Below are 56,413 nucleotides of genomic sequence, written 5' to 3' on the forward strand. Positions count from 1 at the left end.
AGTCATAAGTCTGCAAACTTTTCTTACCTGAACAACCGGCACCTGCTTTTTTATTCAATCAAATCAAAACAGCCTCTAAGAATGTCGCCCTTTTGATGAATCAGAAAAATGCGTAGGTTTAGTAGTGCTTTTGGTAGCAGCAAATATTGAGCTAATTAGGGGCGAGGCACAGCAGCCGTGCACACCATTGAGGAGAACATATACGTTATAAGTTCATGCCGCTGCTTAATCTCATTTTTGAGAGGGAATCCTTTACCATAAGCAACCAATTGATAAACATACACACCTATGAGCAGCAGCAAAAACACCTGGCTGAACTGGCTATTATACTTTGTTGTTTTTGAGCTAGCAGTATACCTTGGGCTGCAATGGCTGCTATCGGGTATGGGCATGAGCAACCAGTTTCAGGCTGAAAATACAATTGTGCCTAACTGGGTAAAAGCAGTTACGTTTATACTTCTGTACTTGCTCTGTCTGCTGGCCGCCGTTTTGGTGATAAGCAGTTCCGTGCCTGGCAAGCACCGCCCCCACCTGATGCGCTGGGTATACCTGGCTTTGTTAGGAATGGTGGTCATGCTGTTTCTGATATTTTAAATTAATGCAAGATTCTATACATTCTGGTATGCTAAAGACAAGAAACCTACTAACCACAGTGCTCTGCCTCCTGCTGGGCTATACCGCCTTTGGCCAGACAGACAACGGACAGGGCCGCTACTTTTTACAACTGCAGGACGGCCGAACCTTCTACGGCAACAAGCTGCAGTATAAATCACCGCTTTTCAAATCAAACCACTTCCTTCTCGACGACTCCCTAAAGTTTAACCCGAGCATGGTGAATGTTTACCAAAACGATGATGGCTTTTTTGCTCGTGTTGATGCCGGAAGCAGGTATGACTCTTTTGCCAAGCGCCTGACCGATGGGCCGCGCATAGACAGATTTTATACTACCCGCACCTATTATGACGGCGGTTATGGCTACTCGCCTTACGGCTACGGGTATGGCATGCCGCGCACCAACCGTAAGCGCATCTACTTTTTCTCAAAAGACAACGGACCGCTCTATGTTATGGATTTTGATAACCTGGAGACAGCCCTTGCAGACAATGCCTCTAGTATGGCGCTGCTGCAGCGTTATAAGAGAGACAAGTTAATCAATACCGGAGTGTCTATTGTGGGAGCCGGCTTATTGGCTGTAGGCGCAGTTAAGTCTATCAGCAACTCGCAGGAGGTAAACGGCAGCACAAACCTGAGAATCAACCCGCTGATGTATGCCGGAGCGGGCGTACTGGGCGCGCAGCTGATTATAAACCTTTTCCAGAAGGACAAGCTCACGCAGGCTATGGAAGTATATAATTACCAGCTACAGCAATAGCAACAGAGGCCGGGGCTAACAGTTCCGGCCTTTTTTATACTTCTATCCCCAACTCTTTCTGCACTTTCTTCGGCAGCTTACCAGCCACTAAATAATACGACTCCCGCACATACTTTTCCCACTCCTGCGGCTGCAGATAATTTAGATCACCTAAGGCAACCCACTTATGCCTTGCCATGTAAGGTGCCGGGCAAAAACCGGGTCTGCTGCTCATCTCCTCAAATTCTTCTGGGTTAACTTTAAATGATGCCGAAACAGGTGTTTTATCAAGCCCCACAACCAGAAACATTTTCTCGGCTACGCAAAAGCACAGGTCGTGCTCCCACTTTATACTTTCAGTTACGCCTGGTAGCTGCCGGCAAATTTCCTGTAGGTCTTCTATCTTCATAAGTTTAAATTGTGTGAGCCCGAAAGCAGCAATTTATACTTTTGGGCTGAATGGCAAAGCTGATTTTTGTAGCTTTGGCTAAAACACCTCCATCACCGAACCGCAAACTTCTATGGAAAACGTACTGCTGCTACACGGCGCGCTTGGGTCTGCTGCTATGCTGAAACCGCTTAAAGAGGCACTGCAGGACACGTACAGCGTTTTTACGATGGACTTTTCTGGCCATGGCGATAAAGCGCTGCCGCAGGAGCCGTTTGCTATGCAGCTTTTTGTAAAGGACATACTCCGGTTTTTGGATCAGGAAAGTATAGAAAGCACGCACATCTTCGGATATAGCATGGGCGGGTATGCAGCCCTGAGCCTTGGTTTGCAGCACCCGCAGCGCATACGCAGTATTTATACTTTAGCTACCAAGTTTGCGTGGTCAGAGGAGACGGCAGAGAAAGAAACCAAGCTGCTGAACCCGGAGAGGGTAGAGGAGAAAGTGCCTGCTTTTGCTGCAAGGCTGGCACTCCGGCATTCCTCCCAAGACTGGCGGCAGGTAATGCGCTCTACAGCAGGCATGATGCAGAAGCTCGGCAAAAGCCCCATCCTCACAACAGAAACCTTACCCAAGCTGACGCTACCTGTGCAGTTAGCCGTAGGCGACCACGATAGTATGGTAAGCATAGATGAGACGCTCTGGGCGTACCGACTGCTGCCAAACGCCTACCTGCAGGTGCTTCCTGACACCCGTCATCCATTCGAAACGTTGTCTGTGCAGAATTTAAGCGAACAGATCAGGCAATTCATCCAGAGAGCTGCCGTTAACCCTACAGTAAAATTTAGCTTATGATTACTTTTCTACCCGCATTGCCAAACAGCATTTCTCGAACAATAAAAAGTATACTTATAGCCGCCTCTGTGGCATTATGCCTCAGCTCCTGCGCCACCACTGCCCCAGGCTTCGGCGAGAAAGGCTATACAGAAGAAGGAAAAGCCTCGTACTACGGCCGCAAGTTTCAGGGCCGGAAAATGGCTAACGGTGAGCGCTACCGACGCAGCAAACTAACCGCAGCACACAAAAAACTGCCTTTCGGAACCCAGGTGGTCGTAACGAACCTGCAAAACAATAAAACTGTAAAGGTAAAAATAACTGACCGTGGCCCATTTGTGCGAGGCCGTATTGTAGATTTGTCTGAAGCCGCAGCAAAGCGTGTGGACATGATGGATGATGGCGTAGTACCCGTCCGGGTGAAGGTAATAAAGACGCCGCGTATAAAGTAAACAGCGGGGCTGCCTAATTATTTTTAAGCTACACTAGGCCAATCACATACGTTCACCCTATATTACAAGAGTTTCTCTAAAACTCCGCCCGTTATAGTTGCCTTTTACTTGTTTTGTATATAAATTTGTGCATGACCGAAACTTGGGTAAAAGTGCGAGATTACTTGCCTATGGTAGCTGTTCTGCTGCTATGCATGCTGGTTATGCCTGCCACCCAAGCTCATGCAGAAAACAGCAACAACGGCTCTTCTGCCACCACCATACAACAGCAGCACGTGCAGCCAACTACAGAACAAAAGGCTGCTGCAAACAATCCAAAACCTAAAGCTACCTCCGTTAAGCCCCGCGAAAAATCTGCACTGGATGCGGAGGTACTTGAAAGCCCGTTGGCTTACTTCCGGGATGCTTTTACCTCTGGAGAGGACGAATCGGACACAGCCTCAGGAGCAGGCGTTGTAATCATCACGTTAAAAGCCCTTGTCGCTACGCTGCTATCTACAGTTCTATAGTTTCTTTTTGATCACGATACTTTAGGCCAAGGCTGGCTTCTATACTATAATAGCCATTGGAGGCTAGATAAAGTCGCTCAACAATGCCAGCACAAGCCCTAGTAGCGTAGCCACCAGTTTATTGCGGTTAAAGTGGTGATCGGGACTTGTTTCGAAGAGGATAGTAGTGGAGATATGCAGAAAATTGCCTGCCACCAAACCGGTAAGTGCTGTAAAAACCAATCCGCCCGCTGCCTCCTCTGATAGTATCGTGTTACTTACTACAATACCCAACGGAGATCCTACGGCAAATATCAACAACCATAGAAATGCCTTCCTAAAATTCTCTAACCTCGACAACAGCACCGACATAAGCGCAAAGGCTGCCGGAATATGATGCAGCGCAATGCCGAGCAGCACCAGGTAAAAGTTATCCGAGCCGTGTGTATGCCCGCTGCCATGGTTATGCCCTTGCTCTACAAGTATACTTCCTTCCAGAAAAGAGTGCACAAACAAGGACCCGAGCAGCAGAAACGGCATAGAATCAGTACGCCCATCATGATGGTGGTGAATATGGCCGTGCTCCACCCCGTGTGAGAAAAGCTCCAGCACCAGCTGCAGAAAAAAACCGGCCAGTACCCAATAACCCACACGATAAGGGCTGTTACTGCTATTTAACAGCACATCGGGCAACAGGTGTATAATGGTGATGGTAAACAGGTAGGAGCCACTGAAAGCCAGAGCCATCTTAAGCCATTTGGTTTTGTTAGGCGGAAAAACCTTCACCAAAAAGCCTGAGAGCACTACTGTAAAGAAAAGCGCAAGTATAGCTATGATCATGCAGGGGCTTTATTTTTTTAGCACAAATATCATCCTGTCGCTGGCGGCTTGGTTATACGGGTTCAGCTTATAATCGCCGAAGGTCTCTACCAGGCGCAGCTGCGTCATGCCGAAGTACTCCAGAAAATCCTCCTCCCGAAGCGCCCGCACGCGTTCTTCAAAACTATAGTCTGTGCCTTTATCCCGGAACCTAATGTTTTTCACAATAAAGCCATTCTCTACGCTACGGGTTATTTTAAAGTTTATCCCCTGCACCTCCTTCTCTTCCTCGGCCACCAGGTTGTTTATCACTTTATCGGTATTCATAAAGTCGATCACCAGCTTGCCCCCGTGCTTCAGGCTCTCAGCTGTGGCACATAGCGCTACAACATTTTCGGTTTCCGTTTCAAAGTAGCCAAAGCTGGTAAACAGGTTTACTATAAAATCAAAGTGCGCCGGCCTGAACACCTCACGCATATCGTGGCGAAAAAAATGCAGCCGCTCATACTCAAACTGCTTGGCGTAGTTTATACTTCTCTCCGACAGATCAATGCCGGTTACATCATAACCTTTCTGGCTGAGGTAGCGGGAGTGGCGGCCTTTGCCGCAAGCCAGATCCAGAATCGTATCGTGTGGCTTGGGGTGCAGGTGCGTAAGCAGCGTATCCATGAAGTGCTGCGCCTCCTGCATATCGCGGTGCTGGTAAAGTATATGGTAGTACGGGGAGTCAAACCAAGTACTAAACCATGTTGCTGTTTCCTTTTGTGCTGCCATGCGAGGGGGCTAAAAGCAATTATGTTGCAAATATAGGCGAATTATCCGGACTTGGGCAATTTGCCGATCAATATGCACTATAGTTTACTGCCCTTGCCATCAGGGCAAAAAAAAGCCTGCCGCTGCTATTTACCAGCAGTGGCAGGCTTATAACTGATAGAGCTTTATTCTTTTGTAGCGCCAGCTCTAGTGTTTGTTTCTGCTTCCTCGCGCAGGCTATCACCTACCTCAATAGTGTTGGCACCCGGGTCGTGGTTAGGCAATACTTCTTTGTGATCAACATGATCCTGCACGATATTTTCTGTAGCCTCTAAAGTGCCTGCATCCGACACGTTAAAAGTTTTACGGGTACCTGGCTCAACAGTATCCGTAGACACCTTTTCGCCTGGTCTAAGGTCTGACGGAGTACCGCAGGAAAACATAAACAAACCGCACACGGCGGCAACTACTGCTGTTACGTTCTTATTCATTTTAATGTGTTTTTATACTTTTTATGTAGAGGCTGTGGCTGACACCAACCAAACAAAGCCTTGGTTATTATTATTTTACGAAAACAAGCCTTTGGCAGGTTGTGGTGCTACTGAGCAATCAGGTTTTTGCGGCGCAGGTAGCTCTCCATCAGCTTCAGGTCGTTAGGGCTGTTGAAGATACGAAACGGCATAAAGATAAACACCGGCACCTGAAAGGTACGCGCCACCCAGCCTTTCCAGCCACCTGGCAACTGTGCAGCGGTTGGCGGCTGCAGCCACAGCATGTAACCGCTGTCTTTCTTCTGGGCACGCTCAATCATATCCCAAGTCAAGGCCATACCTTCGCGCTCGTTACGCTTCAGCAGGATTTGGCGCTGGTCTACCTCATAGTTTAGCTTCTCGAACAGCGGGCTGCCCTGTTCTACCTGCGTTACACTCATAACCTGTGCTGAGCGCAGCAGCACAAACAGCAGCGTTATGATAATGGCACCGGCCACCCACCACCACGAAAAGCTGAACACGGCAGGCAGCAGGAACAGCACCAGCGGAATAAGCGCCTGCCACCAGCTTTTGCTCCATACCTGGCCCAGCGCCATTCGGGTATAATCGTTTTTGTCTAACTGGTACTTCTTGGTACGGATAGCTAGCGGGTTAGCGCCGCCCTGCGCCATCCGGCGACCTCTTTGGTTTGGTTGCTGCATAAAATATTATAATGTAAAATCTTTCTTTGTCTTCTTCACCAGCCCCTCCGGCCAAGCCTGCAGAGCAAAATCAGGTTTAAAAACCCTTAAACCTAGGGCAGTTTAAATATTAGAAAGCCTTCAGGCTCAAATCTATACTTCTGTTGGAGTGCGTAAGCGCGCCTACCGAGATAAAGTCAACACCACACTCAGCCACAGCACGTATGGTTTCCTCGGTTATACCACCAGAGGCCTCTACTTCATACTTGCCTCCGATCATGGACACCGCCTCACGCATCATATCCGTACTCATGTTATCGAGCATAATCCGATGAATGCCTCCTGTACCCAGCGCCTCCTGCACCTCCTGCAGGTTTCGAGTCTCCACCTCAATTCTAAGGTCTTTGCCTTTCTCCTGCAGGTATTTCTGCGTAGCGGTTATGGCTTTGCGTACACCGCCGGCGTAATCTACGTGATTATCCTTCAGCATCACCATGTCGTACAGTCCGAAGCGGTGGTTGTGGCCTCCACCTATCACCACGGCCCATTTTTCCATTATCCGGAAGTTGGGAGTGGTTTTGCGGGTATCCAGCAATTTAGTATTAGTGCCCGCTATTAAGCTTGCCATGTAATTGGTGTAGGTGGCTATGCCGCTCATGCGCTGCATGCAGTTTAACACCAGGCGCTCGGCAGTAAGTATACTTTGGGCTTTGCCTTTTACGGTAAATGCCACATCACCATACTTCATTCGGTCGCCATCGCGCATCAACACATCCAGCTGCAGGTCAGGGTCTACGGCCTTAAAGATATAGCCGGCCAGCTCCACACCTGCCAATATTCCATCGCCCTTCACCAGCAGGCGCGCCTGGTTCTGCGCATCGGCAGGTATGGAGGCAAGCGAGGAGTGGTCTCCGTCGCCTACATCCTCGGTTAGCGCCCTAACGATAAACTCGTTTATACTTTTTTTGGTCAGATATGTTAGTTTCACGGTGCAAAAATAAAAAAAGGCTCGGTATAAACTCCGAGCCTTTGTAAAAATCTCATTTGTATTGTCTTAATCTTTGATAAAGTTCATCGAATGGATCAGGTATTTGTCCCCGGAAGACTTCATCCGGATCAGCACAGTGTAAGAGCCGCCCTTAGAAGAATAAGTACCGATGGCGTAAAGCTGCCCCTTGTCAGAAGTACCGTTATGGTTCACGCTGAAGTCTACAGGAGCGTTTTTAGAGAAAAAATTCTTCATTACAAACTCTGCCTGCGTACTGCTGTAGCTGGTAGCCTCGGCACCATCCAGCGTAATTTCCACCATGTTACCAAAATTCTTAGAAAGTTCTTTGGCTGAGCCGGCTTTCATAGCCTGCTTCACACTGCTCATTGCATCGCCTTGCGCCACAGCCTGCCCTGCTGTTAGAAGAATAGCTACTAATAACATTGAGAAGGCAACTGCAAAGTGTTTAAAGTTTTTCATAAATGCTGTTTGTATTACTTGCTCTAGTATGAGCCAAAACTATGCCAAGTACTGGTGGTTGATTGGCGTCTCTAATATAACACGATTATACTGATAAAGAAAGAACCCAACCCCTGCCACACGTATACTTTCAATAGCTGCCCGGGCAAATCAGAATACGTTTATACAGTAGCAGCGGCAGCACGATAAGCCCCTTTAGCAACTGCTGCTTCGAAGAATATAGTTATATTTGCGCCATGGATAAGAAGGTACTCTTAGTGATTTTAGATGGGTGGGGAATTGCCACCGACTTGGCGGTTTCGGCCATACATAAAGCCAACACCCCTTTTGTTGATTCTATTTTCGAAAAATACCCTACCACCACGCTGCAAGCCTCCGGCGAGGCTGTAGGTCTGCCAGAGGGCCAGATGGGCAACTCAGAGGTAGGGCACATGAACATTGGCGCAGGCCGTGTAGTGTATCAAGATCTGGTGCGCATCAACAAAGCCATCGCGGAGCGAAAACTGGCTTCTATGCCAGCCCTTGCCAATGCCTATTCTTATGCCAAAGAAAATAAAAAGGCTGTTCACCTGATCGGGCTTCTGTCGGATGGGGGCGTACACTCGCACATTGACCACCTGAAAGCGCTTTGCTCCGTCGCCAACGACCAGGAGCTGCACGAAGTATATATCCATGCTTTTACCGATGGCCGCGACACGGACCCAAAAGGCGGTGTAAAGTATATTAATGAGCTGGAAGAGCACCTGGAGAACACAACCGGCACTATCGCCTCTATTGTTGGCCGCTACTACGCCATGGACCGCGACAACCGTTGGGAGCGTGTAAAGCTTGCTTACGACCTGATGGTGAAAGGAGAGGGGGAGCCATCTCAGAACCTGATCAAGTCTATGCTCGACTCTTACAATGCTGGGGTTACGGATGAGTTTATTAAGCCAATCGTGAAGGTGAACGACCGCCAGGAGCCTATCGCCACAATCAAAAACGGTGATGTTGTTATCTGCTTTAACTTCCGCACCGACCGCGGCCGCGAGATTACCCAAGCCCTGACGCAGCGCGACTTCCCGGAGCAGAACATGTATAAGCTGGATTTGCGTTATGTGATGATGACCAACTACGATGAGAGCTTTCTGAACACTGAGGCCATCTTCGACAAGGATAACCTGAATAACACGCTAGGCGAAGTACTGGCAAATGCCGGCAAAAAGCAGATCCGTATTGCCGAGACAGAGAAATATCCGCACGTTACCTTCTTCTTCTCCGGTGGCCGCGAAACTCAATTTGAGGGCGAAAGCCGCCTGATGTGCCCGTCTCCGAAAGTTGCCACATACGACCTGATGCCGGAAATGAGCGCTTATGACATCCGTGATTCCATTGTGCCGGAGCTGGAGAAAAAGTCAGCTGATTTTATTTGCCTTAACTTTGCCAACCCGGATATGGTGGGCCACACCGGTGTGTTTGAAGCCGCTGTAAAAGCCTGCGAGGTAGTAGACGAGTGCGCTGCCAAGGTAATCACGACCGCCCTGGAAAACGGCTACGACACCATTGTAATTGCCGACCACGGTAACGCTGACATGATGATCAACCCGGACGGGTCGCCTAATACAGCTCATACCACTAACCTGGTGCCGTGCGTGTTGGTAAGCGATGATTTTAAAGGCACGCTGCACACCGGCAAGCTTGGAGATATTGCACCAACCATACTAGAGCTGATGCACCTGCAGAAGCCGGAGGAAATGACCGGAGAATCACTGATTAACCATTAATTCATACCCTGTGGCCAAGTACAAACCTCTCTTGCTGATAGGCCTTTTACTGGCCCTGGCTGCCTGCGAGCGGCCTGCTCCGCCTGCTACCAATGAGGCGGGGCAGGCCGCTTTTAACCTGACTTCTTACCTGCAGGAGCAACGGCAAAAACTGGAGGCTGAACAGCCGATGGTGCTAAAATCGGTAGCTGCCCAAGGGCAGGAGCCGGAGGTGGTGGAGACATCAACCATCAACTGGGAGGATGAGCTGGCCGTATTTGAGCAAGCCGACTTAAGCCGCCCGTCGTTACAGGAGTACTATACGCGCCAGGAGCAGGTGCTGGAGGATGGCTCAGTGGCCGTGGAGTTCACGAAGCTGGAAGACGCCGAATCTATGGTGCACTACCTGCGCCTCATCATGACGCCCGACGGCAAGCTGAAGCAACTCAACGCCCGCCTGCAGGACAAGAACATCATCTTTTTCTCTCGCCGAGCCATTGAGCTTAGTACTGATTCTCAAACTGGCGATATTTCCGATTATCATGTGGAGGGGGTGCAGAAAATGATTTTCGGAGACTCGCTGCGCTACGAAGTACAGGCCAATTTATAATAACCTAACACATAGGCTGTACAAAAGCGCCAGCGCCTTGCCATACACTGCCGATTTTCCTTATCTTGCGTAGCTACAGGCACATAAGCTGTCTGTCAGTTTTGCTGACCCTTTACTCTTATTGCTCCATGCGTACGCTTGCTCTCACGGCTGTTCTTTGCCTTGGCCTAGCCTTTTCCTGCTTTGCCCAGGGGCTAACGAGCAACCGCAGCTGCGCCACCACTACTTACATAGAGGCGATGAGAGCCCAGCACCCCTCTCTGGCGCAGCAGCAACAGCAAGTGCAGCAGGCCGTGAAGGAGAAACTACAGCAGCAGCGCCAATGGCAAAGCTTGCGTGCTGTTACCACTATCACCATTCCGGTTGTTTTTCATGTGCTGTATAGCGATGAGGTCGAAAACATTTCGGATGAGCAGATCAAATCGCAGCTGGAGGTACTGAACGCTGATTTCAGGAGGCGCAACTCGGACGCAGTAAACACACCATCATACTTTGCCCCTTACGCCGCCGATACGCGCATTGAGTTCTGCCTCGCTTCCTTGAACATGAAAGGCGACTCCACTACCGGTATCACCCGCACCCAGACCTATCGCACCGAGTTTAATTTCGTGAATGACTACATTAAGAAAGCTGACAGCGGCGGCGCAGCCTCCTGGGATACTGATCGCTACCTGAACATCTGGGTAGGAAACATCAAAGACAACGTATTGGGTTATGCCTCTAAGCCGGGGACCACGCTGCCGCACCTGGATGGCGTGGTGCTGCACTATACTGCCGTGGGAGCTGCACCGGCCAACAAGTTTGATTCGGTATACAACCTGGGGCGCACTGCCACGCATGAGGTGGGCCACTGGCTGGGCCTAGAGCATATCTGGGGAGGCGATGATGCCAGCTGTTCGGATTCTGACGGCATCAGCGATACACCAAATCAAGAGACCTATACCACCGACTGTACCGGCGGCATCGAAATTTCCTGCGACAACAGCCCATACGGCAACATGTACCAGAACTACATGGACTATAGCAACGATGCCTGCATGAACCTGTTTACCCAAGGCCAGGCCGCTTATATGAATGCCATACTTAGCACCAGCCGCAACCAGTTGCTTTATTCGCTTGCCTGCGCCAATGCTATCCGCTCCGGTTTTGGCCTGGCTCAGGAGAGCGATACCTTAGCTGTGGCCGGACAAAGTATACAATTTGCCGCCACTCCGGAAGGTGTACGGGCAACTGAGTGGTTTTGGGAGTTTGAAGGAGGCGTACCGGCAACGTCTACGCAGCAGAACCCTGTGGTTACCTATCCACAGCCCGGCCAGTATGATGTGAAGCTAACGGTGAGCAATGGCACAGTAAGCGATACCGAAGTATGGGAGGATTTTGTATACATCACGGTAAATGACCTGATCGTGTACCCGAACCCAACTGCAGATTATCTATACATAGAGCAGCCTGCGCGTGTACTTGTGCGGCAGGTGGAGTTAATAAACAGCATAGGCAAAACCGTACTCACTGCCGAAGCCCGGAACCGCACCCTTCAACTGGACTTACAGCGCCTGCCACCCGGCATCTACTTCCTACGCTTAACCAGCACCAACGGCACCGAAATCAAAAGAGTAAGTATAACCAGATAAGAACTGTGTTATTGGGTCAAGCCAAAGTATAACGCTGTTACTACAGGCGCAGAAACAATCTCCTTTCTTGATGAACGCCATGAGAATGCACAGGTAGAGTATGATCTTTGCAGCTAACGAATAGAGGCTGCTTTCTTATAAAATCCTTTAGAAATGGATAGTAAGAAGATCATTACTCAAGCACATGATATATTCACTCTCCCTGCAGCGTTACCACCACAGTGCGTTTAGAGGCGTGGTCGCGGTGTTCGCAGAGGTAGATACCTTGCCAGGTGCCTAAATTCAACTTGCCGTTGCGGATAGGTATGGTAACGGAAGTGCCAAGCATAGCAGCTTTCAGGTGCGCGGGCATATCATCAGGGCCTTCTAATGTATGGCGGTAATAAGGCTGGTTTTCAGGCACCATCTGATTGAAGTGGCTCTCGAAGTCCTGCCGCACAGTAGGATCGGCGTTTTCGTTAATGGTAAGGCTGGCCGAGGTATGCTTGATGAAAATGTGCGCCAGGCCAACATTTATACTTTCGAGTTCCGGCAGCTGCGCCTCCAGTAAATCTGTTATCAAATGAAAGCCGCGCTTTACAGCCGGCAGCCTTATCTCTTTCTGAAACCACATAGTCTGTTCTGTACGATTGTTAATCTATGGTACGCTCATACGCACCTGCGTCGGGTTGGGTAGTGCTACGGGTGTTGCCTTTTATATCCTGAAGTATGTTTGGCAGCATTTTAGCCGCACCGTTGGCAGGGGAGAGGGTATCGAGGCTGAAGTTATACTTGGCAGGCGCCTTAAATTTCGGTTCGATGTTCAGAATGTTACCGTTGCCTTCAAACTGTGCCTTGTACCTTTCGGTGCGCAGCAGGCTATTGCTAACCTCCGTAGCTGCGCTTGCCGGCTCTACCAGTACCTCATCCATCATACTGTAGTCATCAGAATAAACTATGGAGTTTACCAGCCGCAACAAAGTAGGTTGGTTTTCAATTTCAGTTTCAGGTATAAAATCAGTTACGGCGAGCAGCGGCGCGGCGCGTTCCAGCGGGTTCTGGTAACTAACGATGGTAGAATACAGCACCTCATACTTACCGCCGCCAGAGCCCAGAAAGCCGTGGTTGCCGCAGTTGTAGATAAGCGTGCTTACCAGTTGCACCTCAGATGTAAAGGCGATCACACCTCCCAACTTAGCATGCGCAATAGTGCTGCCCTCTATTAAAGTACCCGCTTTACCCGGATTGCCAATGTGTACACCATATAAGGTATTTGTGATGTCTGCATACTTTATGCTGCTGCCCCCGCTGGTTGCCAGCACCCGGATACCTTCCCACTGGCCAGGTGCCGTGCGATAATCTTCTTCGCGGCGGTAACCACTAAACACCACCCGCTCCTGCGGCGTGCCCTGCACCTGCAGCTGGCCTGCCACCAGCAACACCGCCTTATTGTAGCCATAGATGCGGGCTCCTTTCTCAATGGTAAGTATGGCACCCTCACGCACCAGCACCGAATCGAGCAGCACGTGCGGCTTATCATTCGCCCATGTGGTAGTGCCGATGCTGCCTTTGCCATGAAAATAGGCGTTTTGGCCATAGGCTACCAACTTTACGTTCTGCTGTTGCCCGTTGGTGGTAAAAAGTATAGAATCTGCTACCAGAAACGGCTGGTTCTGGTCTGTTGGGTTGATATTGGCTTTAACGAGCACATACAGGCTATCGCCTCCGCGCAGCTCCAGGTTATTCATCAGTGGCGCCTGCACACCGTTTATTGTAAGCTTATAAGGAGAGCCTCCGGCACCTGCCAATGTTATTTCGCTGATGCGAACTGCCTTTTCGTTGCGGTTGTATACTTTCAGGCGTTTGGTTATACTGCCCCGGCTCACAAATACAGTGTCAAACAGTACCGTATCAGCCGAAAACTGTAGCACTGCATTCGGGTCAGAAGTAATTACCTCGTCCTTTGGCTCACAGCCGAATACCGACAGCAGCAGCAAGAGGGGCAGTATGGCAAACAGGTATTTCAAGTTCTGTGGCTGATAGTTAATTGCTGTAAAGTAAATTTAGCTGAGGATAGCTGCTTATACTATTGGCAGCTCCTTTGTTTGTTGCTAACAAGTTAGTAATTAAAAAGAAAAGGATGCAGCGACGCTTTATTTGCTTCACTACATCCCTTTCATTTATACTTTAGCGATTGCTTATTCTGCTGTGGCGCCCTCTTTCAGTCGCTCAGCGTTTTCAGCAATACGAAGCTCCTCTACAAAGTCATCAATGCCACCGTCCATTACGTTTGGCAGGTTGTAAACCGTATAGCCAATGCGGTGATCGGTTACGCGCCCCTGCGGGTAGTTATACGTACGGATTTTATCGGAACGGTCGCCGCCGCCCACCATAGACTTACGCTGTGCGCCCTCAGCCTCGTTTTTCTTGGCGAGTTCCTGCTCGTAAATACGCGAACGAAGTACCGCAAGAGCTTTATCAAAGTTTTTCAACTGCGATTTCTGGTCTTGGCACTGTGCTACTAAGCCAGTAGGAAGGTGCGTCAGGCGAACGGCTGAATACGTCGTGTTTACCGACTGGCCACCCGGACCGGAAGAACAGAATAGGTCTTTACGGATATCGTTCATGTCGATCTCCACATCAAATTCCTCTGCCTCCGGCAGCACCACCACCGAAGCCACGGAAGTATGGATACGTCCCTGCGTTTCAGTGGCTGGCACACGCTGCACGCGGTGCACACCTGACTCAAACTTTAGCTTGCCATATACATCCTCGCCCGATACGCCTATAATAATTTCTTTATAACCACCAGATGTGCCTTCAGTCGCATCCACCAATTCCATTTTCCAGCCTTGCTTCTCAGCAAAACGGCTGTACATGCGGTAAAGGTCACCGGCAAAGATAGAGGCTTCGTCGCCGCCAGCGCCAGCACGTATCTCCATCAGAATGTCCTTACTGTCGTTCGGATCTTTCGGGATCAGCAACTCCTTCAGGTGATCCTCCATCTCATCGCGCTGCGGCAGCAGCTCGTCCAGCTCCTCTTTGGCCATCTCCCTGAAATCCTCATCCTTCTCTGTGGCAATCACTTGCTTAGCGTTGTCTATGTTGCTCAGGATGTTGAGGTACTTTTTATATTCTACAACGATCTTATCCAGATCCTTATACTCTTTATTCAGCGACTTATACTTCTTCATGTCGCTAACCACATCCGGCTGAATAAGAAGTTGGCTTACTTCTTCAAAACGCTGATTAATGGCTTCTAACTTATCTAACATCGTGCTTCTCTGGTTTTAGGCTGCAAAGATACAAAATTGGCCTATAGATTTTGTTATCCATTTTTGCCGCTTCTGCTAATATTCTCCAGCCTTAATTGATTCTATGCTATAACTTTAAAGAGAGAGGTATAGTTTCAGAGGCAAGTGCCATATATATCGAAGCCTTTAATATAGCTTTTATCTATAAACTGATAAATTAAATCTATCTGTGCTATTGCCTTATTATTGATTGAAACATTTACTTTTGACTTTAGTTAAATAGGATAGAATCTGATCAAGTAAATCACAAAAAGAAATAATATGGCTGTTATAGTAGCAACTGACAACGATTTTAACCAAGTACTGAACTCAAACCAGAAAGTAGTGGTAAAATACTACGCCGACTGGTGTGGCAGCTGCCGCCTGTTCTCGCCTAAGTTCAAGCGTATGTCTGACGACGAGGCTTTTGCCAACGTGGCTTTTGTGGATGTGAACGCTGAAACCAGCCCTGAAGCGCGTAAGCTGGCTAACGTAACAAACCTGCCTACTTTCGCTATCTTCAAGAACGGCCAACTGGTTGACTCTGTAGCTGCCAGCAAAGAAGACGCCGTTCGTGAACTGATACATAAACTAGACGCCTAAGCATAATGAAGATACCCGCTATTAAAAAACTGGTAGAGAATCATAAACTGGACGAGCTAATGGCCGCCGAAGCCGCTATTGTGGACGAGCAGCAGCCTGCCATTGAGGTGGGCGGCGATGACGAAGGCGAGCAACTGACGCACGTGCTGGCCGCTGTCTGGATTCTGAACGAGATGGAGGATAACGGCACAGACTTTAAGTCTGCGCTGCGTATGTACACGCAGAAAGTACGCGTATCTATTAGCTAACATCGGTTTTAGCAACCGTAAAAAAGCGCTGCCGCCAAGGATCTATACTTTGGCGGCAGCGCTTTTTCTTTTGCTGAGCAGCTTCTTAAATATTGTTTTTAGCAAAGTATGCTTCTGCTAGTTTAACGCCTTTTTCGGTGCACAGGCCGCGCACATAGTATAAATATATGCTCCGGAATACCTCTCCTAAGTCAAAGTGATCTGGCGGAAAAATAACAGGATTTATAAGCATGTTAAACTGTTCCAGAATAATTCTGGTAACTAGCTGCAGGTTAATATCTTTCCGTAAATAACCTTGCACTATACCTTTGTTGACAATACCAAAGTTAAGATCGTAGTTATACGTACCCAGATGGCCCAGAACCATTTGCCACGCCTGCGGGAAGTGCTGCTGTAGATCTAAAATATAAGCCGGATTGATTGTATTCAACTCCTTGATACCGTTCTGCAGCAGCAGAATAATCTCCTCTACAGGGTTTTGGGCATAGCTTAGCAGTACCCTGTCCCGCTCCTCCTGCACCTGAAAGTCATGCTGCACTACCTGCTGCACCAAGTCTTCCATACTTGAAAACATAGCATTAAACTCGTGTTCCGGTATTCTTAGCCGCTCTATCAGTTCCTGCTCAGAGTTGCGCATTATCCCCTCAGTTCTAAACACCTGAAGCAGCTGCCCTAAAATTGTTTCCGATAATGTCATCTACTTAAGTTTTATTGCTGTAGTGGCACAGCCTGCAGTGGCGGTAAGAGCCTAATTGTGGCTAAACTCCCGCCTTACCGACCAATACTTCCTTCAAAAGTAAGCATTTTTTCTTTATGCTGATAACTCCCAATATTATAGCAGGATGAAAATGCCGATAAAGAACAGCAGCTGCACCACATACACGTAAGGCGCCAGTTTATTGTTTTTATAGATGGCTGCCTGCTGAAAGTATACCTGCAGCGCCAGGGCCACTAAAAACCAGCCTATAAAGTTTGATAAGGGAATGTGGCCTCCATGCCAGCTCCAGAAGTCAAAGGCCATAGCCACGGGCTCTATAAAGTAATCGAGCAGCACCATTAGTGTTGCGCCAAGTATGGCTTTGGCGAACCACGGCAGAGGCGTATAGTTACTCAGGTGGCCGGTAGTATAGACCAGCATCAGCCAGTTCAGACCGATCAGCAGGGGCACATCCCATATTTTTGTTCCCAGCGCTTGCCCGTAATTATAATCGCCGAACAGCAGCCCGGTGTGCACTCCCAGCACCTCTGAGAAAAAGCCAACAGCAAACACTACTGCGGCAAAAAGTATAAACCCGACATTCCAGCGCCTATGGAAAGCAAAAAGCAGTGTATTGGTAAGCAGCAGGTTCATGGGGGTGAGTTTCTGGAAGTACTCCGGCCTGCCACTGAAAAGCAAACCCCAGAACCCGACGGTATGAAAGATAACAAGTACAGCCACCGCAAGCGGCAGAGCGTATTTTTTATATTTACCTACAACAGGTGTTATAGCGGGTAAGGCTTTAGTGTCGGGCATTTTGTTTAGATGGTTTAGCGGAAGAGGGAGCAACAGCAGGGGCCAGTTCGCCTACAATTTTGGCTGATAGCAGGCACAGCGGAATACCACCGCCCGGGTGCACGCTGCCGCCGCAAAAGTATAAACCCTGCAGTTTGGAGCTGAAGTTTGGGTGGCGCAGAAAGGCAGCCATGCGGTTGTTAGAGCTGCTGCCGTACAAAGCGCCGCCAAACGACGAGGTGCGGCTCTCGATCAGCAGCGGGTCCAGCACCTGCTCCTGCTCTATCAGCGCCTCCACATCAGTCTGCAGCATACTGCTTAGCTTCTGTAGCACCGCCTGCCGGGTAGATATGGTTAGCTGCTGCCAATCCTGCCCCTGGTTATGCGGCACGTTTACCATCACAAACCAGTTTTCGCTGCCTTCGGGCGCGTCCTGCTCATCTGCTTTGGAGGTGATATTGATGTACACAGTCGGGTCCGGGCTAACGGTTTTATACTTGAAGATGTGCTCAAACTCAGCTTTATAATCCTGGCTGAAGAAGATGTTGTGCACATGCAGCTGCGGAAACTCCCGTTTAATGCCCCAGTAAAAGATAAGCGCCGAGCTGGAACGCGGCTGCTGCAGCGTTTTCTCCGGTGCCGGCTGGTTGGGCAAGAGCCTGCGGTAAGTCGGTACCACGTCCATATTGCTCACCACCACATCGGCTTTATACTTACGCCTGCTGGTTTCTACTCCAACAGCTTTGTTGTTTTCGGTGATGATGCGTTCTACTGGCTCGTTATATTTGAACTCTACGCCCAATTCTTCGGCTAGTTTAATTAGGCTCGCCACTATACTATAAATGCCACCCTCCGGGTAAAAAGCTCCTATGTTGTGCTCGAGGTGCGGAATGATATTAAGTGTGCCGGGAGCCTGGTAGGGGTCAGAACCGTTGTAGGTGGCAAACCGATCGAGCAGCTGCACAAAGCGCGGGTCGGAGAACTGGCTGGCGTTGGCCTGGTGCATGGAGGTAGTCAGGCCAAGGTCGGAGAGGCAGCTCAGCGCCTTCAGCACATCGGGGCTCAGGTATGTATCCAGCTTGTGCAGCGACTTCTGCAAAAAAGTATCCGCTGTGCCTTTGTAGAGCCGTGCGCTTTTCTGCAGCGCCTCCTGCACCGCCTGCTTCGGCACGCCCAGCTGCTGCTCTGCCTCCTGCGCAAATTTACCGGCATCGGCGTAAGCTTTTACGTGGCTGCCGTCTGGCCAAAAATAGTGTGTGATCGGGTCGAGGCGGGTGTAGCGGAAGTAGTCGGAGGGGGTGCGGCCGGCCAGGGTAAACAGCTCATCCACGAGGTGCGGCAGCGTAAACAGCGACGGGCCGGCATCAAACCTGTACTTGCCCAGCCAGAACTCGTGCATCTTGCCGCCAAACGTATGGTTAGCCTCCAGCACCGTTACCTCGTAGCCCTTCACGGCCAAACGCACGGCTGCGGCAATGCCTCCTATACCTGCCCCTATGATGGCTGCTTTCCTCATACCCCAATATACGGTTTTATACTTTTTGTGCTGTAAACTGATGGAGCAGGGCAAAGGTTTTTATACTTTACCGAACTCCCGCTGGTAAATTTGCTTACGCATACCGAACTGCAGCTTCATGGCCGGGTAAAGCAGCAGATCCAGCGGTTTAAAGTCCGTGCTGTAGGTAATAATATCATGAATGACTGCGCCGCTGCCGTTTTTGGTTACCAGGTGCTTGTGGTGCCAGTGCCGTAGGGGAGGAGGCAGTTCCTGGCCTTGGTCTACAAAGTATGCCTGCGTATCAGTTATACTTCTCTCGGTAATCAAGCTAGTCCAGCGGAAAGATTTCAGACCGGTTTGCAGCGCTATCTCCACCACATCGCTGGGCTCGGATCCATCAAAACGCAGCAGCTTCAGCCGGGGGTAGGCCGGAGAAAGCTTCCGGAACAGCTGCTCATCGAAAGCATTAAACACTTTCAGGTAATTCTGGCTGACGTAGGTTCTAAGGTGGAGTTGCATGGGTTTGATTGTTGAGTTGTTGATGGTCGAATTGTTGATTTTTAAAATTGCCGGGTCCAACCACCCCTTCCCCTCCTTGTCAAAGGAGGGGAGTTATTTAATACTTATTCCTTTAAACCTCTTTCAAAAACAAATGTTATACTTGCTAAAAGTATAAACGCCGCTGCATTTATACCTGCAGCGGCGTTTATCATACTTTCTGCTGAACAACAACTATTGATTAACAACCAACAATCAATTCCTAACTTAACAGGTTGTCAATATCATCTTTTGTGAGGCTCTTGATAACGGTTTCATCGGTGCTGATGAGATCGGTAACGAGCTGTATTTTGCGGTTCTGCAGGGCCAGTATCTTCTCCTCCACAGAATCCTTAGTGATGAACTTGTAGGTAAACACGGTGTTCTGCTGCCCGATGCGGTGCGCGCGGTCTACTGCCTGTGCCTCCACAGCCGGGTTCCACCACGGGTCAAGTATAAACACGTAGTCTGCAGCAGTCAGATTTAGGCCTACACCACCGGCTTTCAGCGAGATCAGGAACACTTGTATACTTTCGTCTGTCTGGAACCGCTCCACCTGCTCGTGCCGGTTTTTCGTGTTTCCGTCTAGGTAAGTATAACTGACCTCCCGTTTATCCAGCACTTTTCGGATTATCTCCAGGTGCTTTACAAACTGACTAAATATCAAAACCTTATGCCCTTCGCGCACTACATTTTTGGTCATGTGCAGCACTTCCTTCAGCTTTCCGGAATCGCCCTCATACCCCGGATCAGTCATCAGAGGGTGGTTGGCGATCTGCCGCAGTTTGGTAAGGCCCTGCAAGAGCATGAACTGGGTATTGCCCGGCCCGTTTTCTTCCAGGTTAGTCAGGATCTTGTTTCTGTAGTATGATTTGGTTTCTTCGTAAGCGTGCTCCTGCTCCTCCGTCATTTCACAGAAAATGGTCTGCTCAATTTTCTCGGGCAGCTCTTTGGCCACCTGCGATTTGTGCCTGCGAAGTATAAACGGCTTGATAAGCGCATGCAGCCGCCGTGTTTTCTGCTCGTCCTTCTCCTTCTCAATCGGCTTCAGAAACTCGTTCCGGAAGAAGTGCTGCGTACCCAGCAAACCGGGGTTAATAAACGACATCTGCGACCACAGGTCCATCGTGCTGTTCTCGACAGGAGTGCCTGTAAGTATAAGCCGGTGCCGCGACTTAAGCGCGCGTACCGAGCGGGAGGTATTAGAGTCAGGGTTCTTGATAGCCTGCGACTCATCCAGTATGATATAATCAAAATAGTAGCTCTGCAGCAGTTCGGCATCCAACCGTACAATGCCATAAGAAGTCAGCACTACATCGTAATCAGAGAACTGCTCTACGTTCTTCTCGCGGTAGGTGCCTGTGTAGCTAAGCACGCGCAGGTTAGGGGTAAACTTCTGGGCTTCGTTCATCCAGTTGTATACCAGTGAGGTCGGCATGACAAGCAGCGTGGCAGACTCGGCACCGTTTTCCTTTCGGTGTTGCAGCATGGCCAGCGTCTGTACCGTTTTACCCAAACCCATGTCGTCGGCCAGACAACCGCCAAACTTGTAATTCTGCACAAAGTGAAGCCAGTTATAGCCAGCCTTTTGGTATGGGCGCAGCTCACCCTTAAAACCGGCTGGCAGCGGCTGGTCCTCGATGGTCTCAAACTCGCGCAGCTTCTCCAGCTTGCGGCTCATGGTTACGGTGGCTAGGTTGCCGTTTTGCAGGTCGTTTACCAAGGCCATGTGGTGCTTTTTGAGCGTTAGCTGCTCCTCGCCCTCGGCAAAGGCAAACAACTCGATGTATTGTGTAAACCACTCTTCGGGTATAATGGCCACCTGCCCGTTAGGCAGCATGTACTCGTTATTTTTTGTCAGGATGTGGTTTTTGAGTTTGATGAAAGGCACCGTGAACTCCCCGAAGCGCACAGTTCCGTAAATATCAAACCAATCATTTTTTTCCGTAATGCCCACATCCAGCGTTATATCGCCGATAAAGTAGTTTTTGCCGTTTCGCTGGCTTTGCTGCACTGTAAAACCCAGCTCCTCCAGCCCCTGCAGGTTACTGTTAAGCCACGCAAAGGCCGTGCTTTTCTCCAACACGGCATGTCCGTTCTTCACCTCCAGCGCACGCTTATTCAGCTCTTTTACAAATTTTTTCTCCGTGTTTACATCCCTGATCAGCTTATGGAAAACATATGAATCAGCGGTTTTCTCCATACTTACGCTGACTCTCTTAGCCTCCCGCGTCTGCACCAGGTAGTCGCCATACTTAAACGACAGGTCGAAAAGAATCTTGCCGTTTTCCTGCCCTACATCTTGCTTGCTTGCTACGGTGGCAGGCGCTTCCGCAGCGGCTATCTCCGAAAAGGTAAGGTAAGGTCTTGGCATATACTTCTCGGTCCGAATGTCGAAGCCTTTGGCATACACATCAAACTGCTCCACCAGCGGTGCTACAAATTTGCTGTAGTAGTTTTCCTCCACTGAGCGTGGCACTACTATAAACTTCTTGTTCAGGAAAGGCTGTAGCTTTTTACCGTCCACGTTTTTTTCAAAGCTGTACACGTTATCATTCAGCATGAGCCAGGCAGGTTCATGGCAAATTAAGGCGGCATTTTTGTACTGAAACTCCAGCTTCTCGCCGGCATACTTTACAGTTGGGAAGTAGTGGGTATTATCCTCGTTACGCCTGAAGTGAAACAGTACTGTCGCCTTCTCCGGCGCAATATGGATCTCTTTCCAGGTCGGCTCCCCGTCCTTGCCCATAATAAAAGTCATTTTACCCGGGCGCAGCAGCTCCAGTACCTTGCCCATGTGGCTTTGCACATAATGGCTGATGGTTTCCTGCAGCGCCTTGTCGCCCTTTTCAGAGTCGTATACTTTCAGGAAGAAATCAGCGGGCGAGAGCTTTTTTTTAGGCGAGAATTTTTTGAGCACAGCGTCCTGCTGTATCTGATCGATGAGCTGGATCAGCTTAAAATCTTCTGCATCGAGACGTGCGGCGAACTCGTCAGCGTTTTTTGCTGAAATGTTCTGATGCTGCAGGGTGAGTTGCCCTTTGGAGTTTACCTGTACCACAAATGACTCAAACAGGTAACCCAGGTATTCGTGCTCAAAAAGCGAATAGATTACCTGAAAAGGCTGCGTGGTATAAACATTCATGCCAAAGACATTTTAAGGACTTCAAATTTAGCCAATTTGGCGCTTATTTCCTACTAAAAAGGCTGCGTTTGGCTTGTACTTTAGGAAGGCTGCCTAATTTTTCAAGCTGAAACAGATGCGGGCCTCAGATGTTTCTGAAGTATAGAAATTGTACTGTGGCAGGGGGTGTTATATGTTATCGGTAACAGACATGGCAGCCGCTTTGTTAGCAGGCCGGATCGACACCAGCAGGGTGATAACAACAATTGCCAAGCCCGTGAGCGCGAAGTCCTCAATCTCCATTTTTACTGGGTAAGCCTCTACCACCGAGGTCGCCATGCCCATACTTACCAGCCCAAAAGTCTGCTGCAGGTTGCAGATGAGCATGCCAAGCGTAAGCCCGTAAGCAGCTCCGATACAGGCTACCAACGCCCCTTCCATCAGAAATATGTTACGGATAGTTTTAGCCGTGGCTCCCATAGAGGCAAGTATGGCAATGTCCTTCTTCTTGTCGATTACGAGCATCGAGAGGGAGAAGAAGATGTTAAGGGATGCGATGCCAAGTATAAACGCGAAGGTGATGAACACGAAAAGCTTTTCCACTTTTACGGCGCGTAGCAGGCTGGTATGCTGCTCATCAGAGTTCTGCACTTTAAAATTTTGGCCCAGCACCTGCAGCAGTTCGCGCTTTACCTGCTCTATGCGGTAACCTTGCTCCACTTTTATCTCTAAGGCTGTCCGGCGGCGGCCATAGTCTAGTAGTTCCTCGGCAAAGTTAAGCGGCACAAATACATACGCATCATCATACTGCCGCTCTATGGCAAATATGCCTCCCGGCAAAATGCTCAGGTTGTTGAAGGACCCCTCAGGGTTAAGCGGGTTAAACTTTACATTGCGCGGGTACAGGAACTGCAAGGGCTCAAACTGGTTGCCTGGCCGGATGGACAACTGGTACTGCACACCACGGCCTACCAAGGCGCGGTAAGCTTTGTTGAAGTATAAATTACTGCTGCCCTCTACTACAGAAGAGTCAATATCGTTCTGATCAAAGAAATTTTCGCTTACTCCTTTTACCTTCACCACCATCTGCCGCTCGTTGTAGCGGAGCAGCGCATTATCCTCAATCACTTCCGAAACCACTGCCACACCCGGCGTACGGCGGATACGGTTCATGAATTCGGTGTCTGTCTCAAAAGATTTGCCCTCAACAGCCGTAATCTTCAGGTCCGGGTCAAAGCTTGAGTAAATCTCACGGATCAGATCCTCCAGGCCGTTAAAAACTGATAGCACGATAATGAGCGCGGCAGAACCTACCGCCACTCCAATCATGGCAATGTTGGAGATAATACTAATAATGTTCCTCTTCTTTCTAGAGAAAAAATATCGCTTCGCTATCAGAAAAGGTACGTTCATTCTTAATCGCTAAATTGTTTACTTGTTAAATGGTTGTTTCTTGGTCATTTTCAGAGTCAGTAATTTAACCACCAACAATATAACAATTAACTATTTCCATGCTTTTACAATCAGGCCGGTACCCGATGGGTGACTTCCTTTTACATCCATCCAGTTCAGCACCATACTTACCGGGAAGGTTACCAGGTAATAGAACGGCAGCAGCACAAAGAAAATTTTAGAGGCGTTTAGCATCAGCAGCGGGTACTTCATGGAAAGGCGCCACGAAATCTGACCCGGCTTGCCATATGAGTAACGAGCCTGCACTTTGCTAAAGCCCGCTATTCTGAGTTTATCCTCAATCTCTTTGATGTTATACCCATCCCGTACGTGCTCCTCAATAAATGAGGTTTCATCATCTCCGTGCACATCTGAACCACCTTGGTCGGAAGGTGTGGAGATCAGCAGCATGCCACCCGGGCGCAGCGATGCATTGAAGTTACGGAAAACCTCCACATCCTCCAGTATATGCTCCATCACATCCACTGAAAGTATAAGGTCATAGGTTTCGGGCTCACGGTATTTAACCAGATCGGCGATCTTGAACAAAATGTTCTGCCGGCCTATGGCACGCATAAAGCGATTGCAGTCCGACACCTGTTCCTCCTTTACATCAACGGCCAGTATACGCCACTTGCTGCTCATCCCCGACAGGTGGTAGGTATACTGCCCGAAGCCTGAGCCGGCGTCCAGTATGTGCTGCTCTTCGTTTCGGCGGTTATCAGACCACTCGCGAAGCTCCTTTTTAACGTGCCAGGCACGAAGCAACAGCAAGTCTAGCAGATTATAGAATACGCGGCGCAGGAAAGGTGTCTTGTTGAACACGTCTCCAAGCACCCGTTTAATTGGGTCGTACTGCATAAGGGTGATGTGCGGCTAAGGCCTACTTGTTAGGGTATGTTTCATCGTCCTCGTCATCCTCGCTGGCAGGCGGAATGTCGATGTTTTCAAACAGTTTATCAATCTTGGCTGCATATTCGGCCGTATCATCCAGGTAAAAGATGAGCTCCGGGATGATGCGCGCCTGGTTTTTAATGCGCTGTGCCAGTTGGTGGCGAATAGTTTTGGCGTTGATACGCACCTCCTGCAGCACAGCCTCGTTGTTTTGGGCCATCATGATGCTCAGGTATACTTTAGCCACACCCAAATCAGGCGACATGCGTACCACACTCACTGATATATAGGCGCCTCCGAACAAGTGCGGCACTTCTCTTTGGAAGATATCCGCCAGCTCTTTCTGAATCAGGCGCGAGAATTTCTGTTGTCTTTTACTTTCCATACGAAGATGCAAATATCATATTAATTTCGCATTTTTACCCCAAAAGTGCCTTACTCATTTCGTGTAGGACACGTAAAGCAGGCACCGCTGAGATAAAGCTTTTTGCTGTTTTGGCTAGCACTACATGCTGTAGCGCTGTGTGCAGGGCCGATTTTATACTTGCCGCGGGTGCTTTTATATTTTACTACCGTTTCCTCTAACTCTGTCTTTCCTTGATAAGTTACTTCCGTAGCATACTGCCTTCCCGCCTTTTTATGTTGATTGTGCTGTTTATTGGGATACAGCTGCCTCTGGTACTGCTTGGCATCCGGCCAACGGCGCCTGAGCTGCTGCACATGCTGGTGGGGGAGCGGCTGGCAGACGGGCAAAGCATGTACCGCGAAATCTACGATAACACAGCTCCGATTTCTGCGCTGGTTTTCTGGCTGCTGGACCTGATGGCCGGGCGGTCTTTTCTTGCTTACCGGTTAGCGGCCATGGGCCTGATTCTGCTGCAAGCCCTGTTGCTCAACAGTACCCTTAACCGCCATAACGTATATGCCAGCAAAAATTACCTGCCCGCCCTCCTGTACCTGATCATCGGCAGCCTCTCTTTTGAGTATAACATGCTTACACCGCTGCTCATTGGCAACACGTTTTTGATTCTTTCGCTGCCGTACATTATTACGTTAAACCGCGAAGGGTACGAGAACAACAGGTTGTTTGTAGGCGGATTTATGCTGGGGCTTGCAGCCATGAGCTTTCTGCCGCTGGCGGTGTTCCTGCTGGTAGGCGTGTTTGCTGTTATCTTTTTTGCATCCAATACCTTCCGCAGCACGATGCTTATGCTTTGCGGCTTTGCCTTTCCGTATGCGGTGCTGATGACGTATTATTTGTATACCAACACCAACCAGGAGTTTCTGCAGCTGCACCTGCTACGCCCGTGGCAATTACAAGTAGCCTTCTTACGCCCTCCTGCCGATGTGGCTAAACTGATGATCATTCCGGGGCTTATCCTTGTGCTGTCGCTGCTCAGCGCCGCCTCCTTGCCTCAGCGCCTGGTATTTCAGGTTAAGTTTCAGCAACTGATGTGGGTGTGGCTGGTGGCAAGCCTGCTGGTTATTTTTACCAGAGATGAGATTTCGGTGGCAACGTTCGTGATCGTGCTGCCGCCGGTAGCTTATTTCGGCCAGTTCTTTTTTACCTCCAACCGCAAAGGCTGGATTTTGAACGCTGTGTTTTTGGTGATGCTTGTAAGCGTGCTGGTGCTTCGCTATCGCATTGTATTGGGCATTAACGAGTTTATGCAAATGGATGAATCTCCGCTGCTGCTGCCGGAGCAGGCTGAAGTGCCCATGCAGAACAGCACCGTACTTGTGTTGGGCAATGACATCAGCTATTATATGCAAAACAAGCCGGCAACACCCTACATTAACTGGAACCTTGCCCAACGACACTTTGGTAAGTTAAATGAGTATAATGCCGTTTTCCAGCTGCACGAAAATTTTAGTGATGAGATGCCGCAATACTTAGTAGACAAAGCCGGTCTTATGCCAGAGCTAACTTATAAGCTGCCCGATATCTTTGGCAAGTATGAGCAAACGGAGCATACTGGAGTTTACAAGTTGAAATAATTCTTCAACCTATTTTCTGCTCGCACCGCAGCTACTGATTCGGAGTTTATACTTGCTTGTCTGGCATCATCTCCAATTTTATAAGCAGCCTGTTGCAAAGCTGGTTCTGGCACTGCTAACAGTTTTCCAGAGTAGGAGGGAGCATTGCAAACTATAATTTTAAATTCCTGAAAGCATATGATCGCAAGTATGGTAATCTACAAAAAGCTGTACTTAGCCTGTCGCTTCTTCACTTTACCACAAGCTTTAACAGTTAGTTAAAACAGCGACAGCCGCCCTAAATAGGAGCGGCTGTCGCTTTGATTTTATACTTGATACTCCTTAGCAGGAAGTAATCTTGTTTACTCTGTTTTGGTGGCGGCCCCCTTCAAAGTCTGTGTTCAGAAACACCCGCACCATCTCTTTTGCCTCCTCTTCAGATACAAACCTTGCCGGGATACACAAAACGTTTGCATTGTTATGTTCGCGGGCAAGTTTGGCAAGCTCCGGAAGCCAGCACAGGGCCGCACGAATTTCCTGGTACTTGTTTGCCGTTATAGCCACACCGTTACCGCTGCCGCAGATCAAGATGCCGAAATCAGCCTCTTTATTTACGACGGCCTTAGCCAGTGGGTGCACGTGGTCAGGATAATCCACTGAAGCTTCGGAGTCTGGTCCAAAATCCTGGATTTCGCAGTTTAGCTGCGCCAGCACCTCCTTTAACATGCTTTTATAAGTATATCCGGCATGGTCGCCGCCAATCGCTATCTTAAGTGCCATCAGAGTCTATGAGTTTTGTTCGTTAAGTCGTTTCAGATCTTTTTTACGAATAGATTCCGAAATACGGATACTTGCTTCGTAAAGCAGCATCAGGGGCATCGATATAAGGATCTGGCTAATCACGTCTGGTGGCGTTATGATAGCGCCCACTACAAGTATTACCACCAAGGCATGACGGCGGTACAGCTTCATCGTCTCCGGGGTAATTAAACCCGCTTTGGTCAGGAAGAACACGATCACCGGCATCTCAAACATAAATGCACAGGCCAGGCAAAGCGTGGTAAGCGTCGAGATGTAAGACGAAAGGTCAAACTCATTCACAATGCTCGGGTCTACCTGATAGCCAGCCAAAAAGTTAATGGAGATCGGCGACACCACATAGTACCCGAACATCAGGCCAAGCGCAAAAAGTATAGACACGAAGAACACCGCCCCTTGAGAGTTTTTGCGCTCCTGCGGGTATAGCCCCGGCCTTACAAAGCGCCAGATTTCCCAGAAAGCATACGGGAAAGCACAGGCCAGACCTAGCACAGCCGATACCAGCAGGTGCATGGTAAACTGACCGCTCATTTGCCGGCTTTGTATGGTAAAGCCCATCTCGTCAAAGCATAGCGCATCTGAACCAAGAGATTGCCCCACCTGGCACATCACTCTATAACTTAGAAAATCTGTGCGGGAAGGGGCAAGTATAATATCATGAAACACAAAGCCCTTCGCTAGAAAAGCTATGGTTGCAAAAATGAAGATAGAACCTAATGCCCTTATAATATGCCATCTTAACTCTTCAAGATGGTCCACGAAGGACATCTCCTGCGGTTCTTCTTCCTTCAGAAATGGTTGATCCATCAAAAGCGGGCTCCTCCTTTACTTTCTATTTTATTAATATGCGAAAAGCGGATAATCTTGCATCCAGCCATTGATGTCTGTGCGCACGCTGCTGATCTTACTTTCGTTGTCGTGGTTCATCAGCACCTGGTCTATATATTCCACGATGCGTGCCATATCCTGTTCCTTCAGGCCTCGTGTGGTAATGGCAGCTGTGCCTACACGCATTCCTGAGGTTACAAACGGCGATTTATCATCGAAAGGCACCATGTTTTTATTGATGGTGATATCGGCTTTTACGAGCGTGTTTTCTGCCAGCTTGCCTGTTATACCTTTCGAGCGCAGGTCAATCAGCATCATGTGGTTGTCTGTGCCACCGGAAATAATTTTATAACCGCGCTCTATAAATGCTTTAGCCATTGCCTGTGCGTTTTGCTGCACCTGCTTTACATAACCTAGATAATCATCTGAAAGCGCCTCAAAGTATGCTACTGCTTTCGCCGCGATTACGTGCTCCAACGGGCCACCCTGCGTACCCGGGAAAACTGCTCCATCCAACACCGATGACATCATGCGTGTTTCGCCTTTTGGTGTCTTCAGCCCAAATGGGTTTTCAAAATCTTTGCCCATCATAATCATACCGCCGCGAGGGCCACGTAGTGTTTTATGCGTAGTAGTTGTTACGATATGGCAGTGCTCAAACGGGCTATTTAACAATCCGCGCGCTATTAGGCCCGACGGGTGAGAAATATCAGCTAAAAGCAGAGCTCCAACCTCATCGGCCGCCTGACGCAGCTTCTTGTAATCCCAGTCGCGGCTGTAGGCAGACGCGCCACAGATGATAAGCTTTGGTTGCTCACGTCGTGCCGTCTCCACTATTTTATCAAAATCAATAAGGCCGGTTTCCTGCTCTACCCCATAAAAAGTAGGGTTGTATAGTTTTCCAGAGAAGTTAACAGGCGAGCCATGCGTCAGGTGCCCTCCGTGCGACAAGTCGAATCCTAGGATTTTATCTCCGGGCTGCAGCACCGCCAGCATAACCGCTGCGTTAGCTTGTGCGCCTGAGTGAGGCTGTACGTTTGCCCACTCTATTCCAAAAAGTTCTTTTGCACGGTCAATAGCCAATTGCTCCGATTGGTCTACTATTTCGCAACCGCCATAGTAGCGTTTGCCTGGTAGCCCTTCTGCATACTTGTTTGTCATGACACTGCCCATGGCCTGCATTACCTGCTCCGAAACAAAGTTCTCAGAGGCTATCAGTTCTATACCATGCGTTTGGCGTATCTTTTCTTTCGCTATAAGGTCAAATATGGCTGTGTCTTTTTGCATCAGTTTTAATTCGGTTTAGTGAGCAGTCAAAATTAAAGTATGCGCCGGAATAAACCAATGTTTCAGAAGTTTATATACGAGGCTCTGCTGCTCCCCAGATTTAGCTACGCGAAATTTTTACAAGAAGAAAGGCCTGGTGCAATTGCACCAGGCCTTTTAAGTATAGCTAAGTCTGATTAGGCTATTCTTTCATTAATTTAATCTGAGAAACCTGTTCGTTCAGCTCCACGCTCAGCACATACATGCCTTTAGAAAGTTTATCGTATACCGGAAGCTGCACCTCATTTTGGCCCTGCTCCAGTTCTACAACTTTAGCGTATACTTTCTTGCCTGTCATGCTATGCAGTGTCAGTTTCGCTTTACCGCTTACCTCAGCTGTTACAAACAGTTTAGAGTTGTAGTTGATCGGGTTAGGAGCAACAAGCAGTTGCTGCACCAGCTCGCGAGCCTTCACGTTTACGGCCACTACTTTGCTATAATCTACTGTACCGTCTGTATCTACCTGCTTCAGGCGGTAGTAAACTGCACCAGTTATGTTGCCCAGCTTGTGAGTGAACTCGTAATCCAGCTTGATTGAGCTATTAGTAGCTTTGCTGTCTACGTGTCCTATCTTCTCAAAACCATCCTTTGCATCTCTAGACATTTCCACTTCAAAGTGAGAGTTGTTCTCCTCAGAAGCAGTTGCCCATGTAAGCAGTACATTGTTGTTCTGCAGCGCTGCCTTAAAGGATATAAGCTCAACCGGCAGCGGCGTTACCGAGTTGCCTGTTACTGACACATTTCTTGTAACAGCATTAGGAGACACGTTTGCTATAGTTGCTGAATGATAGTCTATCTCCGTTGGCGCATACCTTACAAAGATTGGCGTTTGCGTAAGAGTTCCATCAGTTGCAGCCAATACTAGCGGTCCTGCAGAGTAATCAACACCATCCAGAGATATCTGGAATTGGTTTGATCTTGTAACAGAAATTGTAACACCTTCTCCAGGCTCTAGGTTAACAGCGCTCACATTGTATTGCTGTGGCGCAGAAAGCGTATTTTCCTCAGCCCCGAATGTAGCAAGAGAAGCTGGCGTTACAGTAATGGTCGGTTCAACAATTGTCAGGTTGTCAACACTTGTAGCTGACCCTCCTAGCGCGTTTACTGTAACCTTTCCTGTTCTGGCTCCGCGAGGCACTTTAACCTCAAGAGTATTTTCATCAAGCTCCAAGAACTGAGAGGTAGTAAAGCCGGTAAACTGAACTGTACTTACATCTGACAGTTTGTAGCCTTTGATCTTGATCGTTTCGTTTACTCTTGCAGAAGTGATCGGCCCTGAGTTGTTCTCAAAGCCTGTAATGAGTGGGCTTGTTACATCAAATGCGTCTACAGTAGTAGTTTGGCCTGCTGTGTTCACCACTCTTATCACACCGGATATCGCTCTTACCGGAACCGTTACTGTTATGCTTGTTCCTATAAAGTTGTCAAAATCGGTTACCGTTGCCTGCTCTTCTGTATTGTTGTGACCTCTGAAGTATACCTGGATCACATCAACATCTGTCAGGTTCTCACCTGTGATGGTTACAGAAGAATTGCTCGGGCCGGATTCAGGAGAGAAGCCTTCTACAATAGGGGCCTTAACTACTCTGAATCTGTTAGCGCTAACGCCTGTATCATTTGTAGCATTAAGGTTAGTTACGGCTAATTTACCAGTGTTTGCACCTACAGGTACTCTTACTTGTATGCTTGAGTTAGTAGCCGATACAAAGTCTTCTTTCGCTATAACTTTGTCATCAGAGGCATCTCCTTCCGCACCTAGGAATGTAACTTTAGTAGCCTCATCAAAGAAAGTACCGTTTATCGTTACTGTACCTTCTTCAATATCAGCAGCAGGAGAGAAGCTAGAGATTGTAGGCGTGCCAATGATAGTTAAGCTGCCACTTTGCCCGATGCCGCTTCCACTTTCTACTGTTATCGCGCCTGTTGTAGCACCAGCTGGTACTACTGCAACAATTTCAGAGTCTGTAGAACTTATCAGGCTTGCAGGGCTGGTATTTCCTGTAAACCTAACAATTGGATCTTTTTCTACAACATCAGTTCCATTGTAGTACTTCTCGAAGTTTGAGCCAGTTAACGTTACTGTTCTGCTTAAACCTGCATACTGTCTTGTTGGGTTGATGCCTGTTATTTCTGGTTTGATAACTGTGAAATTGTTTGTAGTAGAACTTGAGCCACTCTTAGTTGTAACCCTTAAGGTACCTAAACCTGCTCCTGTGTTACTAACAAACGGCGCTTTAAATGTTATCTTACCGCCTTTTGCACCTTCTGTTGCTGTAAAATCTGTGATAGCGATTCCTTTGAAGGAAAGACCAGTAACATCAATAAAGTTGTCGCCAGTGATAGTTACTGTTTGGCCAGCATAAGCCGTGGTAGGCGTAATATTAGTAATAACCGGAGCTAAGATGTAGAATATCTCACTCTCACCAATACCACTGCCTGACTCTACTCTGATTCTTCCTGTTGTAGCACTTTCCGGCACAAGAACCTCAATAGAAGTATCAGAGTACTTATTGTCATCTACTGTTGCTACTGCTCCAGCAAAAGTTACTACTGGTTTTTTTTCAGACTCCTGGCCTGATGTGCTATCAAAGTACTTGGTAAAATTTTCGCCTGTGATGGTTAACTGAGTATAACCTGCGTAACCGTTGACAGCCGTTATACCTGATATGCTTGGCTCAATCACAGCATACTCGGCCACGCTGCTACCTGGTCCAGCTGGGGTAGTAACTGTTACCACTCCTGTTCCTGCATCAAAAGGCGCTGGTATAGTAATGGTTTCGAACTCACCGTCTGTTCCAAATACTGCAGCTGCTAAATCAGCGGCCTCACCATTAAAAGTAATTTCTTCAACATTCTTAAAATTCTTGCCTCGGATTACTACGGCTTGGTAGGCATAGCTTGTTGTTGGCGTAAAAGTAATTTCGGTTGGAGTAGGCACTGTAAAGATTGCTTCGCTAGTACCTGTGCCACCTGCAGCTGTTATACTTACTTTGCCAGTCGTAGCATTTCTTGGCACCTCCACAGATAGCAACTGATATCCCGTCGGAACTCCGTCTAGCTCTTGCTCTACAATGGCAGCACCAGAGATATCTGCCGCCACACCGTTAAAGGCAACTTCTGTAAACCCGTCGAAGCTCTTGCCTCTAATTGTTACTAGTGTTTCAGCCAAGCCAGAGGCTGGGTTAAATGTGATCTCGTAAGGCACTGGTATAACAACGAAGTCTCCCTCGCTGCTTACAGGGCCTGATGCTGTTTCAACAGTGATTTCACCTGTTGTTGCATTTGCAGGCACTGTGGTTGTAATTGTCTTTCCGTCTGTGCTTACAGTAAATGCTCCGTCTGCAACAGCCACACCGTTAAATGCTACTGAGGTGGCGCTTCCCAACAACCAACCTTCTATGGCTACGGGATCACCAACCTTGCCTTCTGCAGGGCTGAATCTCACGATTTCTGGTGCAGTAATAACTCTGAATGATTCCGTGTTGGCAAAACCAGCGCGGTTTGTTACAGTAAGTACACCTGTAACAGCATTTGCCGGAACGGCTACTTTAATTTCTGTTCCGCTAGCAGATACGAAGTCAGCAGAATCAACTGCTACTACAGTTGGGTTACCCTCTCCATCAGCCGCACCTACAAATGCTACACGCTCAACACCAGCAAAAAACTGGCCGCTGATTGTTACTACATCGCCAACAATACCCTCCAGAGGAGAGATGGCAGAAACAACCGGCTGCTGAATGATTACAAAGTCATTCTCGCTTGCGCCGGTGCCGTTTTCAGATGTTACAGTAATCTTACCAGTCACAGCTGAAGCTGGAACAGCAGCAGTGATGGTCTCAGCATCAACTACAGTGAAGCCTTCCACTCCTTCTGAGGCTGGCTGCAACGCCACTCCGCCGAAGGTCACCTCTGTTGCTCCAGTAAAGTTAAAGCCACTGATAGTAACCAGGTCGCTGGCCAAACCTAGAGTCGGGTTAAAGCTGTTAACAATAGGCCTGATGATAACTGCGAATGTTTGTTCCGTAACAACAGGATTAAAGCGGCTGTTTACCTGCAGCTCGCCTGTTACAGCGCCAGCCGGTACGGCTACTCTTATTTGTGTGTCGTTTATAGAAACAAAATTGGCCGCGTCAACTGTTACATCATCGCTCGACTCACTGCCTTCTACAGCAGCACCTAAGAAAGTTACGCTAGTCACGCCAGTTAAGTACTGGCCGCTAATCGTTACGACATCACCGATGATGCCCTCCGTAGGAGAGATGGTAGAGACAACTGGCTGCTGGATGATCAAGAAGTCATCTTCGCTTGTGCCAGAACCACCTTCTACAGTAGTTACTGTAACTTTAGCTGTCATAGCTCCTTCAGGAACAATTGTGCTAATTTCTGTACCTTCTGCATTTACAGTAAAGCCTGGATTTCCTTCTGCTGTGTTCGGAACAACTATATTTCCAAATCTAACTTCTGTAGTATTGGTAAAATACTGTCCGGAGATAACAACAGCATCTCCTGGCAAACCAAAAGTTGGCTGCAGACTAGCAACCACAGGAGCAGGGATAAATGTAAATGCGCCTATAGTAGTTACTGATTTATTATCAGCTGTAGTTAGTTTAATCTTACCTGTGGCAGCTCCTGCCGGCACTATTACTACTAATTGTGTATCGCTGGTGTATGGCAACTTAACAGCACCTTCCTTATCATCTTCTGTAGTGGCTTCGTTTCCAAGGAAAGTAACCTTGGAAACGCTAGAGAGATTAGAACCAAATATAGTTACCTCTTTTCCGGCTCCGCCTACAGTTGGGGCAAATTCAGTACCTGTTGCTATTTTTGGAGCAGGCACTGTAAAATCTGCTATGCTTGTGCTGCTTCCGGCAGGGCTGGATACCGTTATCTTGCCTGTGCTTGCGCCAAAAGGAACAACAGCTCTGATTTCTGTATCACTTATAACATTAATTTCAGTGGCAGGGACTTTATTGAAAGTAACTGCGTCTACGCCTGTAAAGAATTTACCTTTGATACTAACTGTTATTCCTGCGTTACCAGTGGTTGGCGTAAATGCGTTTGTAAAGGCAATTGCCGGAGCCGGAACAGTAAACTCTGTTGCGCTTACCACAGTGCCAGAGGGTGTTTCAACTTCTATATTGCCAGTACTTGCACCAAGTGGCACTTGAGTGGCTATGGAAGTACCTTCTGGATTTACAGTGAAGGCTACATCCACACCGCCGATACTTACTCTTGTAGCTCCTGAAAACAAGTAGCCTGAAATTGTAATGGGTGTTGTCGGCACTCCTGAAGCCGGAGCGAAAGCGGTGATTTCCGGAGCCGCAGTAAGTTCTAATGCATCAAGCAGCAGGTAAGCGTTAGAAATGCTCTTTAGAGAGAATTTCACAAATCTTGCATTAGCTGAAATTAGGTCATTATACCTGGTTGGGCTTGCCGTCTCCGGCTTAAGATCTTCGCCGACTACTGTATAGGTCGCACCATCTACAGAGTAGGCTACATCAAATGCAACAGCATAGTCTGCTCTTGTTGTTGCCGTTCTTAAGGAATAGCTTAGCCGTAGCGGCAAATTCCCACCATTATCATACTGAATAATGATAGAGGCTCCTGGCTGTCTGAATTGCGCAGATCCTCCGGCTGTACTTGGAGCCAAGTCAGCACCATCAACGCTTAACGCATTTAACGTCCAACCTGGTAGGCTACTGCCTCTCCAAGGGCCGTTATGAGATACAGGCAGCGTCGCCTGGGCCATACTTATGGATATTATTCCTAGCAGGAAGACCCACTGCAGCAGCAGCGGCCTGAGAAGTCGTTTAATAGGGGGGGTGTAGATTTGTGCCATAGCTTGAACTATAAGTATATAATGAAATTTTCTTGTGCTATTTTTAACAAAGCATAATTGCCACAAAATAAGATAATTTATTAATCATATAGGCAATGTAATGCTGTATTTTTTTATGGAGTTAATAAAATTCTTATAAACGGGTGTAAACTGCTAAGACAGGTAAATAACCATTAGCTAACCTATTATGCTTTATAACTCACACAAGAGCCTATCTCAGTAAAAAACAGTGTCTGCACTTTAAATTTCAGCATTTTAAGCGCTATGAAACTAATCCTATTTATTAAAAAAAGCTAATTTTTAGCCTTTCTTGGCATAATGCAATAAGTTATATCCAATTTTTTAACCAAAACAGCAGATACAGTAGAATTATAATGCAAAATTGCTACATGATAATGTCGCAACATATTGCTTATGAGAGCAAAACAGATTTGTCACCCAAGATTTCAGCCTTTGCGCGCCACAGGGTAAGGCCTATCTATATTTGATTGAATGAAAAGTTGGTATGTGTCTAAGTCTAACGCGATGAGGTTGCCATAGGCGGCATTTTTGTAATAGACACAACCGGCATCCAGGTTTAGCTTCTGGTCTTTATGGGAGGTGGATTTTTTGATGGAGTGGAGTGGGGTAGGTGTATGGCCATGCAGCAGTTTCTTATAACCGAGTCGCTCCCATTCAGGTTTATAGTCCCTGATGTTCAGCATTGCCTCTTTGTCTGAGAAAATGTCGTCTTGCTTAAAATCAAAGCCTGCGTGCACCAGGAAGTAATCGGGCAGTTCTAAGTAATAAGGCAGGCTGCACAGGAAATCAGTATACTTATCAGGCAAGTGTTCAAAACCAGTAATTCCGAAGCTCTGCAGCACCAGCTCCTGCTCTATAGATGTCAGGTTAAGCGCTTTTTTACCCTTTTTCACTGATTTCAGCAGCATCTGGTCGTGGTTGCCGCGCAGGCAATGCACCTGGTAATGCTGCTTTTGAAGGTGAAGCACAAAATCTATTACGCCTTTAGAGTCTGGGCCTTTATTTACCAGATCGCCAAGCAAATAAAGCTCATCATTTTTATTGAGTTGGAGTTGATCTTGCACCAGGGCTTTTAAGGTTCGGGCACAACCGTGAATGTCTGTTATGGCGTAGCGGGGCATATCATTCGTTTTTGCTTGACCTTGGCGGCCGGCAAAGATAATACAGAAATAGCACCCGTTGTGCAGGTGCTATTTCTGATAAAACAATGTTAGGTATGTTAATTATACTTGTTGTTGTCAATCTCAGGCTTATTCGTGTTGCGGTTTGGGTTATTTGTCAAAGTGTTTTCCCCAGCCGCCTGGTCAGGCCCTTCAGTGTGTTTTTTCTTCAGCTCTTCATGCTCGGCGCGGGTTTGGTTTGGATCAACGGGTTTGCCGCCTGCTGCCTTGTCCTGTCCGCGTCCGGTTGGCTTTCCTTTATTTTCCCCTCCGGGCTGTGTGTGCTTATATGATGGCATGATTTCCTCCTTTTTTTAAGTTTAAAGTATGGCCGGAGCAGTTTATACTTGCCGGCCATACTTTGCAATCAATTTTATACTTAGGTTTTATACTTTAAGAGCCTCGCCCCTCGTCTTCAGTACGCATGTTGTCTGGCGGCTGGATGCCATCGTCGGCAAAGTCGTTTACACCGGTGGCGCTTGGGCCTTCCGAGGCAGTATCACTGCCATAGCCCTCTTTGCCGTCGCGGTTACCAAAGCCGCCGCGTTGGTGCTCATTCTTAGGCGGGTCAGCGCCTGGAATAATGTGCCCGGCACGCATTTCTTCGTTACCCGTATCTTCGTCTATCTCTCGGAAGCCTCGCTTGTTTGGAAGCTGGTTCTTCACTTTACTATCTTCTTTATCTTCAGCCATAATTGTATTCTTTTAATTAAACTGGCACCCCTTTTAGAAGGCGTGTATAGTTGGGTTTACTCTTTTCAGGCTGCTTTGGTTTAGGTTGTTACCATCTCACCGCCATTTATATGCATAATCTCACCTATGGTAAAGGCCGAATCCTCGGAGGCCAGATATACGTAAGCCGGGGCCACCTCAGATGGTTGTCCGGCACGTTTCAGAAGGGTTTTCTGTCCGAACTCCGCTACCTTATCCTCATCAAAAGAGGCAGGGATGAGCGGTGTCCAGATAGGGCCTGGCGCCACACCGTTCACACGGATTTTTTTATCGGCTACCATTTGCGCTAAAGTACGGGTAAAAGTAAGTATGGCTCCCTTGGTGGAGGAGTAGTCGAGCAGCAGCTTGTTGCCATGGTAGGCGGTCACGGAGGTGGTATTGATGATAGTGCTGCCTTCTTTCATGTGGTTCAGGGCCTCTTTCACAAAGTAGAACATCGAGAAGATATTGGTGTCGAAAGTGCGTTTCAGCTGCTCCTCGGTAATATCCCGGATGTCTTCTTTGGCGTGCTGCTCCCCAGCATTGTTCACCAGCGTGTCCAAGCGGCCAAGTTCCTTTACGGTTTGCTGCACGGCCTCGCGGCAGAAAGCCTCTTTGCCCACGTCACCTGAGATCAGCAGGCACTTGCGGCCCTCTTTCTCCACCATCTGCCTGGTGTCTTGGGCATCTTTGTCCTCGTTGAGGTAAACAATGGCGATATCGGCTCCCTCGCGGGCGAAATGCACCGCTACGGCACGGCCAATTCCGCTGTCGCCGCCGGTAATGAGGGCTACTTTGCCCTTTAGTTTATCACTGCCTTTGTAGCCATCGCGTATTATCTCCGGTTCTGGTGTCATTTTATGCTCTTTGCCCGGCTGCTCCATCTCCTGCGGCGGAAAAGATTTTGGTTTGTTTTCCATAGATTTTATAGGTTTATAGAATTGTTCACTCGTAAATAAACTTTTAAACTATACGCCTGCTCTGCCTTCATGTTTCTGCAAGAATAGGCACAGAGGTAATACTACACGTACCGATATGTGGAAAGATGAAGATAACAAGTTAGTTTGCAGCCTTACTTTTAAAGACTTTAAACAGGCGCTGGCCTTTATGAACGCGGTAGGCGAGGTGGCCGAGGAAATGGACCATCACCCGTGGTGGAGCAACGTGTACAACAGAGTGGAGATAGAGCTCACCACCCACGACGCAGGCAACATCGTCACCGAGAAAGACCATAAGCTGGCCAGCCGCATAGACGAAATTTACGACAGGATAAAGGCGGAGAACCGTTGATTATTAGCTGTTGGTTGTTAGTTGATGTTGAGCTGTATTGGCTTACTTCCTGCTTGAAAGCTTTCGCTGTGCCGGAGACGATTGTTATACTTTAAGTCAAGCAATCGGCAATTTAACAACCAACAATTAAGTAGTATCTTTGCGCCATGCAGGAACAGGAAAAAACAAGTTTATACCTCGTGCCGACACCCATCGGCAACCTGGAGGATATTACGCTGCGGGCCATCCGCGTGCTGAAGGAGGTGGATGTTATACTTGCCGAGGATACACGCACCAGCGGAAAGCTGCTGCAGCACTTGGGTATTGAGAAGCGCATGCATAGCCACCACCTGCACAACGAACACAAGGCCACCGCCCATCTGGTAGATCGCTTGAAGGCCGGAGAGGTAATGGCCCTGATATCGGATGCCGGCACGCCTGGCATATCTGACCCTGGTTTTTACCTGGTGCGGGAGTGCCTGAAGAACGATATAAAAATCGAATGCCTGCCGGGTGCCACGGCTTTTGTGCCTGCCCTGGTAAAATCCGGCTTCAGCTCTGATCGCTTTACTTTTGAAGGCTTCCTGCCTGTAAAAAAAGGAAGACAAACGCGCCTGCAGAACCTGGCAGAGGAGGAGCGCACCATGATTTTTTATGAGTCGCCGCACCGCCTGCTCAAGACGCTCACACAGTTTAAAGAGTACTTCGGTGGAGAACGCGAGGCATCTGTTTCACGTGAAATCTCTAAAATGTTTGAAGAAACCATCAATGGCACTCTGGATGAGCTGATCGAAATCTTCAGCAACAAGGCCATTAAGGGGGAGTTTGTACTAGTGGTGTCCGGGGCCGCCAAAGGTGGCAAAGCCGATAAAGAATAAGATGAAGAACTACGTAAAAAAACTAACACTACTGCTGCTGCTCAGCATCTTTACCCTGCCTGCCTGGGCGCAATTTGAAGGATTGGAGCTGTCGCCGAATGCCAAGATCAGCCTAATCACCTGCTCACCTGGGCCGGACCTTTACGCTATTTTCGGGCATAGTGCCGTGCGGGTGCACGACCCTGCCAATGGCACGGATGTAGTGTTTAACTACGGCACCTTTGATTTTGACGAACCGAATTTCTACCTCAAGTTCGCGCAGGGAAAGCTCAACTATAAGCTGTCGGTGGCGCATTTCCGCGACTTCGTGTACAGCTATACCATGGATAACCGCTCGGTATATGAGCAGCAGCTAAACCTGACGGAGGAGCAAAAGCAGCAGTACTGGGCTTTCCTGACGCACAACTACCTGCCAGAGAACCGGTTTTACCTCTACGACTTCTTCTTTGATAACTGCGCTACCCGCATCCGCGACGGTCTGGAGGCTACCTTCCCGAACCAGATCGCTTTTAACATCAGCCACTTCGACAAAGACTACAGCTTCCGTAACCTAATTGATTTATACTTAGGCCCTCAGCCCTGGGGCGATTTCGGAATCGATATAGCGCTTGGTGCACGCATAGATGAGGAAGCCACTCCTTATCAGTACATGTTTTTGCCTGATTACCTATCTAAAGGACTTGGCAGCGCCACCCTCTCACAAAACGGCCAGACTGCCCCGCTTGCACTAGAGCAGCAGGTAATATTTGAGCGCGACCCTTCTGTACCTTTAGAGGCCGGCTGGTTTACGCCGCAGCTGCTTTTCTGGGTTTTCCTGCTACTTGTGGTAGCTCTAACGGTTCTGGATTTTATAAAGCACCGCCGCAGCCGTGTGTTTGATATGGTGTTTTTCCTGATGCTAGGTCTGCTGGGCATTGTGGTACTGCTGCTTTGGTTTGCCACCGATCATCAGGCTACGGCCTACAACTTTAACCTGCTGTGGGCTATTCCGTCGCACGTAGTGGTGGCATTTTTCCTGGGCAGCAACATACTCCCGGACTGGGTGCGCAAGTATATGCTTTACACGGCGATAGTTACCGCTGTGGCAATTTTAGGCTGGCCGCTGTGGCCGCAAATGTATCATGCCGCTTTCCTGCCGATTATGCTGGCAGCCGTACTTAGAGCGGCTTATGCCGTATGGTTCTCTAAAAAGGCGCAAGCCCTTGCTCACTTTCAAAGTATAGCGCAAAAGATATGAACCTGAACCAACTGGCCAATAAGCTGAACATACTTTGCCGCAGCGTCGGCGCATTTATAAAACACGAGGGAGAAAGCTTCGACCGCTCCAAGATAGAGCAGAAAGGTTTTAACGACTTAGTTTCTTACGTGGATAAGGAAGCGGAGCAGAAACTGGTTGACGGTTTGCGCAAGCTGTTGCCCGAGGCTGGCTTTATCACTGAAGAAGGCACCGACACCACCAGGGGCGAGCGCTTTAACTGGGTAATAGACCCGTTAGACGGCACCACCAACTTTACCCACGGGTTACCTGCTTACTGTGTTAGCGTAGGCCTACTGGATGGCGATGATATTGTACTAGGTACCGTGTACGACCCCAACCGCGACGAATGCTTCTGGGCCTACAAAGGCGGCGGTGCCTTCTGCAACGACTCTCCTATAAAAGTATCTGACGCCCCTGCGCTGAAAGACGGCCTTATTGCCACCGGCTTTCCATACTATGATTTTGGCCTTACGCAGCAGTACCTGCAGGTGCTTGGTTCCTTTATGTCTAAATCTCACGGTATCCGGCGTATTGGTTCTGCAGCCTTGGATTTGGTGTATGTGGCCTGTGGCCGATGCGAAGGGTTTTTTGAGTATAACCTGAACCCTTGGGATGTGGCCGGAGGCTCTATCATTGTACAAGAGGCAGGCGGCAAGCTCAGCAAGTTTACCGAAGACGGAGATTATATTTTCGGGCGGGAGATTGTGGCCAGCAACGGCAACGTACATTCTGAAATGCAGCAGGTCATCGCTGAATTTTGGAAAAAGCCTCAGTCTTAAACTTTTTATACTTCCCAAAGGTTAGTATAGCATGATACAGCAAGTCCTTATTCTGCTTATGTTTCTGGCGGCGGTAGCTTACATGCTGCGCATGGTTTATCAGGTATTTGTGGCCAAAAGCGGTTGCGCCAAAAGCTGCGGCGCCTGCTCCACCATCGACTTTAAGAAAATTCAGCAGGACCTGGAGAAGCAACAGGCCAAGGCCTAATAAGCTCCTTTAACACCTCATCTTATACTATTTTTTAAAGGGCATTTATGCCCTTTTTTATTGTCTGCTATACATTAATGTTTCTTCGGTCTGTATCTAAACTTCGTTTTTTCGTATAGTTCTATACTTAGGAGTAGAATCATTTTAAAACGATAAGTTATGCAAGATAAAGTTGAAGAAAGATCTTTAGTGAACGTGCTAAACCGCCTGCGTAAGGATGGTTATAAGTATGATTTTAAAGTAGGGCAGGATGGCAGGCTCTGCACAATGGAAGATAAAGAGCAGTTTAACCCGGATCAGGTTCGTATTGTAGACCATTACCGTTTTGAGGGCGAAAGCGACCCAGACGATATGTCTATACTTTATGCGCTGGAAACCACTACCGGCTTAAAAGGCACTATCTCTAATTCTTACGGCCCTTACGCCGATGAGAATGTAGACACATTTTTGAAGCAAGTAGAGGACTTGGGTAAGAACCTCGATAAAAACGACAAATAAAAAACAGCAAGGGCCGATAATTAATCGGCCCTTGCTGTTGTAGTATAAAGTATAAATTTAATCTTGATGGCCATTGCCGCCTAGGCGCTGGCCATTTTTCATGGATGCGCTTAATGTTTGCAACTCCTCGCTTAGCTTTTCGCCTCCCTTTATACCGAAATCCAGTGTGCGGATAGGGAAAGGAATCAGGATATCGTTCGCATCAAAGGCTTTCTTTATTTTGATGATAGCATCACTTTTAGCCGACACATAATCTACTTGCCTACTGTAGCTTACCCAAAAGCGGGCTTTAAAATTGATGGAGCTGTCGCCGAAGGCATCAAACATCACCTCAATATCACGTGTCTTCACGCGGTTTTTTACGTCCTGCAGCGCCTCAATTACCACCTGTTGCACCTGCTCCAGGTCCTCTGCGTAAGACACGCCTACTTCCAGATCTATGCGGCGGGTGCCGTAGATAGAAAAGTTGGTGAGCGGATTCTCAAACACCATTTTGTTCGGCAGCCTAACCAGTTCGCCAGTTGTCTGACGGATATCTATTGTGCGGAGCGTGATGCGTTCGATATTACCAAAATAATCGTTTGTTTCGATCATATCGCCTACACCAAACGGCTTCTGCACGGCAATGATGACCCCGGATATGAAGTTGGCGGCAATATCCTGAAAGGCAAAACCTAAGGCCAAACCAATGATACCGACACCGGCAAGCAGCGAGATTACTACTCTATCCAGGTTCAGCACGCTCAACACAAAGAAGAAGCCTATCATCAGCATACCAATGTGCAGCAGCGTGAGCACCAGGTTATTAAGCGCTGCGCTGTGAGAGAACTTGTTGATAAACTTGCCAAGCCAATCCCGCACGAAGCCAGCTACATAAAATGTAACGATAAGCAGAACAAGGGCGACAAAAATGTTCGGAAGCATCAAGACAATCTGTGCCCCCCAAGCCTCCAGCTTGCTCCAAAGCAGCTCTACAGCATTGTTTAAGTCTTTCATATATGTGTTAAAACTAATGTTCAGGCCAATTGTTTGTCTCATCATGTTAGTTTGGTCAGGCCCATACTTTTGTACCTTCGGTGCAGTTGCGGCACATTTCCACTTCTGTGCGAGAGCGCAGCAGCTTCTGCCTAAATGAGTTATACTTATCGCCGCGCCATACTTGGGCAAAGCTCTGCTGCTGCAGGTCGCCTTGTCGATACTCCGCATCCTTATCAAAACAGCAGGGCACTACCAACCCATCCCAAGTTATTACGCAGGAATGCCACATTTTCCAGCAGTGGTTTAGCAGTTTGTTTTTGATGCTGTAGCTGCCGTCGCCGTTGTTGTTATACCTGGAGTAGTAATCTATAGTTGGGATAAGCGGCGAGCCGTTCTCGTAGTCATAGATTTGGGCGGTTTTGAACACCACCTCATCCACACCCAGTTCCTTTGCCAGCTCTTTTACGTCCTGCAGCTGATGCTCGTTTGGGCGCACCACCAGATACTGAAACATTATATGCGGCGTTTTCGATTTCAGCTCCTTTTTCCACTTGACAATATTGCGTGTGCCCTCCAGCACCTTCTCCAGCTTACCGCCTACCCGATAAGCTTCATACGTCTCCTGCGTGGTGCCGTCAATAGATACGATGAGGCGGTCCAGCCCGGATTCAACTGTTTTGCGCGCAGTGGCGTCATCCAGAAAGTGTGCGTTGGTAGAGGTGGCCGTGTAAATGCCGCGGTCTGAGGCATACTTTACGAGCTCCAGAAAGCTTTTGTGCAAGTATGGCTCCCCCTGAAAATAAAAGATAAGGTACAGCAACCGGCGGTGCAGTTGGTTTATAGTGTTTTTGAAAAGCTCGTTCTGCAGCATGCCGGTGGGCCGGGAGAAGGAGCGAAGGCCACTGGGGCACTCCGGGCAACGCAGGTTGCAGGAGGTAGTCGGCTCCAGCGATATGCTAAGCGGATACCCCCAATGTGTAGCTTTGCCGGTGAGTTTTGAATACAGGTAACTGCCTACCACCTGCAGCGCATTAAGCGTTCGCAGCGGCGTCAGTTTAGAAAGAAAATTAAACCCATCGGCCAGTTGAAGTGCCATAGAAATTTGCAGGTGCTGTGGCAGCAGCCGATTAAGCTCTCTACCAAAATAAAGGGGCAGCCGCTCTGGCTGCCCCACTAATTTATACTTTCTGCCGCTAACGGCCAAAAAAGCGACGGTTTAGTATCTGAAGAGCGCTTTCACGCTGGCACCTCCCTCAGTAGCCTCTGCAAGGCCGTTGTAGTTGCTAACAAACACTTTACCGCCCTGCGCCAATGTTTTAATTGCCGCCAGATTGATGAGGTCGTCATCACCGCGCATGTACTCGTTATGTATCTCGGCAGTGGCGCTTTTAGAGTCATAAACGCCCCATACCGGCTTGCTTGGCGTAATAAACAGTGTATCTATACGGCCGTGTACAGCCTCTGCCGCCACCGTAGCGATATCTTCTGAGGTAACGCCTGTGCCAGCCACATTTTGGTAGCGTGACAGCGAGTCGTTATGGCCCTGCTGCATCATAGGTTTTACAACGCCCAGCGCCTTCTCATGCATTGTATTCATGTCAGCCACATCGCTGTTTTCGTTGATGTTGATGTTCTGCGGCACGACGTTTTTATACTTGCTTATGTTGCGGTAGATGCCACAATAATGATCCACACCGGCCAGCACCAGCGGCTCTGTGGCATCGTGCAGTATCTTCTGTAGGCTGTTGTCTATCTCCAGCATAAACTCGCGCACGCGCTCGTGCTCTTCATCGCCTTTCGTGCTGCCTGGGCCGTGTACTATGTTAGAGCCGTTTACAGTGGTGGTAGAGTTTGTGAAATCCTGATCATTACCTTTCACATCAAACTTCAGCGCTTTGCTCATGGTTTCCGGCACAAAAGAACTGATATCGATCGGCCTGATTTTCTCTATGGTAGCCTCGTAAAACGCCACCTTCTCACGGTACAGACTCAAGATGAAGAACCGGCCGTTCTGGCTCAAAATCGGCAGCATTGGGGTCAGGTAAAACTGGTCCAGCACATATACTACATCAGGCATTGTAATAGGCAGGGTATAATGCGCTGAGAAGCCTTTGGTAATAAACACAGCCAAACCTTCTGCCTGGTGGCGCCAGAAGCCGTTGTCGTTCAGGAGGTCTTCGGCAGGCTTCAGGTACTGCTCAATCTCTGCGTCAGGCACATCATGCCTTTGCAGCAGCGCTCGGGTTTCTTTCAGTTTGTTTTTGAAAAGGATGTGGTCCTGGCCGTTAAGTGTTTCGTGGCCAGCACGGTGCGTAGGTATATAGAGAGAAATACACAGTGCATTTTGCGTATTGTTCTGCACATTTAGCAGCTTCTCAATGTCATTCTTATTAATTAATGCCATATTTTTTGGGGTTAAAAAGTAGAGTATCTGTTACTTCTAAATTTCTAAATAACGTTTGCCGCCTCTGTAGCTTGCAGAGGTGTAGGATTTAAGTACGCAGCAAAACAAACAACGGTTATTTAGGCACCATACCTCCGGTTATACCTTTATGGCAGCGACACAAAAAAGCCCGACTCTCTGCTGAGAGCCGGGCCAAGTATGAGCTATACTAGATGAGCATTAAGAAAGGCTTACCCAAACAAGCTTGAGAAGACCTCTTCTAAACGACCATAGGCATGTATGTTGATAGAGAACTTGCTCAGGTCAACGCCTTTTTTATTATACTTTGAGATGTAAATATCGGTGAAGCCCAGCTTTTCGGCCTCCGTAATGCGGTTCTCCACGCGGTTTACGGCACGCACCTCGCCACCCAAGCCAACCTCGGCAGCAAAGCAGGCCGTGTTCGGAATTGAAATATCCTCGAAAGACGAAAGTATGGAGGCACAAATTGCCAGATCCAGCGCTGGATCCTCGACTTTCAGGCCGCCGGCAATGTTCAGGAACACGTCTTGAGCACCCAGGCGGTAGCCACCGCGTTTTTCCAGCACGGCCAGCAGCATGTTCAGGCGCTTGGCATCAAAGCCGGTGCTGGAGCGCTGTGGCGTGCCATAGGTAGCGGGGCTAACCAGGCTCTGCACCTCAATCAGCAGCGGGCGGTTACCCTCCAGCGTAGCTCCAATGGAAATGCCGCTAAACGCATCCTCGCGCTGCGTAATCAAAATCTCAGACGGGTTGCTGACCTCACGCAGCCCAGAGCCCATCATTTCGTAAATCCCTAACTCGGAGGTAGAGCCGAAGCGGTTTTTGGTGGTGCGCAAAATGCGGTAGGTCATGTGGCGGTCGCCTTCGAAAGTAAGCACCGTATCTACCATGTGTTCCAGAATCTTTGGCCCGGCCAGGTTTCCCTCTTTAGTAATATGGCCTATCAGAAATACCGGCGTACCGCTCTCTTTGGCGAACTTCAGCAACTCCGCCGTACACTCGCGCACCTGGCTCACGCTACCCGCGCCCGCCTCGATAAAAGAGGAATGCAGCGTTTGGATAGAGTCGATGATGAGCACCTGCGGCCGCACCAACTCTATTTGCTTAAAGATGTTCTGTGTGCCGGTTTCTGTAAGTATAAAGCAATCGGAGGTTTGAGCTGCGAGGCGCTCGGCACGCATTTTTATCTGCTGCTCGCTTTCCTCACCGCTTACGTACAGCACTTTAAGGCCGCGCAGACTCAGAGCAATTTGCAGCATCAGCGTACTTTTACCTATGCCCGGCTCCCCGCCGATTAGCACCATAGAGCCCGGCACAATGCCGCCGCCAAGTACGCGGTTCAGCTCCTGGTCCTGGGTTACGATGCGCTGCTGCTCCTGGTAGCTGATGTCGGCAATGGGTTTGGGCTTGTTGGCAACTTGCGCTGTGCTGCTGCCTACTTTCCAGGCGGTGGTAGGGGTAACCTCCTCGCGCTGCACTACCTCCTCTACATAAGTGTTCCACTCGCCGCATGCCGGGCACTTGCCAATCCATTTGGCAGATTGCGCGCCGCAGTTCTGGCAGAAGTAGGATGTTTTTATCTTAGCCATTAATGTCGTTCGTGATGTTTTGTTGATCAGGTTCTGGCTGAAGTTATACAGCTAATCAGAACAAATTTCAGGAGCAGAAGGATCAAATTTTATACTTACAGCACCGTTATTTTTACCTGATGCAAAGTATGATTCTGGCTAACCATACTTTGTATGCTTCTCCCGGAATCTACACCGCCTGCTCTACCGGCAGTTGCTGAAAGTATACTTTAAAAGTAGTGCCCTTTCCGAGTTTGCTGCTTACCTCTATCTTGCCTCCGTTGTTCTCGATAATACGCTTTATGATGTACAGACCGATACCTGTACCCTCCACGTGCGTGTGCAGGCGCTTAAACATTGTAAACAGCTTATGCTGCTGCTCCTTTTTGATTCCCAAACCGTTATCCTGCACCTCCAGCACCACATACTGATCCTCTTCGTAAGTTTTTAAGCTAACTTCAGGCTTACGGTCCGGAGCTTTATACTTGACGGCGTTGCTAACCAGGTTATAGATGATGCTGCGTAGGTTTTTACGAGCATAGATAATGTTTTCTACCTGCAAATCTATCGTTACTGTTGCTTCCGCCTCGTTTATGGCAACATCAAGGTCTAAGAGTATATCCTGAAGCATGCTATTGAACGAGAGCGGCTCTAAAGACGACTGCAGCTCTTTCTGCACCTTGGTGATCTCCGCCAAGTCAGCAATGGTGCCTTTAAGTTTGTTGATGGAGTGCTGCACCATGTCCAGCACCTTCATGTCTTCCTCCTCCAACTTACCCTGCAGGATATCGCGCAGCAGCGTTGCCAAACCTTCCATATTAGCGATGGGAGATTTAAGGTCGTGGGAGGCGGTGTATACAAAGCTGTCGAGGTCGTTGTTAATGCGCAGCAGCTCATTGTTTTTGCCGCTCAGCTCATCGTTGGTTATCAAGAGTGCTTTCCGGGCGTTTACCAGTTCCGTCACCTCTACGGCAAACAGCAGCACTGCCTCAATTTTCCCATTCGCATCTATTAAAGGCTGGTATACCAGGTTGAAGTACCCGTGCACAATCTCCCCGTCTTTGTCTAGTTCTATGGCTGTAGGGACCTCGTTGCCCACAAAAGGTTCGCCTGTCTCAAAAACCTTCTCCAGGCGTTTAAAGAAGCCGCGACCTTCTTCCTCTGAGTGGGCCTCGTACACTGTTTTCCCTACCAACGGGCGGTTGCCATACAGCTTACGGTACTGCGGGTTTGCCAGCACGTACTGGTAATCAGGATAGCGGACCAAGCCTACCACTGCAGGCACTTCCAGAAACAGCTTCTGCAGTAATTCGGCGTTCTGCTTTACTTTACGCTCTGCATCCTTTATCTCTGTTATATCAATCACAGAACCGATAAAACCCTGAAAATCGTCGTTAGCCCCGAAGCGCGGCGTATTGGTAGCTACCACCCAACGGTACTCCCCATCGAAGCGGCGCATTCTAAACTCTACTCTAAAGGCGCTATGCTCACTGATCGCTTGTTTCGTTAACTTTTCTTTCCTCTCTATATCATCCGGGTGCACCACTTCTTTCCAGCTCATGTTAATGGTATCTTCAAAGTTGATACCTGTAAAATCAAGCCACTGCTTGTTTACGTACATGAAGTTGGTGGCATCATCTGTGATTTTGATCATCACGGGTGCATTGTCGGCCATGGTACGGAAACGGGCCTCACTCTCGATGATCGCCTGCTGTGCCTGCCTCTCATCAGTGATATCGCGTACCTCAATAATAGCATAGCTCTCGCTGCCGCTTTCTTCTATTGGCTGCACCGTGCAGGATACGTTAAAAAAGCTGCCGTCTTTCCGGATAAACATATCTTCATAGCCGCGCAGCGGTTTTGTGGTGGATATGGCTATTTGCATCGGGCATTTATCGGCCGGAAAGGCAGAGCCGTCCAGGTGCTTGTGATGCACCATTTCATGCAGTGTTTTCTTCTGCATTTCCTCAAGCGTATAACCGGTCATGGCTTCGGCAGCCGGATTCATAAATGTACAATAGCCTTTGGAGTCTAGTATAAAAAGTGCTGCTGTGGCATTATCGGTAATGGTTTGCTTCAGGCGGTTAGAACGGCGTGTGTTAGAGAGCGACCAAATGATAAAGAACATGAGCAGACCTATAATTAAGCCGCCCGTAAGTATAAAGTATGGTAGCTCCGAATCGGCTGATTTGCCGAAGGTATCTTTTGCCGAAACATACAAGCGCCAGGTATGGTTGCCAACCGTAATGGTGCTTAGGTTACTGTGCTCCCTCTTGCCACTGCCGTAGAAGGGTGTAGGGCTGGTACTAAAGAGCAGGTTGTCCGCTGATGGCTCAGCACCGTCGTACACCTCTATATCAATGTCATTGAAATCTTTTGTGAGAACGGCCCGCATAAGGTCCTTGGCCCGGAAGGGGCTGTACACAAAGCCTTTTATAAGCCGCTGCCGCTCCTTGATGGACTCTGGCTCTGCGTTGTTATAATATATAGGCAAGTATATCAGAAAGCCGGACTGTTCGTCCTGACCAGTCTCCTGCACAAGCCGCAGCTTACCCGACAGCGTAGGCTGCCTGGTATCGCGGGCAATGCGCATAGCCGACTGCCGCACCGAGTCACTGAACATATCATACCCGAAGGCGCGAAGATTGCGGCCAGTAAAAGGCTCCAGGTAAATAATTGCGGTATAAATGCTCCTTTTGCCTGCCGGGGTTATGCTGTAGTCTGTAAAGCCCTCATTTCTGATCTGCTGCACGTGCTGCTTCACCTGGTTTGGCCGCACCACATGTGTGTAGCCGAAGCCTTGAAGGCCAGGGTAGCTCTCTTCCAGCTTCAGGGTTTTATAGTAGCTATTCCAGTCGCGGCGAGTTACCGTGTCAGAGGCAATGAACATGGCTTTGCCTCCGGCCAGAATCTGGATATAATCGCGCATGCGCTTGTCTATCGCTTCTGTAACCTGCTGCGTGCGCATAGAGAATAATTTGGCGCTCCTTTCCTCTGCTTTCTTTTTAGTTTCAGAATAAATAAAGAGGGTAAGCAAGAAAATAAGCAGGAAAGAGAAAATCGCGATAAAATAATCTCTTATAAAAGAAGCCAGCTTGGCAAGTTTCATGTGTTGTTAGTTAGTACCGGCAGGTGGTTAGCGAGTTGATCTCTGCAAAACCTAACCAAAACAGTATATCCTTCTTCAAATGTAAATAAAACAAAGCCATCTGCCAACACAATTAGTTCATTAGCTCGCAGTAAAAGGCATTTATACTTTATTCAAAAGCAAAACTTCATTAAGGCAAAATTTAGCAGTAAAGTTATACTTGCCGCTTTTGTACCGATAGTTAACTGTGAAACAGACAAGGTGGTTTATAAAAAGCTGCTTTGTAATGCCAAATACCTAAAAACCAACATTATACTATTGACACAAAATACACATATCAGGTTTTACAATTGTTATATTCAGCTTAAACTAAAGTAAAATTTATAAGAACGATGCAGCATTGGCTTGATTCTTACGGAGATATCCAACAGCAGCACCATACAAACAAGCTTATGTATAACATCTGCGTTCTGCTAAATGCCATTCTATATTTGCAGAAGTATAGGACGGGCAGCTTTACGGGTATAAGGTAGAGAGCAAAACCTTTCCGTCTGAAGGATCTGGCGTACCTGCTTGTTGGGCCAGCCTGGTTACTAGGTTTTATCTATCGGAAATTGGAGATACCGTATTAACTTTGAGGCATAATTGCTTACCCTATGCTGGAGATACTTAAAAGCTTACTGATTGCCTTTTTTGCTGTAGCCGTGCTGCTGCCGATTGTTCGTTACGCACTGCGCCGCCTTTCGCCGTCCCCGCACGTGGAAGCCATGACAGCCGTAGAGGTGAAATACATGCAGAAACAGGACCTGAAGCTGACGATAGCTTATTTTGTTTTCGCCACTGTTCTGGCCGTGTTCTGCTCGGGTGTGCTGGCCATGCTATCAAGCATTATCCATGCCTCCAAAGAGCACCTGCACGTGCTTACGCCTAATTTTAGGGCGCTTTTTGCACCGGGGTTGCTGCTGGGCTTAACACTAGCCATTCTACCGCTGCGTCTTGCGCAAGGCGCGCTGCTGGGCCACGATTACGAAATGTATAAAACCTATTTGGCCCGCCTGGAAGGCCATAACTCAAACCGCATTTATAACTTACTGCTGGCGGTGATGCTGCTGGTGTCGGGGGTGGTGGCCTGGTACAGTATGCGCTGGCACGTTGATATTAGCGAAACTAATATTGAGGTAACTAACCTGCTGCTGGAGAACCGCTCTTATACCATGGAAGAAATAGAAAGTATACATTACCTGGGTGCGGAGGGCGAGTACCTGATTTCCTTTAAAGACCAAACCAACCTGAACACCACTTACCTGAAGCCGGTGCAACTGGAGATGATCGCGTTGCTGTCGGAGAAGTCGGGGCACCGGGTACTCAGGTAATGGCTGCTATACTTTAAGCTAAACCTCAAGTATAACGCTGTACGTAAGTATATTTTTTTTGTAGTTTTGCTGCAGACAAACTGAACCGTTAAACCTAAGTATAAACCATATGCAAGTTCGCGTAGAGAAAGACACGATGGGCCCAATTGAGGTGCCTGCAGACAAATACTGGGGCGCGCAGACACAGCGTTCAAGAGAAAACTTTACTATCGGTGGCCAGCGCATGCCGCAGGAGGTAATCGAAGCTTTTGCTATACTTAAGAAATCTGCCGCGCAGGCTAACGCGCAGCTGGGTGTTTTGGCACAGGATAAAGCTGATATCATCTCTAAAGTATGCGATGAGATTTTGGAAGGCAAACTGAACGACGAGTTTCCGCTGGTAGTATGGCAGACCGGCTCAGGTACGCAGTCTAACATGAACGTGAACGAAGTGGTTGCCAACCGTGCGCACGTGCTATTAGGCGGCCAGTTATCTGACGAGAAAAAGCAGATCCACCCGAACGACGACGTAAACAAGTCGCAGTCATCTAACGATACCTTCCCGACAGCCATGCACATTGCCGCTTACAAGAAAGTGGTGGAGCACACGCTGCCAATGGTGAAGAAACTGCACGACACGCTGAAGGCGAAATCAGAGGAGTTTATGGATGTGGTGAAGATCGGCCGCACGCACCTGATGGACGCTACACCGCTGACGCTTGGCCAGGAGCTTTCTGGCTACGTGAAGCAGCTGGAGTACGGCATGAAGGCGCTGAACAATACGCTGGACCACCTGAAAGATTTAGCACTGGGAGGTTCTGCAGTAGGTACAGGCCTGAACACACCGGAAGGTTACGCAGAGCTTGTGGCTGATAAAATCTCTCAGTACGCTGGACATGAGTTCCGCACGGCCCCTAATAAATTTGAGGCGCTTGCCGCACACGATGCCATGGTAGAAACCTCAGGCGCCCTGAAGCAGCTGGCAGTAAGCCTGATGAAGATTGCCAACGATATTCGTTTGCTGGCTTCCGGCCCTCGCTCTGGTATTGCGGAAATCCTGATCCCTGAAAATGAGCCGGGCTCTTCTATCATGCCGGGTAAAGTAAACCCAACGCAGGCTGAGGCGATGACAATGGTTTGTGCGCAGGTAATCGGCAACGACGTAGCTATCTCGGTAGGGGGCATGAACGGCCATTTTGAGCTGAATGTGTTTAAGCCGGTAATGATTTACAACCTGCTGATGAGCGCCCAGCTAATCGGCGACGCCTGTGATTCTTTTGACAAGCACTGCGCTGTAGGTATTGAGCCAAACACGGCCCGCATCAAAGAAAACCTGGAGAACTCACTGATGCTGGTAACGGCCCTGAACCCGCACATTGGCTACGACAACGCAGCTAAAATCGCGAAAAAGGCGCATAAAGAAGGAACCACCCTTCGCCAGGCAGCTATTGAGCTTGGCCTGCTCACCAACGAGCAGTACGACGAGTGGGTACGCCCAGAGGATATGATCGGCAGCCTGAAGAAGTAAGTTTTATACTTTAACAGATAAAGGAAAAGCAGCTCCGTAAGGGGCTGCTTTTTTGGTTTTATTTCGTTTTTGACGCTTTGCTAGCCTTTGCGTCTGCACGGTCCATACTTTGTTTCTCAAGCCAATCACCAATAGTTTTCAATGTCTCCGTCGAAAATGTTTCTTCTAAAGTATAAGGTTCATCATAAGCGCCGGTAATTGAATTTTGCATAAAATGATTAAGCTCTGGAAGTATTACTCCTGTAAAGTTATTATTGCCACCTGCAAGTAATCCTGCTTTTAAGGCTGCAAAGTTTGGTTTTGCGGGAGTTTGCAAGTCATTCTCTCCTGTGATAGCCAGCACAGGGGCTTTAATTTTATGCTGATAGGGCGTGGGGTCGAAGTGCAGCGAGTGGAAACGCCAGGGATTCATGACGGGTGCAATGAACATCGCTCTGTACTGCGGATCTACTTCAGCTTCATTAAACCATGTATGCAGGTTTGCTACTGCTGTGATACTGTCTGCCGAGGCCGCTACAATATCATAAGTCTTGAACATGATCTGTGTCTCCTGACTCTCTTCTGACTTCCCTCTGGCCTTTAGCAGCGCGAGATCCTGAGCTTTGTTAAACTCTGGGCCTGGTAGTCCGGCTGCAGCCAAAAGTACAACACCTGCTACCGATGAATCCTGCGCCGCCACTATCTGTGCCATCAATGTTCCTTCGCTGTGCCCGATGACATAGACATCTTTTACTTTTATCCTTTTATCAGCCCTCAAAGCTTTAACTGCGGCGTCGGCATCCCGTGCAAAGTCTTCGGTAAAGTTACCGGTGTACTTACCTGACGATTCTCCAACCCCACGTTCATCGTAGCGGAGCACGGCAAAGCCTCGCTTTGTAAGCTCATCGGCTAGCACCAGAAACGTTTTATGGAAGAACTGTTCCCCATCTCGGTTATGCGGGCCGGAGCCGGAGATCAGCACTACCCCGGGAACCTCCTTCTTACCTTTGGGAGCAGTAATGGTGCCGCTAATAGTTATGCTCTCATCTCCTCCCGAGAACGCTGTAGGCAAAACAGTATAGGGAAAAGGAGCCTGTGGTGTTTGTGGCCGGTTCGGGCGAATATTGTTTATACTTTCAGGCTTAAGTACCAGAGGTACTTTTATACCTGCCGCCGCCACAGCCAATGTACCCGTAATCTCCTCATCACGTTTGCGATATAGACCAGCATACGTATAGCTCATCATGTGATCCCGGAAACTCACCCATAGGCTATCTCCCTCCATTTCTACTCGCCCCGCCTGCAAATCATGCATCCCCGAAGAAGGCATTGATACAAGCACTTTACCCTTAGATCCGTCTGTACTGAAACTGAAGATACTTATGTGCGATGTAGCTCCTCCAAAGTTTAACTCTCCGGCCCAATTGCCCGCTGGATACTCTTGCGCAAGCGTTTTATAGGAAGTGAGCACAAAAGCTGCAGATGCTAGAAAAAAAGTATAAATAGTTCTTAATTGTACGGAAGGTGTTTTCATAGAAGTAGGATAGAATAAATCATTTATCTAATATATAAATTCCTGTAGAAATTCAGCAGAAAATTCATAGATTCATTCACCCCACAAATCTAAACATCTCGCAACTTTGTATTTCTTGCTACTCTACTTCTCAATAAACTACCACCCCGGCAGAGCAAGCAGCTAACCCAACCATAGATTTCCTAAAACTTTACCTGCGCTTTCGCTGTTCCTAAAACCACACGTATAAAAGCATCAACACAAAGTATAAACCTATGAAAATAGCGAAAGCCCCCTCTGAGTACAACAAGCTTACCCCGGAAGAAGAGCGCATTATCGAGCACAAGGGCACTGAGTACCCGGGCACAGGAGAGTATGAGCACAACAAAGCAGAGGGCGTGTACCTTTGCAAGCGCTGCAACGCGCCGCTTTATACCTCAGAATATAAATTTGAGTCGCACTGCGGCTGGCCAAGCTTTGACGACGAGATAACCGGAGCGGTAAAACGCGTGCCGGACGCAGACGGACGCCGTATAGAAATTGTTTGCGCCAACTGCGGCGCGCACCTGGGCCACGTGTTTGAGGGAGAGTACCTGACGGCCAAAAACATTCGCCACTGTGTAAATTCGTTGTCGATGAAGTTTGTGGCAGTGGATGACCTGGAGAAATAAGGCACAAAAGGTTTAGCCGCTTTTCAGGAGCATGTTTAAGCACAGAGGCAAGGTAAATGAAAGCGGGCAGGAGGGAGTTTATACTTGCTCTGCCTGCGGTTATTTGCTTTTTGAAGCCAGCAAGAAGTTTGAGGTAGGCTCCGGCTTCCCGAGTTTCTGGGCGCAGGTGGCGGATCATGTGCGGCATCGCTCTTTAGATACCTATGGGCAGCAACGGGTTCAGCTGCTCTGCCTGCAGTGCGAGCAGCACCTCGGCCACCTCTTCGAGGACTCCCGAACGCCAACCAATGTGCGCTACTGCATTAATGCCAGTTCCATTAACTTTGTGCCGGAGAAGCAGCCGTAAACAGGGCAGCTGCATACATTATAAGTATAATCCGTACAAACTCCTGCTCTTATACTTCGCTGATAAACTGTTTTATACTTGCGCACATACTTTAAAAAACGCTACAACAGCTTCCGGTTTGCCTTCCGGGGGATAAATGCTGCCGTCCGGTCAGAGCCGCACATGCGGTTGCACGTACTGTCGGCAATAGTAGTGCTGCTGCTGGGGGCAACCTTTGGCGTTTCTAAAACGGAGTGGTGTTTACTGGCGGCAAGTATAGGGTTTGTTATAACGGCAGAGATTATAAACACCGCTATAGAGACAGTGGTAAACCTGGTGTCGCCGCACTACAACCCCTTAGCCGGCAAAGCCAAGGATCTGGCTGCTGGCGCTGTACTGATGGCAGCCGTTACAGCCGCTGTAGTAGGCACTATTATTTTTCTGCCATACTTTCTGGAGTTTGCCGAAGTATACTTTTAGACTTTTAACCATAAGTTTACTACACCCTGCTACAGTATCTGCCGCACAAAACAATGTCGCGACATTCACCGCTTCCGTAAAATTCCATAAATTGCGCTCCGATGAGG

General features: G+C 48.5%; 55 protein-coding genes (1 of these 55 cut by a window edge). 23 read left to right on the forward strand and 32 right to left on the reverse strand.

From position 1 onward, the window contains the following. The first annotated feature begins 288 nt into the window (after nt 1-288). Nucleotides 289-594, forward strand: a complete 306-nt coding sequence (locus tag Q1B04_RS10150; protein WP_299758698.1) for a hypothetical protein — start codon at nt 289-291, stop codon at nt 592-594. A 28-nt stretch (nt 595-622) separates the two neighbouring features. After that, complete coding sequence (locus tag Q1B04_RS10155; protein WP_299758699.1) at nt 623-1,372, forward strand: hypothetical protein; 750 nt, start codon at nt 623-625, stop codon at nt 1,370-1,372. 34 nt (nt 1,373-1,406) lie between these two features. Here Q1B04_RS10155 and Q1B04_RS10160 read toward each other — a convergent pair whose 3' ends face one another. Then, entirely contained in the window at nt 1,407-1,760 is a 354-nt protein-coding gene (locus Q1B04_RS10160; protein ID WP_299758700.1) for an MmcQ/YjbR family DNA-binding protein, read from the reverse strand. 112 nt (nt 1,761-1,872) lie between these two features. On the opposite strand from Q1B04_RS10160, the gene Q1B04_RS10165 reads away from it, so the two are divergent. The 3 genes from Q1B04_RS10165 to Q1B04_RS10175 all read left to right on the forward strand — a co-directional run bounded on the left by Q1B04_RS10165 (nt 1,873) and on the right by Q1B04_RS10175 (nt 3,535). Beyond that, a complete protein-coding gene (locus Q1B04_RS10165) occupies nt 1,873-2,595 on the forward strand; it encodes an alpha/beta fold hydrolase (RefSeq protein WP_299758701.1) in 723 nt (240 codons plus the stop codon). Beyond that, on the forward strand, nt 2,592-3,026 hold the full coding sequence (locus Q1B04_RS10170) for a septal ring lytic transglycosylase RlpA family protein (RefSeq protein ID WP_299758702.1): 435 nt from the start codon (nt 2,592-2,594) through the stop codon (nt 3,024-3,026). The genes Q1B04_RS10165 and Q1B04_RS10170 overlap by 4 nt, the downstream gene beginning before the upstream one ends. Before the next feature lie 131 nt (nt 3,027-3,157). Then, on the forward strand, nt 3,158-3,535 hold the full coding sequence (locus Q1B04_RS10175) for a hypothetical protein (protein WP_299758703.1): 378 nt from the start codon (nt 3,158-3,160) through the stop codon (nt 3,533-3,535). A 63-nt stretch (nt 3,536-3,598) separates the two neighbouring features. Here the strand turns inward: Q1B04_RS10175 and Q1B04_RS10180 are convergent, their stop codons facing one another. From Q1B04_RS10180 to Q1B04_RS10205, 6 genes are all read right to left on the reverse strand, one after another. Continuing rightward, nucleotides 3,599-4,354, reverse strand: a complete 756-nt coding sequence (locus tag Q1B04_RS10180) for a ZIP family metal transporter (protein WP_299758704.1) — start codon at nt 4,352-4,354, stop codon at nt 3,599-3,601. Between the two features lie 9 nt (nt 4,355-4,363). Next, nucleotides 4,364-5,107: a methyltransferase domain-containing protein gene (locus tag Q1B04_RS10185; protein ID WP_299758705.1), complete on the reverse strand. Its 744-nt coding sequence runs from the start codon at nt 5,105-5,107 to the stop codon at nt 4,364-4,366. 164 nt (nt 5,108-5,271) lie between these two features. Further along, a complete protein-coding gene (locus Q1B04_RS10190; protein ID WP_299758706.1) occupies nt 5,272-5,577 on the reverse strand; it encodes a hypothetical protein in 306 nt (101 codons plus the stop codon). Between the two features lie 107 nt (nt 5,578-5,684). After that, nucleotides 5,685-6,278: a hypothetical protein gene (locus tag Q1B04_RS10195; RefSeq protein ID WP_299758707.1), complete on the reverse strand. Its 594-nt coding sequence runs from the start codon at nt 6,276-6,278 to the stop codon at nt 5,685-5,687. A gap of 109 nt (nt 6,279-6,387) precedes the next feature. Beyond that, the gene (gene nadC / locus Q1B04_RS10200) at nt 6,388-7,245 is read right to left on the reverse strand and encodes a carboxylating nicotinate-nucleotide diphosphorylase (protein WP_299758708.1); all 858 of its coding nucleotides are present in this window, start codon (nt 7,243-7,245) and stop codon (nt 6,388-6,390) included. A 66-nt stretch (nt 7,246-7,311) separates the two neighbouring features. After that, complete coding sequence (locus Q1B04_RS10205; protein WP_299758709.1) at nt 7,312-7,725, reverse strand: DUF4783 domain-containing protein; 414 nt, start codon at nt 7,723-7,725, stop codon at nt 7,312-7,314. Nucleotides 7,726-7,961: 236 nt separating this feature from the next. Between Q1B04_RS10205 and gpmI the strand changes: the two genes are divergently transcribed. The 3 genes from gpmI to Q1B04_RS10220 all read left to right on the forward strand — a co-directional run bounded on the left by gpmI (nt 7,962) and on the right by Q1B04_RS10220 (nt 11,708). After that, entirely contained in the window at nt 7,962-9,488 is a 1,527-nt protein-coding gene (gpmI, locus tag Q1B04_RS10210; RefSeq protein ID WP_299758710.1) for a 2,3-bisphosphoglycerate-independent phosphoglycerate mutase, read from the forward strand. Between the two features lie 10 nt (nt 9,489-9,498). Next, nucleotides 9,499-10,077 carry a hypothetical protein gene (locus Q1B04_RS10215; RefSeq protein WP_299758711.1) on the forward strand — a complete coding sequence of 193 codons (579 nt, stop codon included), beginning with the start codon at nt 9,499-9,501 and terminating at the stop codon, nt 10,075-10,077. 128 nt (nt 10,078-10,205) lie between these two features. Continuing rightward, a complete protein-coding gene (locus tag Q1B04_RS10220; protein WP_299758712.1) occupies nt 10,206-11,708 on the forward strand; it encodes a M43 family zinc metalloprotease in 1,503 nt (500 codons plus the stop codon). A 193-nt stretch (nt 11,709-11,901) separates the two neighbouring features. On the opposite strand, the gene Q1B04_RS10225 is transcribed toward Q1B04_RS10220, so the two are convergent. The 3 genes from Q1B04_RS10225 to prfA form a co-directional block, all read right to left on the reverse strand. Beyond that, the gene (locus Q1B04_RS10225) at nt 11,902-12,321 is read right to left on the reverse strand and encodes a secondary thiamine-phosphate synthase enzyme YjbQ (RefSeq protein ID WP_299758713.1); all 420 of its coding nucleotides are present in this window, start codon (nt 12,319-12,321) and stop codon (nt 11,902-11,904) included. 19 nt (nt 12,322-12,340) lie between these two features. Continuing rightward, nucleotides 12,341-13,714, reverse strand: coding sequence for a hypothetical protein (locus Q1B04_RS10230; RefSeq protein WP_299758714.1), 1,374 nt, complete (start codon nt 13,712-13,714; stop codon nt 12,341-12,343). A 171-nt stretch (nt 13,715-13,885) separates the two neighbouring features. Further along, nucleotides 13,886-14,962 (reverse strand): peptide chain release factor 1, encoded by a 1,077-nt coding sequence (gene prfA / locus Q1B04_RS10235; RefSeq protein WP_299758715.1) that lies wholly within the window; start codon nt 14,960-14,962, stop codon nt 13,886-13,888. Between the two features lie 300 nt (nt 14,963-15,262). Between prfA and Q1B04_RS10240 the strand changes: the two genes are divergently transcribed. Then, a complete protein-coding gene (locus tag Q1B04_RS10240; protein WP_299758716.1) occupies nt 15,263-15,583 on the forward strand; it encodes a thioredoxin domain-containing protein in 321 nt (106 codons plus the stop codon). Between the two features lie 5 nt (nt 15,584-15,588). After that, nucleotides 15,589-15,831 carry a hypothetical protein gene (locus tag Q1B04_RS10245; protein WP_299758717.1) on the forward strand — a complete coding sequence of 81 codons (243 nt, stop codon included), beginning with the start codon at nt 15,589-15,591 and terminating at the stop codon, nt 15,829-15,831. Between the two features lie 85 nt (nt 15,832-15,916). Here Q1B04_RS10245 and Q1B04_RS10250 read toward each other — a convergent pair whose 3' ends face one another. The 8 genes from Q1B04_RS10250 to rbfA all read right to left on the reverse strand — a co-directional run bounded on the left by Q1B04_RS10250 (nt 15,917) and on the right by rbfA (nt 25,213). Beyond that, nucleotides 15,917-16,528, reverse strand: a complete 612-nt coding sequence (locus Q1B04_RS10250; RefSeq protein WP_299758718.1) for a TetR/AcrR family transcriptional regulator — start codon at nt 16,526-16,528, stop codon at nt 15,917-15,919. A gap of 135 nt (nt 16,529-16,663) precedes the next feature. After that, complete coding sequence (locus tag Q1B04_RS10255) at nt 16,664-17,344, reverse strand: carotenoid biosynthesis protein (protein ID WP_299758719.1); 681 nt, start codon at nt 17,342-17,344, stop codon at nt 16,664-16,666. Next, nucleotides 17,331-18,839 (reverse strand): 1-hydroxycarotenoid 3,4-desaturase CrtD, encoded by a 1,509-nt coding sequence (gene crtD, locus Q1B04_RS10260; RefSeq protein WP_299758720.1) that lies wholly within the window; start codon nt 18,837-18,839, stop codon nt 17,331-17,333. The genes Q1B04_RS10255 and crtD overlap by 14 nt, the downstream gene beginning before the upstream one ends. 60 nt (nt 18,840-18,899) lie before the next feature. After that, entirely contained in the window at nt 18,900-19,340 is a 441-nt protein-coding gene (locus tag Q1B04_RS10265) for a hypothetical protein (protein ID WP_299758721.1), read from the reverse strand. Between the two features lie 241 nt (nt 19,341-19,581). Then, nucleotides 19,582-22,503: a DEAD/DEAH box helicase gene (locus tag Q1B04_RS10270; protein ID WP_299758722.1), complete on the reverse strand. Its 2,922-nt coding sequence runs from the start codon at nt 22,501-22,503 to the stop codon at nt 19,582-19,584. 168 nt (nt 22,504-22,671) lie between these two features. Further along, the gene (locus tag Q1B04_RS10275; RefSeq protein ID WP_299758723.1) at nt 22,672-23,895 is read right to left on the reverse strand and encodes an FtsX-like permease family protein; all 1,224 of its coding nucleotides are present in this window, start codon (nt 23,893-23,895) and stop codon (nt 22,672-22,674) included. A 90-nt stretch (nt 23,896-23,985) separates the two neighbouring features. Then, nucleotides 23,986-24,795, reverse strand: coding sequence for a class I SAM-dependent methyltransferase (locus Q1B04_RS10280; RefSeq protein ID WP_299758724.1), 810 nt, complete (start codon nt 24,793-24,795; stop codon nt 23,986-23,988). 22 nt (nt 24,796-24,817) lie between these two features. Further along, on the reverse strand, nt 24,818-25,213 hold the full coding sequence (rbfA, locus tag Q1B04_RS10285) for a 30S ribosome-binding factor RbfA (RefSeq protein ID WP_299758725.1): 396 nt from the start codon (nt 25,211-25,213) through the stop codon (nt 24,818-24,820). 254 nt (nt 25,214-25,467) lie between these two features. Between rbfA and Q1B04_RS10290 the strand changes: the two genes are divergently transcribed. Continuing rightward, nucleotides 25,468-26,826 (forward strand): hypothetical protein, encoded by a 1,359-nt coding sequence (locus Q1B04_RS10290; RefSeq protein WP_299758726.1) that lies wholly within the window; start codon nt 25,468-25,470, stop codon nt 26,824-26,826. Nucleotides 26,827-27,147: 321 nt separating this feature from the next. On the opposite strand, the gene rpiB is transcribed toward Q1B04_RS10290, so the two are convergent. From rpiB to Q1B04_RS10330, 8 genes are all read right to left on the reverse strand, one after another. Beyond that, nucleotides 27,148-27,585 (reverse strand): ribose 5-phosphate isomerase B, encoded by a 438-nt coding sequence (gene rpiB / locus Q1B04_RS10295; RefSeq protein ID WP_299758727.1) that lies wholly within the window; start codon nt 27,583-27,585, stop codon nt 27,148-27,150. A gap of 6 nt (nt 27,586-27,591) precedes the next feature. Beyond that, entirely contained in the window at nt 27,592-28,431 is an 840-nt protein-coding gene (gene tatC, locus Q1B04_RS10300) for a twin-arginine translocase subunit TatC (protein ID WP_299758728.1), read from the reverse strand. A gap of 33 nt (nt 28,432-28,464) precedes the next feature. Continuing rightward, nucleotides 28,465-29,739: a serine hydroxymethyltransferase gene (gene glyA, locus Q1B04_RS10305; RefSeq protein WP_299758729.1), complete on the reverse strand. Its 1,275-nt coding sequence runs from the start codon at nt 29,737-29,739 to the stop codon at nt 28,465-28,467. A gap of 181 nt (nt 29,740-29,920) precedes the next feature. Further along, a complete protein-coding gene (locus Q1B04_RS10310; RefSeq protein WP_299758730.1) occupies nt 29,921-35,617 on the reverse strand; it encodes an IPT/TIG domain-containing protein in 5,697 nt (1,898 codons plus the stop codon). Nucleotides 35,618-36,063: 446 nt separating this feature from the next. Beyond that, the gene (locus Q1B04_RS10315) at nt 36,064-36,759 is read right to left on the reverse strand and encodes a metallophosphoesterase family protein (protein ID WP_299758731.1); all 696 of its coding nucleotides are present in this window, start codon (nt 36,757-36,759) and stop codon (nt 36,064-36,066) included. Between the two features lie 98 nt (nt 36,760-36,857). Beyond that, complete coding sequence (locus Q1B04_RS10320) at nt 36,858-37,097, reverse strand: hypothetical protein (protein ID WP_299758732.1); 240 nt, start codon at nt 37,095-37,097, stop codon at nt 36,858-36,860. A 94-nt stretch (nt 37,098-37,191) separates the two neighbouring features. Next, nucleotides 37,192-37,491 carry a hypothetical protein gene (locus tag Q1B04_RS10325; RefSeq protein ID WP_299758733.1) on the reverse strand — a complete coding sequence of 100 codons (300 nt, stop codon included), beginning with the start codon at nt 37,489-37,491 and terminating at the stop codon, nt 37,192-37,194. An 80-nt stretch (nt 37,492-37,571) separates the two neighbouring features. Beyond that, nucleotides 37,572-38,429 (reverse strand): SDR family oxidoreductase, encoded by an 858-nt coding sequence (locus Q1B04_RS10330; RefSeq protein WP_299758734.1) that lies wholly within the window; start codon nt 38,427-38,429, stop codon nt 37,572-37,574. A gap of 115 nt (nt 38,430-38,544) precedes the next feature. On the opposite strand from Q1B04_RS10330, the gene Q1B04_RS10335 reads away from it, so the two are divergent. The 6 genes from Q1B04_RS10335 to Q1B04_RS10360 all read left to right on the forward strand — a co-directional run bounded on the left by Q1B04_RS10335 (nt 38,545) and on the right by Q1B04_RS10360 (nt 42,399). Continuing rightward, nucleotides 38,545-38,799, forward strand: coding sequence for a 4a-hydroxytetrahydrobiopterin dehydratase (locus Q1B04_RS10335; protein WP_299758735.1), 255 nt, complete (start codon nt 38,545-38,547; stop codon nt 38,797-38,799). A gap of 146 nt (nt 38,800-38,945) precedes the next feature. Beyond that, entirely contained in the window at nt 38,946-39,656 is a 711-nt protein-coding gene (gene rsmI / locus Q1B04_RS10340; RefSeq protein ID WP_299758736.1) for a 16S rRNA (cytidine(1402)-2'-O)-methyltransferase, read from the forward strand. Between the two features lies 1 nt (nt 39,657). Continuing rightward, a complete protein-coding gene (locus Q1B04_RS10345) occupies nt 39,658-40,893 on the forward strand; it encodes a DUF4105 domain-containing protein (RefSeq protein ID WP_299758737.1) in 1,236 nt (411 codons plus the stop codon). Next, a complete protein-coding gene (locus tag Q1B04_RS10350; protein WP_299758738.1) occupies nt 40,890-41,693 on the forward strand; it encodes an inositol monophosphatase family protein in 804 nt (267 codons plus the stop codon). Before Q1B04_RS10345 ends, Q1B04_RS10350 begins: the two co-directional genes overlap by 4 nt. 31 nt (nt 41,694-41,724) lie before the next feature. Then, entirely contained in the window at nt 41,725-41,901 is a 177-nt protein-coding gene (locus Q1B04_RS10355) for a hypothetical protein (protein ID WP_299758739.1), read from the forward strand. Nucleotides 41,902-42,060: 159 nt separating this feature from the next. Beyond that, a complete protein-coding gene (locus tag Q1B04_RS10360) occupies nt 42,061-42,399 on the forward strand; it encodes a hypothetical protein (RefSeq protein WP_299758740.1) in 339 nt (112 codons plus the stop codon). A 57-nt stretch (nt 42,400-42,456) separates the two neighbouring features. Here Q1B04_RS10360 and Q1B04_RS10365 read toward each other — a convergent pair whose 3' ends face one another. From Q1B04_RS10365 to Q1B04_RS10385, 5 genes are all read right to left on the reverse strand, one after another. After that, on the reverse strand, nt 42,457-43,440 hold the full coding sequence (locus tag Q1B04_RS10365; RefSeq protein WP_299758741.1) for a mechanosensitive ion channel: 984 nt from the start codon (nt 43,438-43,440) through the stop codon (nt 42,457-42,459). Nucleotides 43,441-43,450: 10 nt separating this feature from the next. Further along, nucleotides 43,451-44,473: an SPASM domain-containing protein gene (locus Q1B04_RS10370; protein WP_299758902.1), complete on the reverse strand. Its 1,023-nt coding sequence runs from the start codon at nt 44,471-44,473 to the stop codon at nt 43,451-43,453. 120 nt (nt 44,474-44,593) lie between these two features. After that, nucleotides 44,594-45,781, reverse strand: a complete 1,188-nt coding sequence (locus tag Q1B04_RS10375; RefSeq protein ID WP_299758742.1) for a hypothetical protein — start codon at nt 45,779-45,781, stop codon at nt 44,594-44,596. 230 nt (nt 45,782-46,011) lie between these two features. Then, nucleotides 46,012-47,391, reverse strand: a complete 1,380-nt coding sequence (gene radA / locus Q1B04_RS10380; protein WP_299758743.1) for a DNA repair protein RadA — start codon at nt 47,389-47,391, stop codon at nt 46,012-46,014. A gap of 169 nt (nt 47,392-47,560) precedes the next feature. Continuing rightward, nucleotides 47,561-50,479, reverse strand: coding sequence for a CHASE domain-containing protein (locus Q1B04_RS10385; RefSeq protein ID WP_299758744.1), 2,919 nt, complete (start codon nt 50,477-50,479; stop codon nt 47,561-47,563). Nucleotides 50,480-51,114: 635 nt separating this feature from the next. Here Q1B04_RS10385 and Q1B04_RS10390 point away from each other — a divergent pair. Both Q1B04_RS10390 and fumC read left to right on the forward strand, forming a co-directional pair. Then, entirely contained in the window at nt 51,115-51,831 is a 717-nt protein-coding gene (locus Q1B04_RS10390) for a hypothetical protein (RefSeq protein ID WP_299758745.1), read from the forward strand. A 109-nt stretch (nt 51,832-51,940) separates the two neighbouring features. Then, nucleotides 51,941-53,338: a class II fumarate hydratase gene (gene fumC / locus Q1B04_RS10395; RefSeq protein WP_299758746.1), complete on the forward strand. Its 1,398-nt coding sequence runs from the start codon at nt 51,941-51,943 to the stop codon at nt 53,336-53,338. 58 nt (nt 53,339-53,396) lie between these two features. Here the strand turns inward: fumC and Q1B04_RS10400 are convergent, their stop codons facing one another. After that, nucleotides 53,397-54,851, reverse strand: a complete 1,455-nt coding sequence (locus Q1B04_RS10400; protein WP_299758747.1) for an alpha/beta fold hydrolase — start codon at nt 54,849-54,851, stop codon at nt 53,397-53,399. Between the two features lie 254 nt (nt 54,852-55,105). On the opposite strand from Q1B04_RS10400, the gene Q1B04_RS10405 reads away from it, so the two are divergent. The 4 genes from Q1B04_RS10405 to Q1B04_RS10420 all read left to right on the forward strand — a co-directional run. Continuing rightward, the gene (locus tag Q1B04_RS10405; protein WP_299758748.1) at nt 55,106-55,501 is read left to right on the forward strand and encodes a methionine-R-sulfoxide reductase; all 396 of its coding nucleotides are present in this window, start codon (nt 55,106-55,108) and stop codon (nt 55,499-55,501) included. Nucleotides 55,502-55,532: 31 nt separating this feature from the next. Beyond that, complete coding sequence (locus tag Q1B04_RS10410; RefSeq protein WP_299758749.1) at nt 55,533-55,847, forward strand: peptide-methionine (R)-S-oxide reductase; 315 nt, start codon at nt 55,533-55,535, stop codon at nt 55,845-55,847. A 78-nt stretch (nt 55,848-55,925) separates the two neighbouring features. Then, a complete protein-coding gene (locus Q1B04_RS10415; protein ID WP_299758750.1) occupies nt 55,926-56,306 on the forward strand; it encodes a diacylglycerol kinase family protein in 381 nt (126 codons plus the stop codon). A 101-nt stretch (nt 56,307-56,407) separates the two neighbouring features. Beyond that, nucleotides 56,408-56,413: the 5' end (the start) of a hypothetical protein gene (locus Q1B04_RS10420; protein ID WP_299758751.1), read on the forward strand. The gene runs 393 nt beyond the window's last position; the window shows 6 of its 399 coding nt (coding positions 1-6); the start codon lies at nt 56,408-56,410; the stop codon falls past the right edge of the window.

Origin of the sequence: uncultured Pontibacter sp. (genome assembly GCF_947495565.1) — a bacterium.
In the GTDB taxonomy this organism is placed as follows: Bacteria; Bacteroidota; Bacteroidia; order Cytophagales; family Hymenobacteraceae; genus Pontibacter.

What these genes read in the sequence shown, in the direction of transcription:
- Q1B04_RS10150 (WP_299758698.1), top strand. Translation starts at nt 289, where the DNA reads ATGAGCAGCAGCAAAAACACCTGGCTGAACTGGCTATTATACTTTGTT.
- Q1B04_RS10155 (WP_299758699.1), top strand. Translation starts at nt 623, where the DNA reads ATGCTAAAGACAAGAAACCTACTAACCACAGTGCTCTGCCTCCTGCTG.
- Q1B04_RS10160 (WP_299758700.1), bottom strand. Translation starts at nt 1,760, where the DNA reads ATGAAGATAGAAGACCTACAGGAAATTTGCCGGCAGCTACCAGGCGTA.
- Q1B04_RS10165 (WP_299758701.1), top strand. Translation starts at nt 1,873, where the DNA reads ATGGAAAACGTACTGCTGCTACACGGCGCGCTTGGGTCTGCTGCTATG.
- Q1B04_RS10170 (WP_299758702.1), top strand. Translation starts at nt 2,592, where the DNA reads ATGATTACTTTTCTACCCGCATTGCCAAACAGCATTTCTCGAACAATA.
- Q1B04_RS10175 (WP_299758703.1), top strand. Translation starts at nt 3,158, where the DNA reads ATGACCGAAACTTGGGTAAAAGTGCGAGATTACTTGCCTATGGTAGCT.
- Q1B04_RS10180 (WP_299758704.1), bottom strand. Translation starts at nt 4,354, where the DNA reads ATGATCATAGCTATACTTGCGCTTTTCTTTACAGTAGTGCTCTCAGGC.
- Q1B04_RS10185 (WP_299758705.1), bottom strand. Translation starts at nt 5,107, where the DNA reads ATGGCAGCACAAAAGGAAACAGCAACATGGTTTAGTACTTGGTTTGAC.
- Q1B04_RS10190 (WP_299758706.1), bottom strand. Translation starts at nt 5,577, where the DNA reads ATGAATAAGAACGTAACAGCAGTAGTTGCCGCCGTGTGCGGTTTGTTT.
- Q1B04_RS10195 (WP_299758707.1), bottom strand. Translation starts at nt 6,278, where the DNA reads ATGCAGCAACCAAACCAAAGAGGTCGCCGGATGGCGCAGGGCGGCGCT.
- Q1B04_RS10205 (WP_299758709.1), bottom strand. Translation starts at nt 7,725, where the DNA reads ATGAAAAACTTTAAACACTTTGCAGTTGCCTTCTCAATGTTATTAGTA.
- gpmI (WP_299758710.1), top strand. Translation starts at nt 7,962, where the DNA reads ATGGATAAGAAGGTACTCTTAGTGATTTTAGATGGGTGGGGAATTGCC.
- Q1B04_RS10220 (WP_299758712.1), top strand. Translation starts at nt 10,206, where the DNA reads ATGCGTACGCTTGCTCTCACGGCTGTTCTTTGCCTTGGCCTAGCCTTT.
- Q1B04_RS10225 (WP_299758713.1), bottom strand. Translation starts at nt 12,321, where the DNA reads ATGTGGTTTCAGAAAGAGATAAGGCTGCCGGCTGTAAAGCGCGGCTTT.
- prfA (WP_299758715.1), bottom strand. Translation starts at nt 14,962, where the DNA reads ATGTTAGATAAGTTAGAAGCCATTAATCAGCGTTTTGAAGAAGTAAGC.
- Q1B04_RS10240 (WP_299758716.1), top strand. Translation starts at nt 15,263, where the DNA reads ATGGCTGTTATAGTAGCAACTGACAACGATTTTAACCAAGTACTGAAC.
- Q1B04_RS10245 (WP_299758717.1), top strand. Translation starts at nt 15,589, where the DNA reads ATGAAGATACCCGCTATTAAAAAACTGGTAGAGAATCATAAACTGGAC.
- Q1B04_RS10250 (WP_299758718.1), bottom strand. Translation starts at nt 16,528, where the DNA reads ATGACATTATCGGAAACAATTTTAGGGCAGCTGCTTCAGGTGTTTAGA.
- Q1B04_RS10255 (WP_299758719.1), bottom strand. Translation starts at nt 17,344, where the DNA reads ATGCCCGACACTAAAGCCTTACCCGCTATAACACCTGTTGTAGGTAAA.
- crtD (WP_299758720.1), bottom strand. Translation starts at nt 18,839, where the DNA reads ATGAGGAAAGCAGCCATCATAGGGGCAGGTATAGGAGGCATTGCCGCA.
- Q1B04_RS10265 (WP_299758721.1), bottom strand. Translation starts at nt 19,340, where the DNA reads ATGCAACTCCACCTTAGAACCTACGTCAGCCAGAATTACCTGAAAGTG.
- Q1B04_RS10270 (WP_299758722.1), bottom strand. Translation starts at nt 22,503, where the DNA reads ATGAATGTTTATACCACGCAGCCTTTTCAGGTAATCTATTCGCTTTTT.
- Q1B04_RS10275 (WP_299758723.1), bottom strand. Translation starts at nt 23,895, where the DNA reads ATGAACGTACCTTTTCTGATAGCGAAGCGATATTTTTTCTCTAGAAAG.
- Q1B04_RS10280 (WP_299758724.1), bottom strand. Translation starts at nt 24,795, where the DNA reads ATGCAGTACGACCCAATTAAACGGGTGCTTGGAGACGTGTTCAACAAG.
- rbfA (WP_299758725.1), bottom strand. Translation starts at nt 25,213, where the DNA reads ATGGAAAGTAAAAGACAACAGAAATTCTCGCGCCTGATTCAGAAAGAG.
- Q1B04_RS10290 (WP_299758726.1), top strand. Translation starts at nt 25,468, where the DNA reads ATGTTGATTGTGCTGTTTATTGGGATACAGCTGCCTCTGGTACTGCTT.
- rpiB (WP_299758727.1), bottom strand. Translation starts at nt 27,585, where the DNA reads ATGGCACTTAAGATAGCGATTGGCGGCGACCATGCCGGATATACTTAT.
- tatC (WP_299758728.1), bottom strand. Translation starts at nt 28,431, where the DNA reads ATGGATCAACCATTTCTGAAGGAAGAAGAACCGCAGGAGATGTCCTTC.
- glyA (WP_299758729.1), bottom strand. Translation starts at nt 29,739, where the DNA reads ATGCAAAAAGACACAGCCATATTTGACCTTATAGCGAAAGAAAAGATA.
- Q1B04_RS10310 (WP_299758730.1), bottom strand. Translation starts at nt 35,617, where the DNA reads ATGGCACAAATCTACACCCCCCCTATTAAACGACTTCTCAGGCCGCTG.
- Q1B04_RS10315 (WP_299758731.1), bottom strand. Translation starts at nt 36,759, where the DNA reads ATGCCCCGCTACGCCATAACAGACATTCACGGTTGTGCCCGAACCTTA.
- Q1B04_RS10320 (WP_299758732.1), bottom strand. Translation starts at nt 37,097, where the DNA reads ATGCCATCATATAAGCACACACAGCCCGGAGGGGAAAATAAAGGAAAG.
- Q1B04_RS10325 (WP_299758733.1), bottom strand. Translation starts at nt 37,491, where the DNA reads ATGGCTGAAGATAAAGAAGATAGTAAAGTGAAGAACCAGCTTCCAAAC.
- Q1B04_RS10330 (WP_299758734.1), bottom strand. Translation starts at nt 38,429, where the DNA reads ATGGAAAACAAACCAAAATCTTTTCCGCCGCAGGAGATGGAGCAGCCG.
- Q1B04_RS10335 (WP_299758735.1), top strand. Translation starts at nt 38,545, where the DNA reads ATGTGGAAAGATGAAGATAACAAGTTAGTTTGCAGCCTTACTTTTAAA.
- rsmI (WP_299758736.1), top strand. Translation starts at nt 38,946, where the DNA reads ATGCAGGAACAGGAAAAAACAAGTTTATACCTCGTGCCGACACCCATC.
- Q1B04_RS10345 (WP_299758737.1), top strand. Translation starts at nt 39,658, where the DNA reads ATGAAGAACTACGTAAAAAAACTAACACTACTGCTGCTGCTCAGCATC.
- Q1B04_RS10350 (WP_299758738.1), top strand. Translation starts at nt 40,890, where the DNA reads ATGAACCTGAACCAACTGGCCAATAAGCTGAACATACTTTGCCGCAGC.
- Q1B04_RS10355 (WP_299758739.1), top strand. Translation starts at nt 41,725, where the DNA reads ATGATACAGCAAGTCCTTATTCTGCTTATGTTTCTGGCGGCGGTAGCT.
- Q1B04_RS10360 (WP_299758740.1), top strand. Translation starts at nt 42,061, where the DNA reads ATGCAAGATAAAGTTGAAGAAAGATCTTTAGTGAACGTGCTAAACCGC.
- Q1B04_RS10365 (WP_299758741.1), bottom strand. Translation starts at nt 43,440, where the DNA reads ATGATGAGACAAACAATTGGCCTGAACATTAGTTTTAACACATATATG.
- Q1B04_RS10370 (WP_299758902.1), bottom strand. Translation starts at nt 44,473, where the DNA reads ATGGCACTTCAACTGGCCGATGGGTTTAATTTTCTTTCTAAACTGACG.
- Q1B04_RS10375 (WP_299758742.1), bottom strand. Translation starts at nt 45,781, where the DNA reads ATGGCATTAATTAATAAGAATGACATTGAGAAGCTGCTAAATGTGCAG.
- radA (WP_299758743.1), bottom strand. Translation starts at nt 47,391, where the DNA reads ATGGCTAAGATAAAAACATCCTACTTCTGCCAGAACTGCGGCGCGCAA.
- Q1B04_RS10385 (WP_299758744.1), bottom strand. Translation starts at nt 50,479, where the DNA reads ATGAAACTTGCCAAGCTGGCTTCTTTTATAAGAGATTATTTTATCGCG.
- Q1B04_RS10390 (WP_299758745.1), top strand. Translation starts at nt 51,115, where the DNA reads ATGCTGGAGATACTTAAAAGCTTACTGATTGCCTTTTTTGCTGTAGCC.
- fumC (WP_299758746.1), top strand. Translation starts at nt 51,941, where the DNA reads ATGCAAGTTCGCGTAGAGAAAGACACGATGGGCCCAATTGAGGTGCCT.
- Q1B04_RS10400 (WP_299758747.1), bottom strand. Translation starts at nt 54,851, where the DNA reads ATGAAAACACCTTCCGTACAATTAAGAACTATTTATACTTTTTTTCTA.
- Q1B04_RS10405 (WP_299758748.1), top strand. Translation starts at nt 55,106, where the DNA reads ATGAAAATAGCGAAAGCCCCCTCTGAGTACAACAAGCTTACCCCGGAA.
- Q1B04_RS10410 (WP_299758749.1), top strand. Translation starts at nt 55,533, where the DNA reads ATGTTTAAGCACAGAGGCAAGGTAAATGAAAGCGGGCAGGAGGGAGTT.